General features: G+C 72.1%; 49 protein-coding genes and 1 pseudogene (1 of these 50 running past the window's edge). 18 read left to right on the top strand and 32 right to left on the bottom strand.

Going from position 1 to position 57671, the window contains the following annotated elements:
* Together IE329_RS30030 and IE329_RS30025 are read left to right on the top strand one after the other, a co-directional pair.
* Window positions 1-424, top strand: partial view of a PHP domain-containing protein gene (locus tag IE329_RS30030; protein WP_190214146.1) — the end only. 623 nt of this gene lie to the left of the window's left edge; 424 of the gene's 1047 nt are visible here — the last part of the coding sequence; its start codon lies beyond the left edge, outside the window; it ends in the stop codon at window positions 422-424.
* A gap of 102 nt (window positions 425-526) precedes the next feature.
* Window positions 527-739, top strand: a complete 213-nt coding sequence (locus tag IE329_RS30025; protein ID WP_190214145.1) for a DUF6480 family protein — start codon at window positions 527-529, stop codon at window positions 737-739.
* Between the two features lie 526 nt (window positions 740-1265).
* On the opposite strand, the gene IE329_RS30020 is transcribed toward IE329_RS30025, so the two are convergent.
* The 8 genes from IE329_RS30020 to IE329_RS29985 form a co-directional block, all read right to left on the bottom strand.
* Window positions 1266-1601 (bottom strand): hypothetical protein, encoded by a 336-nt coding sequence (locus IE329_RS30020; RefSeq protein ID WP_190214144.1) that lies wholly within the window; start codon window positions 1599-1601, stop codon window positions 1266-1268.
* Window positions 1602-1722: 121 nt separating this feature from the next.
* Complete coding sequence (locus tag IE329_RS30015; protein ID WP_190214143.1) at window positions 1723-2043, bottom strand: hypothetical protein; 321 nt, start codon at window positions 2041-2043, stop codon at window positions 1723-1725.
* 391 nt (window positions 2044-2434) lie between these two features.
* Window positions 2435-2758, bottom strand: coding sequence for a plasmid stabilization protein (locus tag IE329_RS30010; protein WP_190214142.1), 324 nt, complete (start codon window positions 2756-2758; stop codon window positions 2435-2437).
* An 848-nt stretch (window positions 2759-3606) separates the two neighbouring features.
* Window positions 3607-3831 carry a class I SAM-dependent methyltransferase gene (locus tag IE329_RS30005; protein WP_190214141.1) on the bottom strand — a complete coding sequence of 75 codons (225 nt, stop codon included), beginning with the start codon at window positions 3829-3831 and terminating at the stop codon, window positions 3607-3609.
* 8 nt (window positions 3832-3839) lie between these two features.
* Window positions 3840-4526 carry an HAD family hydrolase gene (locus tag IE329_RS30000; RefSeq protein WP_190214140.1) on the bottom strand — a complete coding sequence of 229 codons (687 nt, stop codon included), beginning with the start codon at window positions 4524-4526 and terminating at the stop codon, window positions 3840-3842.
* 167 nt (window positions 4527-4693) lie between these two features.
* Entirely contained in the window at window positions 4694-5659 is a 966-nt protein-coding gene (locus tag IE329_RS29995) for an SDR family NAD(P)-dependent oxidoreductase (RefSeq protein ID WP_190214139.1), read from the bottom strand.
* 76 nt (window positions 5660-5735) lie between these two features.
* The gene (locus IE329_RS29990) at window positions 5736-6920 is read right to left on the bottom strand and encodes a zinc-dependent alcohol dehydrogenase (RefSeq protein ID WP_190214166.1); all 1185 of its coding nucleotides are present in this window, start codon (window positions 6918-6920) and stop codon (window positions 5736-5738) included.
* Between the two features lie 766 nt (window positions 6921-7686).
* Window positions 7687-7977 carry a hypothetical protein gene (locus IE329_RS29985; RefSeq protein ID WP_190214138.1) on the bottom strand — a complete coding sequence of 97 codons (291 nt, stop codon included), beginning with the start codon at window positions 7975-7977 and terminating at the stop codon, window positions 7687-7689.
* A 148-nt stretch (window positions 7978-8125) separates the two neighbouring features.
* On the opposite strand from IE329_RS29985, the gene IE329_RS29980 reads away from it, so the two are divergent.
* Entirely contained in the window at window positions 8126-8680 is a 555-nt protein-coding gene (locus IE329_RS29980; protein WP_190214137.1) for a P-loop nucleotide/nucleoside kinase family protein, read from the top strand.
* Window positions 8681-8707: 27 nt separating this feature from the next.
* Here the strand turns inward: IE329_RS29980 and IE329_RS29975 are convergent, their stop codons facing one another.
* The 7 genes from IE329_RS29975 to IE329_RS29945 form a co-directional block, all read right to left on the bottom strand.
* On the bottom strand, window positions 8708-9373 hold the full coding sequence (locus IE329_RS29975) for an HAD family hydrolase (protein WP_190214136.1): 666 nt from the start codon (window positions 9371-9373) through the stop codon (window positions 8708-8710).
* Window positions 9374-9482: 109 nt separating this feature from the next.
* The gene (locus tag IE329_RS29970) at window positions 9483-10790 is read right to left on the bottom strand and encodes a thymidine phosphorylase (protein ID WP_190214135.1); all 1308 of its coding nucleotides are present in this window, start codon (window positions 10788-10790) and stop codon (window positions 9483-9485) included.
* On the bottom strand, window positions 10787-12073 hold the full coding sequence (locus tag IE329_RS29965) for a PLP-dependent aminotransferase family protein (RefSeq protein WP_190214134.1): 1287 nt from the start codon (window positions 12071-12073) through the stop codon (window positions 10787-10789). Before IE329_RS29965 ends, IE329_RS29970 begins: the two co-directional genes overlap by 4 nt.
* Entirely contained in the window at window positions 12070-12960 is an 891-nt protein-coding gene (locus IE329_RS29960; RefSeq protein ID WP_190214133.1) for a TauD/TfdA family dioxygenase, read from the bottom strand. The genes IE329_RS29965 and IE329_RS29960 overlap by 4 nt, the downstream gene beginning before the upstream one ends.
* 35 nt (window positions 12961-12995) lie before the next feature.
* A complete protein-coding gene (locus tag IE329_RS29955; RefSeq protein WP_190214132.1) occupies window positions 12996-14255 on the bottom strand; it encodes a glycosyltransferase family protein in 1260 nt (419 codons plus the stop codon).
* Entirely contained in the window at window positions 14246-14998 is a 753-nt protein-coding gene (locus IE329_RS29950; protein ID WP_190214131.1) for an NTP transferase domain-containing protein, read from the bottom strand. Before IE329_RS29950 ends, IE329_RS29955 begins: the two co-directional genes overlap by 10 nt.
* Window positions 14995-16344 (bottom strand): aminotransferase family protein, encoded by a 1350-nt coding sequence (locus IE329_RS29945; protein WP_229927882.1) that lies wholly within the window; start codon window positions 16342-16344, stop codon window positions 14995-14997. Before IE329_RS29945 ends, IE329_RS29950 begins: the two co-directional genes overlap by 4 nt.
* 542 nt (window positions 16345-16886) lie before the next feature.
* Here IE329_RS29945 and IE329_RS29940 point away from each other — a divergent pair.
* On the top strand, window positions 16887-17921 hold the full coding sequence (locus IE329_RS29940; RefSeq protein WP_190214130.1) for a hypothetical protein: 1035 nt from the start codon (window positions 16887-16889) through the stop codon (window positions 17919-17921).
* 6 nt (window positions 17922-17927) lie between these two features.
* Here the strand turns inward: IE329_RS29940 and IE329_RS42095 are convergent, their stop codons facing one another.
* The 3 genes from IE329_RS42095 to IE329_RS42090 all read right to left on the bottom strand — a co-directional run bounded on the left by IE329_RS42095 (window position 17928) and on the right by IE329_RS42090 (window position 19999).
* Window positions 17928-18581, bottom strand: coding sequence for an STAS domain-containing protein (locus IE329_RS42095; protein ID WP_373311342.1), 654 nt, complete (start codon window positions 18579-18581; stop codon window positions 17928-17930).
* Between the two features lie 268 nt (window positions 18582-18849).
* Window positions 18850-19341, bottom strand: a complete 492-nt coding sequence (locus tag IE329_RS29930) for a hypothetical protein (RefSeq protein WP_190214128.1) — start codon at window positions 19339-19341, stop codon at window positions 18850-18852.
* 295 nt (window positions 19342-19636) lie between these two features.
* Complete coding sequence (locus IE329_RS42090; RefSeq protein WP_373311340.1) at window positions 19637-19999, bottom strand: DEAD/DEAH box helicase family protein; 363 nt, start codon at window positions 19997-19999, stop codon at window positions 19637-19639.
* Between IE329_RS42090 and IE329_RS29925 the strand changes: the two genes are divergently transcribed.
* On the top strand, window positions 19939-20580 hold the full coding sequence (locus IE329_RS29925; RefSeq protein ID WP_190214127.1) for a hypothetical protein: 642 nt from the start codon (window positions 19939-19941) through the stop codon (window positions 20578-20580). The two genes, IE329_RS42090 and IE329_RS29925, sit on opposite strands and share 61 nt — an antisense overlap.
* 482 nt (window positions 20581-21062) lie before the next feature.
* On the opposite strand, the gene IE329_RS29920 is transcribed toward IE329_RS29925, so the two are convergent.
* On the bottom strand, window positions 21063-21461 hold the full coding sequence (locus IE329_RS29920) for a hypothetical protein (RefSeq protein ID WP_229927881.1): 399 nt from the start codon (window positions 21459-21461) through the stop codon (window positions 21063-21065).
* Between the two features lie 390 nt (window positions 21462-21851).
* On the opposite strand from IE329_RS29920, the gene IE329_RS29915 reads away from it, so the two are divergent.
* Window positions 21852-22058 carry a hypothetical protein gene (locus tag IE329_RS29915; protein WP_190214125.1) on the top strand — a complete coding sequence of 69 codons (207 nt, stop codon included), beginning with the start codon at window positions 21852-21854 and terminating at the stop codon, window positions 22056-22058.
* 80 nt (window positions 22059-22138) lie between these two features.
* Here the strand turns inward: IE329_RS29915 and IE329_RS29910 are convergent, their stop codons facing one another.
* Window positions 22139-22495 (bottom strand): YaaC family protein, encoded by a 357-nt coding sequence (locus IE329_RS29910; protein WP_190214124.1) that lies wholly within the window; start codon window positions 22493-22495, stop codon window positions 22139-22141.
* Window positions 22496-23153: 658 nt separating this feature from the next.
* On the opposite strand from IE329_RS29910, the gene IE329_RS29905 reads away from it, so the two are divergent.
* The 4 genes from IE329_RS29905 to IE329_RS29890 all read left to right on the top strand — a co-directional run bounded on the left by IE329_RS29905 (window position 23154) and on the right by IE329_RS29890 (window position 31061).
* On the top strand, window positions 23154-24968 hold the full coding sequence (locus IE329_RS29905; protein ID WP_190214123.1) for a trypsin-like serine protease: 1815 nt from the start codon (window positions 23154-23156) through the stop codon (window positions 24966-24968).
* A 309-nt stretch (window positions 24969-25277) separates the two neighbouring features.
* Window positions 25278-29732: a polymorphic toxin-type HINT domain-containing protein gene (locus IE329_RS29900; protein WP_190214122.1), complete on the top strand. Its 4455-nt coding sequence runs from the start codon at window positions 25278-25280 to the stop codon at window positions 29730-29732.
* A 6-nt stretch (window positions 29733-29738) separates the two neighbouring features.
* Window positions 29739-30374, top strand: coding sequence for a hypothetical protein (locus tag IE329_RS29895; protein WP_190214121.1), 636 nt, complete (start codon window positions 29739-29741; stop codon window positions 30372-30374).
* A 93-nt stretch (window positions 30375-30467) separates the two neighbouring features.
* Entirely contained in the window at window positions 30468-31061 is a 594-nt protein-coding gene (locus IE329_RS29890; RefSeq protein WP_190214120.1) for a replication-relaxation family protein, read from the top strand.
* Between the two features lie 289 nt (window positions 31062-31350).
* Here IE329_RS29890 and IE329_RS29885 read toward each other — a convergent pair whose 3' ends face one another.
* Window positions 31351-31509: a hypothetical protein gene (locus IE329_RS29885; protein WP_190214168.1), complete on the bottom strand. Its 159-nt coding sequence runs from the start codon at window positions 31507-31509 to the stop codon at window positions 31351-31353.
* A gap of 25 nt (window positions 31510-31534) precedes the next feature.
* Between IE329_RS29885 and IE329_RS41660 the strand changes: the two genes are divergently transcribed.
* Window positions 31535-31663, top strand: a complete 129-nt coding sequence (locus IE329_RS41660; protein WP_268257350.1) for a hypothetical protein — start codon at window positions 31535-31537, stop codon at window positions 31661-31663.
* Window positions 31664-31922: 259 nt separating this feature from the next.
* Here IE329_RS41660 and IE329_RS29880 read toward each other — a convergent pair whose 3' ends face one another.
* The 6 genes from IE329_RS29880 to IE329_RS29855 form a co-directional block, all read right to left on the bottom strand.
* Window positions 31923-34601 (bottom strand): SpoIIE family protein phosphatase, encoded by a 2679-nt coding sequence (locus IE329_RS29880; RefSeq protein WP_190214119.1) that lies wholly within the window; start codon window positions 34599-34601, stop codon window positions 31923-31925.
* A 453-nt stretch (window positions 34602-35054) separates the two neighbouring features.
* On the bottom strand, window positions 35055-36890 hold the full coding sequence (locus tag IE329_RS29875) for a glycoside hydrolase family 27 protein (protein WP_190214118.1): 1836 nt from the start codon (window positions 36888-36890) through the stop codon (window positions 35055-35057).
* A gap of 183 nt (window positions 36891-37073) precedes the next feature.
* Window positions 37074-38357, bottom strand: coding sequence for a Gfo/Idh/MocA family protein (locus IE329_RS29870; RefSeq protein WP_190214117.1), 1284 nt, complete (start codon window positions 38355-38357; stop codon window positions 37074-37076).
* A 112-nt stretch (window positions 38358-38469) separates the two neighbouring features.
* Window positions 38470-39288: a carbohydrate ABC transporter permease gene (locus IE329_RS29865; protein WP_190214116.1), complete on the bottom strand. Its 819-nt coding sequence runs from the start codon at window positions 39286-39288 to the stop codon at window positions 38470-38472.
* Complete coding sequence (locus IE329_RS29860; protein WP_229927880.1) at window positions 39285-40301, bottom strand: carbohydrate ABC transporter permease; 1017 nt, start codon at window positions 40299-40301, stop codon at window positions 39285-39287. The genes IE329_RS29865 and IE329_RS29860 overlap by 4 nt, the downstream gene beginning before the upstream one ends.
* Window positions 40298-41647 (bottom strand): ABC transporter substrate-binding protein, encoded by a 1350-nt coding sequence (locus IE329_RS29855; protein ID WP_190214115.1) that lies wholly within the window; start codon window positions 41645-41647, stop codon window positions 40298-40300. Before IE329_RS29855 ends, IE329_RS29860 begins: the two co-directional genes overlap by 4 nt.
* Window positions 41648-41841: 194 nt before the next feature.
* Between IE329_RS29855 and IE329_RS29850 the strand changes: the two genes are divergently transcribed.
* Window positions 41842-43065: an ROK family transcriptional regulator gene (locus IE329_RS29850; RefSeq protein WP_190214114.1), complete on the top strand. Its 1224-nt coding sequence runs from the start codon at window positions 41842-41844 to the stop codon at window positions 43063-43065.
* A gap of 576 nt (window positions 43066-43641) precedes the next feature.
* Here IE329_RS29850 and IE329_RS40960 read toward each other — a convergent pair.
* From IE329_RS40960 to IE329_RS29820, 5 genes are all read right to left on the bottom strand, one after another.
* Window positions 43642-47385, bottom strand: coding sequence for a glycoside hydrolase family 2 TIM barrel-domain containing protein (locus tag IE329_RS40960; RefSeq protein WP_268257349.1), 3744 nt, complete (start codon window positions 47383-47385; stop codon window positions 43642-43644).
* Between the two features lie 205 nt (window positions 47386-47590).
* Entirely contained in the window at window positions 47591-48463 is an 873-nt protein-coding gene (locus IE329_RS29835) for an SMP-30/gluconolactonase/LRE family protein (RefSeq protein ID WP_190214113.1), read from the bottom strand.
* A gap of 15 nt (window positions 48464-48478) precedes the next feature.
* Complete coding sequence (locus IE329_RS29830; protein ID WP_190214112.1) at window positions 48479-49453, bottom strand: sugar kinase; 975 nt, start codon at window positions 49451-49453, stop codon at window positions 48479-48481.
* On the bottom strand, window positions 49450-50073 hold the full coding sequence (locus tag IE329_RS29825; RefSeq protein ID WP_190214111.1) for a bifunctional 4-hydroxy-2-oxoglutarate aldolase/2-dehydro-3-deoxy-phosphogluconate aldolase: 624 nt from the start codon (window positions 50071-50073) through the stop codon (window positions 49450-49452). The genes IE329_RS29830 and IE329_RS29825 overlap by 4 nt, the downstream gene beginning before the upstream one ends.
* A 188-nt stretch (window positions 50074-50261) precedes the next feature.
* Window positions 50262-50960 (bottom strand): FadR/GntR family transcriptional regulator, encoded by a 699-nt coding sequence (locus IE329_RS29820; RefSeq protein ID WP_190214110.1) that lies wholly within the window; start codon window positions 50958-50960, stop codon window positions 50262-50264.
* A gap of 264 nt (window positions 50961-51224) precedes the next feature.
* Between IE329_RS29820 and IE329_RS29815 the strand changes: the two genes are divergently transcribed.
* The 6 genes and pseudogenes from IE329_RS29815 to IE329_RS29790 all read left to right on the top strand — a co-directional run.
* A complete protein-coding gene (locus IE329_RS29815) occupies window positions 51225-52946 on the top strand; it encodes an IlvD/Edd family dehydratase (protein WP_190214109.1) in 1722 nt (573 codons plus the stop codon).
* Window positions 52946-53908, top strand: a complete 963-nt coding sequence (locus IE329_RS29810) for a dihydrodipicolinate synthase family protein (RefSeq protein ID WP_190214108.1) — start codon at window positions 52946-52948, stop codon at window positions 53906-53908. The genes IE329_RS29815 and IE329_RS29810 overlap by 1 nt, the downstream gene beginning before the upstream one ends.
* Complete coding sequence (locus tag IE329_RS29805; RefSeq protein WP_190214107.1) at window positions 53905-54660, top strand: SDR family NAD(P)-dependent oxidoreductase; 756 nt, start codon at window positions 53905-53907, stop codon at window positions 54658-54660. The genes IE329_RS29810 and IE329_RS29805 overlap by 4 nt, the downstream gene beginning before the upstream one ends.
* 77 nt (window positions 54661-54737) lie before the next feature.
* The gene (locus IE329_RS29800; RefSeq protein ID WP_190214106.1) at window positions 54738-55787 is read left to right on the top strand and encodes a substrate-binding domain-containing protein; all 1050 of its coding nucleotides are present in this window, start codon (window positions 54738-54740) and stop codon (window positions 55785-55787) included.
* A gap of 104 nt (window positions 55788-55891) precedes the next feature.
* Window positions 55892-57463, top strand: coding sequence for a sugar ABC transporter ATP-binding protein (locus tag IE329_RS29795; protein ID WP_190214105.1), 1572 nt, complete (start codon window positions 55892-55894; stop codon window positions 57461-57463).
* Window positions 57460-57671: pseudogene (locus IE329_RS29790) on the top strand (ABC transporter permease); the annotation flags it as partial. The gene IE329_RS29795 and the pseudogene IE329_RS29790, both read left to right, overlap by 4 nt.

Here is a 57671-nt window from a genome sequence, read left to right as displayed (position 1 = left end):
CGGCCCGATGACCCGGCGCCTGCTCGCGGCGGTGTGCAACCCCCTCGTGGATGTCCTTGGTCACTGCACCGGCCGGCTGGTGACCGGCCGCAACCGGCCGGCTTCGGCCTTCGACGCCGATGCCGTCTTCGAGGCCTGCGTCGCCGGCAATACCGCCGTGGAGATCAACTGCCGCCCCGAGCGGCGTGATCCGCCCGGCGCGCTGCTACGGACGGCCGTCGCGGCCGGCTGCCTGTTCGCCGTCGACACCGACGCCCATGCCCCGGGCCAACTGGACTGGCAGGCGTACGGGTGCGAGCGCGCGGAGGCCGCCGGGATCGGGCCGGAGCGTGTGATCACCACCTGGACCACCGACCGGCTGCTGAGGTGGACCAGGAGCGTAGCCCCGGTCGCCCGACCCGGCTGCGGGCCGGGGACGGGGTGACCCTGTGTGAGGCCCACGCACGGCCGCCCCCGCCGGGCCCCCCTTTTCGCTTTCGTCGGGCCGGGTAGGCGCGAGGATGCCCGCCTCACCGAGGAGCAGCTGATGGGACCTGAAGAATTCCGACGGCCGGATGAAGGCATGCAGTCTCCTCCGGGCGAGACCCAGGAAGGCGAAGGAAGCACGACGCGGGACATCTCGGTGCCGGAACCCCCTGAGCTGCGGAAGGCTTGGTCAGGGGTGGGTCCGATGATCGTCGTCGGTGTCCTCGTTCTCGCCGTGGTGGTGTTCATGGTCGCGAGGATCTGGTCCTGGTAGGGGGCGCGGCGCCCTGACATGGGACGACCCGTCCGCAGGCTGGTCGCCAGGGGCCCGGCGGCGAGCGGTCGCAGGGCCGTGGGCGGCGCCAGAGCCCGCGGGGCCTGTCCGGTGAGTTGCGGCGTCCTACAGAGGACGACGATCAACGCGCTGACGTAGTCCACCGCTCCCAGCCGGTGGCCGCTATGCCGCTCCAGTCCGCCCCGGCAGGGCGCAGATGCGGCACCGTCCTGCGGACACCAACGGGGGAGGTGGCATCCGCAGGACGGACTGAGTGTGCGCCGTGGTTCGGACGTACACGGCGTTCAACGATCCGACCGCACCGCGGTCACGGCCCCAACACCCCGCCACGCCACCCATACGAAGACCTGCAGGCCGAAGGCCCGCGCCGGCCCTGCAACCGGCGGGACCGTCGGCCGGCCCCGCCAGGTCGGCCGGCCGACGGCGTCCGTAGCGGCGGCCGGTCGGCGAACTGCGCCGTGGGCGCCCCGCGCTTCACCCCGGGTCCCGACACAAGGGGGGCAGCTCAGGGCTGGTCGCCGGTGTAGCCGAGGATCCAGGCCAGCGCCCGTACCGCACCGAGCGCGAAATCCCGCTCCGCCAGGCCCACTCCCGCCCGATCGTGCACCCGCCGCAACGCCACCCGCTCCTCGCCGGCGAGCTGCGCCTCGGTCGGCACCCTGCCCGACTGGGCTCCGCTGACCGGCGCTACCAGCCTCCGGCCCGCCGCCCACTCGTAGGTGGCGAGCGCACCCCGCAGGGGCGCGGGAAGCGGCCGCCGGCTGCCGGACAGCCGGGCGATGGCCGCCTCGACCTCACCCGCCGCCCGCACACCGACCCGGCCCCCCGGCAAGCGATCCATGGACACACTCTCCTCACCGTAGCCACGGTGCCCCGACGGCGCCCGACGCGGCCGCCGCGCCCCGGCGCACGGCACCCCGTGCGGGGACCGCCCGGCGGCCGCAGGCGGTTCGGGCGCGGTGTCATCCGGCCGTCGGGGTGGCGGCGCGGTAGCAGCGGGCGGAGCAGAACCGGTCCCGGCGCCGCACCCCGGGACGGTCGAAGGGGCGGGAGCATCCCACGCAGCAACGGCTCGCCGCCTCCTCACCCGCCGGGCCGACCTGCCCGTCATCGGGTATCAGGCCCAGGGCCTCCAGGAGCAGCCGGCAGTCCTGCGCGTCGCGGGCGTGGCGGGCCACCACCGACAGCACCCTGCGGGCCATCGGCTCCGGCAGCGCCGGCATGCCGCCGGGCACCGGCTCCACCGTGTCGATGAGCGTCTGCAGGTCACGGGCACGGGCCATGGACAACACCCCTCTGGCGATCAGCTCCGACCGGGTGACCCTCCAGCCTACGACTGCCTCGCGCCACCGGGGCCGGCGCCGAGGCAGCGCCGCGGGGCGGGCCGGACAGGGCCTCCCGGGTGAAGGACACCCGGGTGTGGCGGGTTCAGTCGGGCGGCTCGGTTGGGGGTTGTCCGGGCTCCGGCGCGGCGGGCTCCGGTCCGGGGCGCGCCGGGCCGGGGTGCTCGGGCGGCGGGACGGGAGAGCCGGGCGGCGCCGGAGGATCCGGCGGCAGCGGAGGTTCGGCCGGATCCGGCGGGCCGGGAGGCTCTGCGGGCTGGGGCGGGCCCGGCGGCACGGGGGTGGTGTCGGGGTCGGGCGGCACGGGGACGGTACCCATGAGGCGGAGCTCCTATCGGCCGAGGGCGTTCTCGAGTTCCTTCTTGGTCATCTTCGAGCGGCCGTGGATGTTCCGCTGCTTCGCCTCGTTGTACAACTGCTCCTTGGTCGGCCCCTGGGCGCCGCTGTGGGAGCGCAGGCCGCCACGCCGGGAGGAGGACATGTCCTCCACCGAGCTTCGGCTCGCGGTCTTCGACTCCCCATGCCGGGCGCGTTCCTTGTTGACGGTACGGGCCGCGATCTCCTCGGCCCGCTCCTTGCTCTCACCGCGCTCCAGCGCGCTGTCCTTGATGTGCTCGTACTGCCTCTCCCGCTTGGGACTGGATCCACGGGGCATGGTCACACCTCCTGTCCGACGGCTGCAGGACGCGCTTTCCCCGTATCCGTGAAGCAAATCCCGCCCCGGACACGTCGAGCAGCAGTCACGGGTCGGGTGGACCGGACGTCGCCGAGGACCACGCCGCCCCTCCTGCAGGGAGCGCGGCCGCACCCGACGACGACGGCCCCGGCGGACCACAAGGGTGCGGCCACGGGCCTGTTGCCGCACCACCCTTGGGCCCGTGTGGGACCTGCCCCACCAGTTGAAGCCACGCTCGCCCCCTCCCGCGGCGCCACGCCGCCCCGCGACCCCCGATCCGCCCGTCCGGCGCCAGGCCGCGGCCGAGAGGGAGACCGCGCCGGTTGCCCGTGACCGCGACAACGCCGTCGGGACAGGGCACCGGCCGTGGCCGACCGAGCTGCTGCCCGGCGATCTCGCCGCGCCTACGCCCGGGCCGGATTCGACAAGGTGTACGTCGGGCAGATCGGCCCGGGCCTGGAGGTCCTTCAACGCCTACCAAGCACTCGTGCTGCCCGCCCTCGGCCGCTGACCGACGCCTGCGGTGTGCCCCGCGCGGGCCGCCCCGGGCCGGTGTCCCGAGGCGGTGCGGCGCGCGGCTGTCGAGGAGCAGTCCGAACCGGACGACCGGTTCGCGCCCCTCGGGCAGGCGGCTGGGGGCGGGTCGAAGAGCAGCAGGCCGCCGGGCACCAGGCTGCCGCGATCGCTTTCCAAGTGGCGGGGTCCAGGCAGGCGATCACGTTGGAGGCGACGGCCAGCTCCGCGATCTCGGTGAGGCCCGCGGGTTCGAGGGGTTCGGGGTGCACCGTGACGCGGGCGCGCTGGTCCGCACCGAGGCGGGCCAGGCGTCACAGCAGGGCGGCGCGCATGGGCGGGGCCGGCCCGACGGCGTGGACGGGGACACTGGATGCCCGCAGCAGGACCTCGGTAACGATCCCGGTGCCCGCGCCGACGTCCAGGATCGAGCCGCGCGCACGATCGGCGGCGCCCGCGAAGCGCCGCTCGGCCAGGCGGCGGTCGCCCTCGGCCTGCAAGAGGTCGTAGAACTCCGCGGAGACGACGTAGTCGCCCATGTCCCGGGCTAGCGGCCGAGAGCCGCGTAGTGGGCCGGGTCCGCGAGGGCGCTGCCGTCAAGGTGGGCAAGGAGGTCGCCGACATCACGGTGGACCTCCAGAGCGCCTGCCGCCCGCAGCGCCCGCTCGCCGAATCCCCCGGAGAGCACCGCCACGCACGCCACCTTCGCCTGGGCAGCGGCCTGGACGTCCCACGGGGTGTCGCCGACGAACAGCGCCTGCCCCGGTTTCGCGCCGGACTTGGCCAGGGCGGCGTGGACCAGGTCGGGAGCGGGCTTGCTGGCCTTGACGTCGTCGGCGCTGGTGGCATGGTCGATCGCGTCGTCCGCGTCCAGCACCCGGCGCATCACCTCCAGGTCCCGGCCCGAGGCGGAGGAGGCAAGCGTGATCGTCCAGCCTCGCTGCTTCAGCTGCCGCAGCAGTGCGCCGGCACTGTCGAAGGCCCGCAGACGGGGCCAGAAGCGGGCGAACAATGCCTGGTGTGCCGCCGTGATCGCCGCGTCGAGGTCATGGTCGCGGTCCTCGCCGAGCAGGTGGTCCAGGAGCTGGTCTGCGCCCATGCCGATCGCACCGTGGATGCGGGCCATCGCCGGGGTGTGGCCGAACTGCGCGAGCGCCTCGGTCCAGGCGGTCGTGTGCCAGTAGCTGGTGTCCAGCAACGTGCCGTCGACATCGAACAGGGCCGCAGCCGGCATAGAAGCCTCCCTCGCTCTCGCCCGGACCGGCAGGTCCGCCTGATCGACGCTACGGGCCACCGGTGCGGCACGCACGGCCACCGGGCCCGTTTGTCGTGCCTGATCGGGGACCGGTATCCCGGCTTGGGCCGGTCGGCTGGTTCTCGGGCGCACCGGCCGCCGTCGGCTCAGGGCCCGGGGTCCGGGCGGGGCTCGGCAAACCGGGCGCCGGCCCGGTCCCCGAGGGCGGTCACCCACGCAGGCAGGCCGGACAGGTGGGCTGCCTCGGTGCCCTGGACGTCGTGGCGCGGCCGGTCACCGGCGCCGGGCAGGGCACGGGCGACGCGGGCGAGCAGCCGGGAGGTGGTGGCGGGCGCCAGCCCCTGCACCCGGACACCGAGCTTCGCCGCGGGGGTGAGGACCAGTTCGGGGCGGCGCCGCTCCGCGGCCCGGACGATCGCGCGCGCTGCCCGCTCGGCGTCCATGGAGAGCAGCGGCAGGCTGGCGGCGGCAGCGAACCAGCCGTATTCGGCGCCGGGGCGGCCGTGGAAGCGGGCCGCGGTGTGCGATCCGGTGCGCATCAGTCCCGGCAGGACGGTGGTGACGCTGACTCCCGTGCCCGCGAGTTCGGCCCGCAGGCCCTGGGAGAAGCCCGCGACGGCGAACTTGGCGGCGACGTAGGGCAGCAGGTGGGGTGCGGGGATCCGGCCGCCGACCGACGAGATGGTGACCACGGTGCCGGCGCTGCTGGCCCGCAGGTCGGGAAGTGCTGCCAGGGTCAGGCGCAGCGGCGCGAAGTACATCGTCTCCATGGCCTGGCGGAAGTCCTGTTCACGTAGGGCTTCCAGGGGGCCGACCTGGATGATTCCGGCGTTGTTGACGAGGACGTCGAGCGGCCCGAAGCGTTCGCGTACCGCGTCGAGGAGCTGGCGCGGGGCGTCGGGGCCGGTGACGTCGCAGCTGAGCGAGGCGACCTCGGATCCCTCGGCCCGCAGCTGCCGCTCGGCCCTGCCCAGGGCCTGCGTGTCGCGGGCGCAGAGCATCACCCGGGCGCCGTGGCGGGCCAGGTCCCGGGCGATGAGCAGGCCGAGCCCTCGGGAGGATCCGGTGACCAGGGCGGTGCGGCCCGTGAAGCGGTGTGATGGTGCGGTCATGGCGGGCTCCCGGGCTTGGGGGTTGTCGTCGGAGGTCGGCGTGCGCAATCCGGCCGGGGCCGATCGGGGCGGGGGTTCAGGGCTTGAGGAGCACCTTCACGGCACCGTCCTGCTTCTTCTGGAACATCTCGTACGCCGCCGGGGCGTCGTCGAGCGGGAGGTGGTGGGTGGCGAAGGTGTCGACGCCGAGCGGGTCGTCGTCGGTGAGCAGCGGGAGGATGTCGTCGACCCAGCGGTGCACGTTGGCCTGGCCCATGCGGAGTTGGATCTGTTTGTCGAACATGGTCAGCAGGGGCAGGGGGTCGCTCTGGCCGCCGTAGACACCGGACAGTGAGATGGTGCCGCCGCGCCGGACGATGTCGATGGCGAGGTACAGGGCGTGGAGGCGGTCGACGCCGACGTGTTCCATCAGTTTGGCGGCCAGGGCGCTGGGCAGCAGGTTGGTGGCCTGGGCGGCGAGTTTCGCTGCGGGCGAGCCGTGGGCTTCCATCCCGACCGCGTCGATGACTGCGTCCGGCCCGCGCCCGTGGGTCAGTTCACGGATCGTGTCGGCGAGGTCCTTGCCGTGCTCCTTGAGGTCCAGCACGTGCACGCCCCGGCGCCGGGCCCGGGTGAGGCGTTGGCCGACGAGGTCGACGCCGATCACCTGGGACGCGCCGTGGTGCAGGGCGATCCGGCAGCTCATGTCACCGATCGGCCCCAGGCCCAGGACGACGAGGCTGCCGCCCTCGGGCACCGCCGCGTACTCGACCGCCTGCCATGCCGTGGGCAGTACGTCGGAGAGGAAGACGAAGCGGTCGTCGGCGGGCCCGTGCGGCACCTTGATCGGCAGGTTGTTCCCGAAGGGGACGCGCAGCAGCTCGGCCTGCCCGCCCGGGACCTGGCCGTAGAGTTTGGTGTAGCCGAAGAGGGACGCGCCGCTGCCGTGCTCCCGCACCTGGGTGGTCTCGCACTGCGAATGGAGGCCCTGCCCGCAGGTGTGGCAGGTCCCGCAGGAGATGTTGAACGGGATCACCACCCGGTCGCCCACCCTCACGGCGGTGACCTCGGGCCCGGCCTCCTCGACGATGCCCATGGGCTCGTGCCCGAGGATGTCGCCGACGTCGAGGAAGGGGCCCAGCACCTCGTAGAGGTGCAGGTCGGACCCGCACAGCCCGCTGGTGGTCACCTTGATGATCACATCGGTCGGATCCTTGACGGCCGGATCGGGAACGGTGTCGACGCGGACATCTCGCCTGCCGTGCCAGGTCAGGGCCTTCATCATCGCTCCTCACGCGGGTCGTACCGACGTTCTCCTGGGGCGTCTGTCCACGTCCCCGTGGGGGAAACAGCGCCGGTGGCTCGGGGCCGGCCACGCTGGGCCGACCTGCTTCAGCCGGCTCCGGGGCCCGGCGCGAGGTTGGTCCCGGTGAACATGCCGGGTGCTTGCGGGGCGGCCCCGGCCGCCGCCCGGCGTGCGCGGGCGTCCGCGAGGCCGGCGATCGGCGTGGCGTGGCGGCAGGCCTCGTTGACCAGCTGAGGATCCGGAAGTCGAGTGCCGGTTGCCCCCATGCGACGGCACGGGACTTGACGTCGCCGACCATCGCTTGCCTTCGCGAGCAGCCGCAGGTCGCGCTCGCCGTCCGCCGGGTCGCACCGCAGCCAGGCCGCTGTCCCGCCGTCAGCCAGACGCAGGTCCCCGCCGAACACGCGGGACCACCCAACAGCGGCCACGGCCGACCGAGGGCCGCCGGCTATGACAAGTGGACGCACGGCAGGGCTTCCCGGGCAGCGGCTGCGCCTGGTGGCTGGGTCGGGGCCACCCACCAGGCGCAGGACCGGGGCGGCGCCCGTGTCACCCCCGCCGGGCCGGGTACCAGCCCAGTGCCGGGCGACCCGGCGGGGCGAAGTCCGGGCAGGTGAGAGCGATGGTCCAGGAACACGCAGAGCGGACACCGCACCCGGTGATGACCTGCTCGGAGTGCGGTGAGCTGGCCGCGTGGAAGCCGGTCGGGTACTGCAGCTGGAAATGCTTCGACGTGCGCGGTTCAGTTCCGATCCAGGTCGTCGATCATGGCGACGACGACGGCTCCCACCTGAACCAGCTCCGCTCGCATGGCCTGCGGGTCATCCGGCTCGGCGAGGACTTCGAGCACCTCCTCGACGAGGATGTGCCGCCAGGTCTTGCGGCCCCGGCGGGCGGCCCGGTCGCAGAGGTACTGCAGAAGCCGGCGCAGGGGCGCGAAGCCGCGGTGCGCGCCGGTCGGGTGATGCTGTTCACCCCATCGGGCGCGGATGGCTTCCTGCTCGGCGGCGATGTCCTCGAAGGCGGAACTCATGGGGTCCTCTGGTCTGATCGTTGGCGGGCGGAAACGGTCACGTGGGCGCCGCAAGGGTGCATTCCGTGACCCGGAGGAACCGGCTGGCTACGGTCGAACGTCGGTGATGGCACTGTGGGATCGTGGAACTCGGAGAGGGACCAAGATCATGAGTGAGCGCACGGTTGTCTGGCTGAACGGACCGTTCGGCGGCGGGAAGACCACGCTGGCCAAGGAGCTGAGCCGACGGTGGCCGGATGCGATCCTCTTCGACCCGGAGGTGGTCGGCGCCACCGTGCAGCGCCTGGTGGAGACGCCGACCGGCGACTACCAGGACCTGCCGGTGTGGCGCGAGCTGGTCGCCTCCATGACGATCCGGATGCTGGGCGAGTACGAGCGCCCGCTGATCGTCCCGATGACCCTGGTCGTTCCTGAGTACCTCCGGGAGATCCACGGCGCGATCCGCGCCACGGGCGCCCAGCTCCACCACGTCTTCCTCAAGACGCCGGACGAGGTGCTGCAGGCCCGCATCGACGCCCAGTCCTTCACGCCGGACGATCCGGCCGCCGACGAGGAGACCCGGGTGTGGCGCCGGGCGCAGATCGAGCGGTGCGCGGCGGCGGTGGACCTGCTGCCCGGCGACACCGTGCTGCTGGACGGTGTGCTGGCGACGGCGGAGCTGGCCGGCCAGGTGCTGGAGCTCGTCGGAGCGTCCGTCCGGTAGGCCGCCGGGCTGCAGGACCTGCACGGCTCAGGCCGCCGGCGCGAGCGTCTGGGCGGCCGTGACGGGGATGCCGTGGCGGGTGAGGGCGGCGGCGAACGCCTGCGGCCCGGTGAACACCTCGGCGCGCAGTCCGGCGTGGAGGGCTCCGGCGACGTAGGGGGGCTCGTCGTCGGTGAAGAACAGCCGGTCGGGGGCGATGCCCATTTTCTGCGCAGCGGTGTGGAAGGCGAGCGGGGACGGCTTGTCGACGTGGAGCTCGGCGGTTGGGAAGACGAAGTCGAAGACGTCGGCGATGCCGTGGTGGGCCAGGTCGGCGCGGAAGGCGTCGGTGGTGTTGGACAGGACGCCGACCGGGAGGTGGCGGCGGGCCTGCGCGAGGAGGTCGAGCATGACCGGGTCGCTCTCGCCCCGGTCGGCGCGCCAGGGCCCGATGGCGTCCAGGGCGCGGTGGCCGAAGGCGTCGATCAGGCGGGCGGTGACGTCGTCGGCCCACTGCTGGTCGGTGAGCACGCCGAGCTGCGCGAGCCGGTAGCTGGGGTGGCCGTAGGCGAAGGTGTCGAAGGTGCCGGCGGGCAGGCCGGCGAGCTGCTCGCCGAGGCGGGCGCCGGTGTCGCGCCAGTGACGGAACAGGCCGTCCATGTCGACCAGCAGGCCGTCGACGGCGGGGCCGGGGCGGTTGACGGTGATGGGCACGGGTGCCTCCTTGCGGGGCGGAGTGGTTCGGGTCGGGGTGGTGCCTTTCCTCGGGGGCCGGGCCCCGGCCCCCTGATCGGGTCGGCCGGGGCCCGGCTGCGTGGTCGGGTCAGATGGTGTGGTGGATCAGCGGCGGCGCGGTGGCGGGGCCGTCGGCGACGGTGAAAGCCGCGGCGGTGCGCTGCAGCAGCGCCGCCTGGTCGTGGGTGGTGCGCAGGTGCAGTTCGGCGACGGGCTCGTCGGCCCGGACCGGGTCGCCGACCCGCCGGTGCAGCTGGATGCCGACGGCCGGGTCGATGGGACTGTCGGCCCGGGCACGGCCGGCGCCCAGCTCGGCGGCGATGCGGCCGAGTTCGTCGCCGTCGATGCGGTGGACGACCCCGCTCGCCGGGGCGGGGACGGCCAGGCGGACGTCTGCGGCGGGGAGCAGGGCGGGGTCGTCGATCTGCCGGACGTCACCGCCTAGGTGTTCGACCCAGCGGCGCAGCGCGGCCAGGGCGCTGCCGTCGGCGAGCGCGGTGTGCAGGCGGTGGCGGATCCGGTCGGCGGTGTGGTCGGGCCAGGCCTGGGCGGCGATGAGTTGGGCGAGGGCGAGGGTCAGGTCGGTGAGGCCGGGCACGTGCCGGCCGGACAGGGCGTGGACGGCTTCGGCGACTTCGAGGGTGTTGCCGATGGCGTGGCCGAGGGGCTGGCTCATGTCGCTGATGACCGCGCGGGTGGGCAGGCCGGCCCGGTTGCCGATGTCGACCATCAGGCGGGCGAGCTCCAGGGTGGCCGTGGGGTCGGTGAGGACGGCGCCGGGGCCGGTCTTCACGTCCAGGACGCAGGCGCTGGTTCCGGCGGCGAGCTTCTTCGACATGATCGAGGAGGCGATCAGGGGGATGGAGTCGACGGTGCCGGTGACGTCGCGCAGGGCGTAGAGGGCGCCGTCGCCGGGGGCGAGGTGGTCGGACTGGCCGGTCAGGCCGATGCCGGTGGCGGCCAGGGACTTGGTGAACTCGGCGGCGTCGGCGGGCAGGTGCAGGCCGCTGATCGACTCCAGCTTGTCGACGGTGCCGCCGTGGTGGCCGAGGGAGCGGCCGGTGAGCTTGCCGACGGGGATGCCGACGGCGGCCAGCAGCGGCACCAGGACCAGGGTGGTGTTGTCGCCGATGCCGCCGGTGGAGTGCTTGTCGGCGACGAACGGCGCCAGGTCGCGCAGGTTGAGCTGCTGGCCGGTGGCGGCGAGGACGCGGGTCAGGGTGACGGTGTCCTCGACGGCGAGGCCGTTGCAGGCCACGGCCATCAGCCAGGCGGCCAGTTGGTAGTCGGGGACGCTGCCGTCCAGGTAGTCGGCGATCAGGCCGGTGATGGCGGCCTCGCCGAGCGGCCGGCCGGTGCGGGCGGCGGTGATGCAGTCGAGGGCGGGTGCGCTCACGCGAAGCTCTCCTTAATGTGGGGGGCGACGTCGGGGTGGCGGTGGAGCTGCCACCGGCCGGCGCGGGCGGCGCGCAGGTCGGCGACGTCACCGGCGATGACGTCGGCCGGGCGGCGGTCGTGGACGGCGTCGGCGATCAGTGCGGCGACCTGGTCCATGTCCTGGACGGTGAGCCCGGCACCGACTGCTTCGGCGGTACCCAGGCGCAGCGCGGGGGTGGCGGCCAGGCCGGGCAGGTCGGAGAGCACGTTGGTGTGGATGCCGGCGGCGGTCAGGCGGCGGTGGGCCTCGCGGCCGTCGACACCGGCCGGGGCGGTGTTCAGCCACAGCTGGTGGGTGGCGGTGTAGCCGCGCTCCGCGGCCTCGGGGACCAGGTGGCGCTGGTGGAGGGCCTGGCCGAGGGCCTGCGCTGCGGCGATGGTGTCGGCGGCGTAGGCGGCGAGGAAGTCGGCCGCGGCCAGGCCGAGCGCGCAGGTCGGGGCGAGGTGGTGGTTGGAGACCATGTCGTACTGCGCGCGGTGGAGGGCGGTGGCGAGGTCGTCCCGATCGGTGGTGATCATGCCCTTCTGGGGGCCGGGGAAGGTCTTGTGGGTGGAGCCGCCGAAGCCGTGCGCGCCGGCGGCGAGCGGGTTGGGCAGGGCGCCGCCGAGGACGAGTCCGAGGGTGTGCGAGACGTCCGCGTACAGCACCGTGTGTTCGTCGGCGGCCCGGATCGCGGCGGCGACGGTGGCGACGTCGGCGGGGAACAGGACGTGCGACTGGTCGAGGTAGACCAGCCGCGGGTGCCGGTCGGCGACCAGGTGGTGGAGCAGCTCCGGGTCGAGGGTGTGCGGGTCGGGTCCGGTGGCCAGGTACGGGGTCAGGCCCAGGCGGCGGGTGAGGGAGGCGGTGGCGTAGTGGCCGCCCTGGTCGGGGTGGACGGTGAGGACCGGCGTGCCCGCTGCGCCGCCCCATGCGGACAGCACGAGGGTCATGGCGTGCAGGCCCGACAGCGGCCGGACGTTGACGTGGGCCGCTCCGGTGAGGTGGCGCAGCAGCGGCAGGGTGAGCCGGGTTTCCGCCTCGGAGGCGTCGCGGGCGGCCGGGAACGCCCAGCCGTCCGGGTCGCCGCTGGTGTTGAAGAAGTAGCGGCTGCCGGCGTCGCCGGCCAGTGCCCAGCGGGCGAGCGGGGAGGCGCTGTTCTCGGAGGGGATCATGTTGAGCGCGCGGGCGGAGCGGTGCTGCTGGCGGACCAGGGCGCCCGCGGCGGCGCCGGCCAGCGCGGCGGGGTCGGTGCTCCTCACGCGATGTTCTGGGTGAACAGGCCGCGCAGCATCCGGCGCGGGGTGGCGGGGTCGTCCTGGTAGGCGGTGCGGCCGTGGCACAGGCGGGAGTTGGCGAAGATGAGGCCCTGGCCGGCGGTGAGGGTGAGTTCGGCGGCGTACGGGGAGCCGGGCCGGGCCAGGGCGTCCATCGCCTCCAGGGCGCGTTCCAGGGCGGCGTCCTGGCCGGGGGCGAGGTTCCAGGCATCGTTGCCGTCGCGGCTGTAGCGGGCGAGGAGCTGGCCGTCGACGACGGCGAACGCCGGTCCGGTGGTGCGGTCGGTGGAGTCGTTGACGTTGGCGGTGCGGGTGAGGACTCCGGCGCCCATCAGGGTCTCGGCGGCCTGCGGGTCCTCGCCGGCGAGGTGCCAGAACGCGGCGGTGGAGTTGAACAGGGTGGAGATGCCGCCCTTGGCGGCGGGGCGGGCGCACAGCAGTACGGAGGTGCGCACGGTGCCGATCGGCTGGAGCAGGCCGTCGACGTGCAGGCCCTGGCCGTTGGCGGAGACGGCCGGGTGGGCGACGCCGTCGGCGGTGGCGGTCAGGGTGGAGACGCCGCTGTGGGCGACGGTGACGGCGCCGGGCCGGCGGTAGATCGGCGGGACGAACGGGTCACCGAGACCGAGCCGGGCGGCGAGGAGGGTCAGGTGCTGCTCCGTCGGCTCCTCGGCGACGTCGATCACGGCGAACCCGGCCTCCCGGACGCGCTCGCCGAGCCGGACCGTCTCGGCCGCGGTGAGCCGGTAGGAGTCCAGGCGCAGCGGTGCGGGCAGGTCGGTGGGGAAGGCGGGCAGGCCGCGCCGGCCGGTGGAAGCGGTGGCGGCGAGGAAGGCGTCCAGCTGGCCGGACGCGAAGGCGACAGGGGACATGGTGGTCTCCGATTCGATCGGGTTCGAGGTGCTGGTCAGAGGAGTTGGAGCGGGGAGTGGGCGAGGGCGGGCCGGCGGGCGAGGATCTGCGCCACCGCCGCCTCGCGCTGGCGCCGGTCGGCCCGGGCGGCGGGGCGGTGGTCGGTCAGGACGCGCAGCAGGGGGCCGATGTTGGCCTCGATGCGGTGCAGGTGGCGTTCGCGTTCGATGGCGTGCAGGCAGGCGGTCAGCTGGTGGTCGTCGCGGGTGAGTGCGGCCATGGCGTCGGCGACCTGCCGCACGTCGCGGGTGTCGACGGCCAGGCCGATGCCCAGGCGGCGCATCCAGTCGCCGGACGCGCCGTGGGAGTCGACGACGACCGGGGTGCGGTAGAGCAGGGCGTCGCGCAGCCGCAGCCGGTGGCACAGCTCGTTCTCGACGCCGGGCCGCCCCAGGCAGATCAGGGCGTGGGTGGCGAGCATCAGGGAGTCGCGGTCGCTGTGACGCAGCGGGCCGGGGTGCAGCAGCACCAGGTCCTGGAGGCTGTACTCCTCGATGGCGCGGTGCAGGCGGGCAGCCTCGAAGGTCTCCTGGTCGGGCGGCGGCGCGTAGAGGAAGCGGGTGCGCACGTCCAGGCCCTCGTCGCGCAGCAGGGCGGTGGCCTGGCAGACGGCCTCGGTGTCGTAGAAGTCCCAGATCCCGCCGGACCAGCAGAACTCGACCGGGCGGGCGGTGATCGGGGTGGTGGCCAGGACGGCGTCGGCGCGGGCGCCGAACCCGATCGGCAGGAGGGAGACGAGGTGGTCCAGGGTGCGGGAGCGGGTGTGCTGGGCGGGGGTGAGGCGCCCGAGGGCGGCCAGCGTGGCGTACAGGGCGGCGCGCTCGACGTCGGAGCGGGCCAGGAGGTGGTCGGCGGTGACGACCTGCAGCAGGTACTGGTCCATCACCTCCTGGTAGGCGTCGGCGGGGTCGGGGGCGTTGCGCAGCCGGTCGTAGTCGAGCTGCTCGATGGGCACGCCGGTCTCGGCGATCAGCAGGCGGCCGGTGGTGTGGGCGTGGAGGATGATGGGGGTGTCGGCCTCGGCGCCGGTCATGACGGCGTCGCTGGTCTCGACGACGGTGCGCCAGGTGTCCTCGTCGTAGACGGTGACCTGCACCCTGCCGTGGCTCCAGGCGGTGTCGGTGCCGGGCGGCCCGACGAGGGTGACGTCGATGCCGGCGTCGGCGAGCGCGCAGGCCAGCTCCCAGAAGCGCAGGCCGATCCCGCCGATGCTCTCGCCCACGGGGTAGGGGCCGGTGAATGCGGTCAGTCGCACGGGGTGTCCTTCCAGTGGTGGGCGTAGGCGGGCCAGGTGCCCAGGTCGGTGAACGGCGGGCAGTCGAGGACGGGGGCGCCGGCCAGCGGGCCGGTGCGGAAGTCGTTCTCGGTCAGGCGGTGTTCGGTGGCGGCGTGCAGCTGCTCCAGCACCGCGTGGGCGGCAGTCGGCTGGAAGCCGAAGCCGAACCACACCCGGTCGAACCCTTCGGTGTGGCCGGGGCCGGGCTTGTCGGCCAGGCCGGTCAGCCGCCGCGCACCGTTTGGGCTGTCCTCCCCCGGCGTGGTGGCCAGCGCCCCGTCGACGGCGATCCGCCGCGGGTCGCTCTCGGGCGCGGCGAGGAAGCACGCCTGGTGGCCGGCCAGCGCGGCGAGGGCGGCGTCCAGCAGGCCGGGCGCCGGGTGGGCGAGCACCTGGTCGGGCAGCAGCACCAGCACCGGGCCCGGGCACCAGGGCAGGGCCGAGCGGATCGCCCCGGCCAGTTCCGGCAGCGCCGGATCCTGCCCGACGACGGCGACCGGCGCAGCGCAGCGCCCGCGCACGTATCGGGCGGTGGCCTCGCGGCCGGGGCCGGTGACCAGCAGCAGCCGCAGGTCGGCGGCGGCGGCTTCGTCGACGAGTTGCAGCGCGGAGTCGATCGCCAGCCGGCCGGGGCCGGAGGGGATCAGTTCCTTCGGGAAGGGCAGGCCGAGGCGGCGGCCCTTCCCGGCGCAGGGCACCACGACGGTGGGCGGCGCGCTCACCGGTTCCCGTCCAGGGCGAGGGCGGCGCGCTCCAGGCAGTCGGCGATCCGCTCGGCCTGCTCGTCGGTGAGCACCAGCGGCGGGGCGAGGGTGACGGCCGCGCCCTGCAGCCGGGCCAGTACTCCGTCGTCGGCCATCGCCTCGTCCACCAGGGCGGCCTGCTCAACGGTGTCGAACTCGACCGCGAGCAGGAGACCGGCGCCGCGTACGTCGTGCACCGCGGGCAGGGAGCGCAGTTTGGCGAGGCGCTGCAGCAGCTGCGCGCCGGTGCGGGCGGCGCCCGCGACCAGGCCCTCGCGCTCGACGGCGTCCAGGACGGCCAGCGCCCCGGCGCAGGCGGTGGCGTGCCCGCCGGTGGTGAAGCCGTGCCGCAGGCCGCCCATCAGCGGATCCGCGGCGAACGCCTCGTAGACGCTCTGGCGGACGGTGACCGAGGAGACGGTGGCGTAGGCGGCGCCCAGTCCCTTGCACAGGGTCACGATGTCCGGGGAGATGCCGTGGTGCTGGTAGCCGAACCACGTCCCGGTGCGCCCGATGCCGGTCATCACCTCGTCCAGGACCAGGAGCACGCCGTACTCGTCGCACAGCTCGCGGACCCGGCGCAGGTAGCCGGCCGGCAGCGGCCACACCCCGGCCACGCCGAGGACCGGCTCCAGGACGATCGCGGCCACCGTCTCGGGCCCGGCCGCCAGCAGTGCCTGCTCGATCGCCTCCGGCCCGGGAGGCGTGCAGGTGCGATGCGGGCGGCGGGCCGCGCACTCTGCACAGCGCGGCGCGGGGGCGTGGACGAACCCGGCGGGCAGCGGATGGTTGCCGGCCCGCGCTGCGGGGATCTGCGACATCGCCGCGGTGGCCAGGGTGGAGCCGTGGTAGCCGTCGGCCAGCGTGAGGATGGTGCGCCGGCCGGCCTCGCCGCGCAGTGCGTGGAACTGCCGGGCGACCTTCACCGCGGTCTCGTTCGCCTCGGACCCGGAGTGGCAGAAGAACGTCCGCGACAGCTCCGCCTCCCCCGTCAGGCCGGCGATCCGCCGCGCGAGTTCGATGGCGGGCACCGTCGCGGCCTGGGTCAGGGTGTAGGTCGCCAGCTGCAGGGCCTGGGCGTGCATGGCTTCGGCGACGTCGGTGCGGCCGTAGCCGAGCGTGGCGTTGAACATCCCCGCGCGGGCGTCGAGGAAGGTGCGGCCATCCGCCGTGGTCACCTCGCAGCCCCGGCCGCCGGTCACCACCATGCCCCCGCGGCCCGCTGTTCCGGACGGCGACCACGAGTGCCACAGGAAGTGCTCATCGTCGGCGAGCAGCCGCGCCACGTCGGTGCCGTTGTTGTGAGGCAAGGTCTGAGTACTCATCGGCTTCTCCTGCGGGTGTCTGGGCCGTCGGCCAGATGGGCACGCTCGGGCATGTCCGTTCACGTTGAGTGATCGTCGGGACGGGGTGCAGCTGCGCACCCGAGGTCGGAGCCGCGGGCGTGCGATCGGCGCTGAGAGCCGGCCGGGAAGGGCCGGAAGGTGCCGCGCCGGCCAGGCCGCCGGGGCGGTCGGCTCCGTACGGCCGGATCGGTGCGCGGGGGTGCGGGGGCGGCCGGGAGAGGTCAACCCGGCTGCCCAGGGGGGTACGCGGCGGCTCCCCGGCCGGCCCGGGAAGCACGGATTACTACCGGCACACATCGGTGACGGGCCGTCAGGACGTCGGTACTCTGAGCAAGTACGGCCGTGTGGACGGACGCCCGGACCTTGAGGTGACCAGGTGCCGCGTCCCTGTGTGAGCCATTCAAGCCGGACGGCCAGAGGTGCTGTAACCCCACCGTGGGGCCCCCACCGTGGGGTCCCACCCGGGGGTGCACCGGATGGCCGCGACCCTTGGGGGACCTGACGTGCCTGACCGCCCAGGAATGCTCGCCCTGCCCACCGGACTCCTCGACGACCCCGTGGTGGTGAAGGCCCTGCGGACCCGGAACTTCACCGTCGTCTTCACGGCCCTCAAAGCGGCGGGCCCCAGCTACCACCAGATCGCCGAAGCGTGTGCCATGAAGTCCGAGCGGGTATCACTCGTAGCCCGCGGAGAAGCCACCGTCACCTCGTTCGAGGCAGTCGAGAGGATCGCGGACGGCCTGGGAATCCCCGGTGGATTCCTCGGTCTGGCTCCGCGCCCCTGGGAGAAGTCCACCCCAACCGGTTCTACGGAGCAGCCTCATGAACCCTCGACAGGTGACCTCGTGAAGCGGCGGAGGGCCCTGAAGGTCCTCATCGCCGGCGGCCTGACCACCACCGCGCTCGGCCAACTCGCCGGTGAGCGCCACACCCTGGACGCCGCCCTGGCCGGCCACCCCACACCGACCGACCTCGACTACTGGGAGCAGGTCGCCGACACCTACGCCCTCGGCTACGGCGGCCAGCCCCCTGCCGCACGCCTGGCAGAGATCGCCGCCGACGTCGTCGAGCTGCGCACCCTTCTGGGCCGGCCCCAGACCGCGGCGGACCGCGGCCGGCTGTGCCGCACGGTCGGCCAGCTCTCCGGTATGGCGGCGATCGTCCTCCACGACCTCGGCGAGGCGCAGGAGGCAAGGGGATGGTTCCACTCGGCCCGGCTGGCCGCGAACGAGTCCGGAGACCGGCAGGTACTCGCGTGGATCTGCGCCCGGGAAGCCATGACACCGCTGACCTACGGGGTACCGCGGGAAGCGGTACGCCTCGCCGACCGGCCCTGGACGCAGCGGGCTCCTCCCCGTCGGCCGCAGGCGCTCTGGCCGCGGCGGTGTCCGCCCGGGCCCACGCGGTCTGCGGCAACACCGAAGCCGCCCGCGAAGCCCTGGCCCGGGCACAGACGATCGCCGAGCACCTCGACTCGGAAGGCACCGCCGACACATGGTTCGGACTGCCGGAACAAAAACTCCAGCTCCACCTGTCGCACGCCTTCACCCGGCTAGGGGACATCACCCACGCCCGCACCGCCCAAGAACGCGCCCTGAAACTCTCCGGGCCGGGCAGCTACCAGGCCCGGACCCTGATGCACATGGACGCGGCGCTCTGCGACCACTACGCCGGCAATACCTCCCAGGGCTGCACACGGGCCGTGGACGCACTGATCGCGCTCCCCTCCGACCAACGCACGGGACTCGTACGCTCACGGGCAACGGATCTCCTACGGGCGATTCCCCCCGGCCACGACCGTGAGCGCGCCGTCGCCGATCTCCGGGACATCCTCCGAGCATGACCAGGGCCACCGGCCCCGCGAAGTCCTGGTCCGCCCGGCCGGGACGGCCGAGGACCGCGGCTCGGAGCGCCGGCGAAGGATCCGGCCGCGTCTGTGGTGGCGGCCGGTGTCGGCGGGTCAGCCGGTGCGGGTGTGCGGCACGGGGGGCGGAGACGACTTGATCGACGGGGAGGACCCGGTCGACTCCGGTCATCTCCAGCACTCGCGCCACGTTGTCGGTCGGACGGGCGAGGTGGACCGGCGTGTCCTGGCGCTCGGCGTCGAGGCGGGCCTGCAGCAGGGCGTTGAGGCCGGAGGAGTCGCAGAAGGTGACGGCCCGAAGGTCGACGACCAGCATCGCCGGGGCGGGGCGCGCCGCCAGGGCGCGGTGCAGGACGGAGCCTGCCTACCGGGCCCGCGTGGGCCGCGGGGCCGCGGGCGCAGCAGAGGCCCCCGTGGCGTTTCCACTTCTGGCACGCCAAGCCCGCAAGGGGCAGCTGGACGACCCCTGGTGGGAAATGCGCCTACTCCACGCCAAGCAATGGCCCGCCCGCAGCTCAAATTAGCCCGGCAAGTACCCGTCGACGGGTACCGAGACCAACAGGCCAAGGTACCCGCCGCGCATTACTGGATGCTGCCAGGCCCGACAGTTCCCCGAACCGTCACTGGTCGTTGCGGAACCATATACTCCAGGGTTCGCAGACACCCTGGATGCAGTGCTTGATTGCTAGCCTGCTTCCCTTTCCCCCGAGCTTGTTGGTAGTGGAGTCCTCGTAGAAGTCCTTGTTGCAGACGCCGTATAGGTCCGTCCCCAGGTCATTGAAGCACTCACCATACCGATACAGATTCCAGTTCCCGTTTTTGTCTTTCAGCTCGTTCTTCCACTGAACGGACATTCGGCGAATGTTCCCGTTTGCATCGGAAGCCCCGGTCCGGACTTGCAGAACGTCGCCGTACTTCTGGAAGCATGAAAATCCGCCGTCGGTGTAGCCAGAAAGACTCACGACGTCGCAGAAAACCGGAGCCGACGAGGTCGCGAAATCTTCCTCCCACGTTATGGCTACACGGGCCTGCGCAGGACTCGGTAGAGCGAGAGCACCTGTAATTACGAAGGCCGCAGCACCGAGAGCGCGCAATTTGTTTGACTTCCGCATCTCATCTCCTCGCTCGAATTCTCGGAGAATGACACCAGCCGGATCGTTACATGAGCCGAGCTAGCATCTTGGAAAATTTGACTCTGCCATACTGGCTGCGTTGATCAGCAGCTGGTTTTGCGTCACGGGTGACCGAGATGTTTGTGTGCCCATCGGACTCGTGGGGCCACGGTGAACAGAGTTCTTTATACTCTCTGTGACCTGAGGCTTCGCCGCCGCATTATGCACAGCTGATGTGTTCTCAACTGGCTAGACGTGCTGTTCGGTCAGGTGTGGCCGGTTACGGCGGTTGCTCTCACGCCGTACGGCAGCTCGGAGTCGACCAGAGAGCAGATGGCGTGCATGTCCCAGAGCGCCCGGCCGCCCGCCACGAGCCGATCATCTGCACCAGCAGGTCCAGCGTCGGCAGCACGACCAGGACCACCAGTTTCTGGCCCGCTACGGCCCCGACGTAGGACTTCCCGGAGCCGGTGGCCATCTGCACCGTTACCCGCAGCTGTTCGGAGTCGAGTGCCCGGGACGGGGCGTGAGGCCCCGCACGATGGCCTCCGGTTCCTCCTCCTGGTGCCCGCGCATACCCGACTGGGAGGAGCCCAGATGGCCGGCACCGAGCAGGCTTACGCAGATGCGCCCGACACCCACACCGAGGTCCAGGCACTGATCACCCTGGGGCTGTCCGAGGCCCGCGCCGGGCGCCGACCGGACCGGAGCCGGGAGTGGGTGCTGCGCCAGGCCGCCCACGCCGACCGCGCCGCGCTCGACGTCGAGGCCGGCTCCCTGGCCGACGGCCTCTACCCCGGCGACCAGGACGCCAGCTTCCTCGCCCAGGACGTCCTCTGCGGCGCCGGCGAGGCCGCCCTGGAACTGCTCCGGCTCGACCGGGAGCACGGCGCCGCCGGAGCGGCCTCGCACTCGCCCGAGTGGGACGGCGAGCGGGGCGCGCGCGCCTACGTCCGCATCCAGTACGCGGTGTGGCGCCGCCGGCAGCTGGCCCGCCTGGACGCCGAAGTCCCCCGGCTGACGACGGAGATGACCGCGGTCGCGGACCTCGCCACCGTGCACGCCCACGCCGCGCGCCGCAGCGCTCCCTACCCGCCCGAGGACGTCCTGGACCTCGCCCGCCGCAGGGTCCGGGCCTACCAGGCCGGCATCGACCTCGGCCTGCCCGACCTCGTCACCGACCTGCACCACGCCCAGAAGGAACTCGACGAACTGCACTACCCCCACCTGCGGCCATGACGCGGCGCGCCCGCCCGGCCCGGGGAAGTCTCCCTCGCTCCCGGGCCCGGGCAGCACGAAGGGCCGCGACCGCACCCGGCCGCGACCCCTCGCATCATCGAGAACAGCCCCGGGCCTCACGACCCGGGGCCGCGCCACGGCCGGATCGGGGGCCGGGGACGCTCTCGGTACCCACCCCACCGTAGACGCGCACCGCAGACCCCGCCCGCCCTCACGGCCATCCGTGCGACCACCAGGAACAGAGGGAGGCCCCGGACGCTCCCGCGGCAATGCCGTTGCTTTAGGGACTCCCCAGTAGCCGAGACTCCGAGGAGCGTCCAAACACGGACGCTCCTCGGAGTCTCGGCCTCGTTTCAGTTGTCAGTGGCTTCATAGGTGAGAAGCGAGAGCGCCCCGCCACGCGACACATCGATGTCGCCGAGTTCTGACAGCGCTCCGGGCCTTGCCTCAGCCGCGTGAATGTTCCGCTCGCCATTGCTGGTTCACCGGCGCCGGAACAGGCCCCGGGTCTTCCTGGTCTGGGCGGGTTCAAGGAGCCTTCCGATGGCCTCCAGGAAGAGATCTGGCATCGGTTCGGGGCCTTGGCCGAGGTTGTGGTGCCCCTCGCTCGACCACTCGCCCAGGACGGTGCCTGACGTTCCGTCGATCGGGCTGACCGAGTACTCCAAGGTGAGGAACCGGCAGGTGCTGACGCCCCGGGGAAGCACGACAGCGGCGAAGTACGCCTCGGCGGAAGCGGCTGGCGCCGGGAGGGTGACCAGGAGAAGCCGATGGCCGGCGTGATCGAGGATGCGGCCCGACAGGCCATCGCTCGGCAGCCGGTCTTCGAGTGGCAAGGACTCGCCGAAACCGTTCCACATCGCGACCAGGGACTGCTGCACGCCGTGAGCCGGGGGTGTGTCGAGCATCCTCGGCCCGAAGTCCAGCGCAGCTCCGGCCAGCACCCTGTGGGCGAAACGGTAGTGGTGAACCCGGCTCTCAGTCATACGTCCCCCCAGACGGTCCCGGCGGGACCAACAGCCCAACCTACCCGCCCTTGCCTGTGGCGCTTCCAGTACCCCTAACCTCAGCCGGGCGCCCGGCCCCCCGCGAAAATCCACGCTCGCCCAACGCGCCAGGCAGGGTTAAAGCAACGGCATTGCGCTCCCGCGGTCCGGGACCTCGGATGAACGGCTCCACCGGAACACGGCAGCCATCCCGCAGGGACTCCTACCCGATCGGCCGTGGACGTACCGTTGTGCTGGGCAGACGCCCCAGACGAGGTGATCGTCATGCAGCAGCCCACCGGGAGCGGCGAGCCGGTGCCGTACATGACCTGCGCCAAGTACGGGCGACCGGCGCCCTGGAACCCCACGGCCTTCTGCTGCTGGGCGTGCTTCGACGCCCGCCCCCGCGACCCCGGCACAGCCCCGCTCGCACTGGCCTACCTCCTCGGCCTCGGCCCACCCACCCCCATCCGGCACAACCCCAACCCCTGAGGCGGGAGCCAGCCGGGCCGCCGTGGTCGTGGTCCCCGGGGCGAACCGCCGAGGCCGTACTCGCCAGGGCCGGCGACGGTTCAGACCGCCACCGTGGCGATGGTCTCCTCCACCAGGCGGGGCAGGACCCGGATGGCTTCGGTGAGGAGCTTCTCGATGGGGACAGCGTGGGGGCTGCCGTCGACGTTGATGTGCTGTGCCCAATCGGACGGCTGGTAGCGGCAGAGGTTGGACAGTCCGTGCACGACGGCCCACCACGCCATCAAGGGGTGCAGACCGCGCACCGATCCCCCGACCGCAGGAACGAAGTACCAATCACCGTCATAGGGACGGGTGAGGGTCTTCAGATGGCCGAGACGTTCGGGGAAGCGGGCGGGCTGTCCGTCCGCCAGGCGCGCGGCATCGGTCAGGTTGGTCAGCAGCTGGTGCGTGTCCACGAGCTCTGCGCTCTCGGCACCGTCAAGACCATCCCGGCGTACCGGCACGGATGTGGCAGAGGCCGATCCGACGCCACCAGTGGACAATCCGATCCGCCGAGTTCTCGCTTGTCGGTCCCGGGGTGTTCTCGCGAATCTTGTTACCGTCGAGTCACAGTCGAATCAGACACGCAAGCAGCCATAAGCACAGCAGCCACAGAATCGATTTCAGCGGCAATGTCCGAATTATTCCCTTCCCTCTTGGTGACAATGGTTTCTGATGTTCACGCGGGCCATGTCCGCTGGCCAGAGGCCCTGGAGCTTGCTTCTGAATTGTCTTTGACGCTCAAGATCACAGCCGATAGCGTCCGCTTGGCAATTCTTCTGCCACGGGGGGAGCAGGCTCCTCCCGGGCATGTCATTTTGGGGAGTATCTGTGCATATGAGTCGACGGCTGACATGGCCGCTTGTGGCCGCATTGGCAATACCCGTACTGGGCACTTCAGTGCCTGCTGCTGCTGCGGGGGACACACCGGCTGCGGCCGTGGAGAGCTATGCGTACCCTGGGGCCGCGCAGATCCTCCAGCAGCAGCTCGTCACCCTGAAGTCGGGGGACGGGAACATTTAGCTCGTCGACTGCACCTCGACCGGGAACCTGATTGAGGTGTTCAGCCGGATCTTGGATCCCGGACCCGTCAAGGTCTGCTTCCGCGTCACTGGCCCCACCGGCTACCTGGCCCTGGAACTCCCGAAGGTCTACAACATCAAGGGCGACGACCACACGGTCAAGGCGACGCTGAAGACGGATGGTTCGGTCAGCAGCTTCGACGTCCGCAAGAACTTCTACACCCCCGTGGGCGAAGGCTCCTCCGGCGACGGAACCACCCTGCTGGAGCTGACCGCCACCGACGGACCGACGGCCACCGGCACCGCCAACGCCTACCCGGCGGTCGCGGCCGTCAACGTCGGGCAGCCCGGCCGGGCAGGCTCCCGGGCCTGCACCGGCACCCTTGTCGACCCGAACTGGGTTCTCACCGCCGCCAGCTGCTTCGCGGCCGACCCCACCGCCGGCTTCACCGTCCCGGCCGGCCCGCCCGCGGTGGCGTCCACCGCGACCATCGGCCGCGCGGACCTCGCCACCTCCGGCGGACACACCGTCGCCATCACCGAGCTCGTCCCGCGCACCGACCGCGACCTGGTGATGGCCCGCCTCGCCGCCCCCGTCACGGATGTCACCCCGCTGACGGTGGCGACCGCCGCGCCCGTCCAGGGCGAGACGCTGCGCGTCGCCGGCTACGGCCGCACGAAGACCGAGTGGGTACCCAACAAGCTGCACACCGCGACGTTCAACGTCGATGCGGTGAAGGCCACCGGCGTCGACATCACCGGTGTCTCACCGGCGGGCACGAGCGTCTGCCAGGGCGACACCGGCGCCCCCACCATCCGCGAAACCGGCGGCACACCGAAGATCGCCGCCGTCGCCAGCACCTCCTGGCAGAACGGATGCCTCGGCAGCACCGAGACCGCCCACAACGGCGCGTTCAACACCCGCACCGACGACGTCTACGACTGGGTCCAGCAGACCCGCGCCCTCGCGACCGGCTGGAAGACCGAGGTCCTGGTCAAGAGCGGCACCAGCCTGTACCAGGGCATCCGCCTCACCGACGGCAGCCTGACCGGCTTCGGCGACGTGGAGTCCAAGGTCGGCAGCATCGGCGGCGTCAAGTCCGCCGCCGCGGCCGGCATCAACGGTGACACCCACGTGGTGGCGGTCGGCAGCGACGGCCACATCCGCCACACCATCCGCAGCGCCAACGGCAGCTGGAGCAACTGGGGCGACGTCAACAGCGTCGCCGGCTGGCTCGGCAGCGCCACCCAGGTGTCCGCCGTCTCCATCGGCACCGACCTGCACGTGATCGTCCTCGCCAACGGCATCGTGTTCCACACCGTGCGCCACGCCGACGGGAACTGGACCGGGTTCGGCGACGTCAGCGGCGCAGCAGGCGGCCTCGGCTCCGCGACGTCGGTGGCCACGGCCAGTGTCGCCGGCCAGCTCCAGCTCGCGGCCGTGAGCGGCGGCAAGATCTTCCACACCATCCGCAACAGCGCCGGTTCCTGGACCTCGTGGGGTGACGTCTCCACCTACCTCGGCGCCCCGGGCCCGGTCAGCTCGATCACCATGGCCGGCGTCGGCGGCGAGACCCACGTCGTGATCGCCACTGCGAACGGGACGCACCAGTACCACGCCCTGCGCAAGAGCGACGGTACCTGGGAGAACTTCGCCGACCTCGGCGGCCTGCTCGGCCAGGTCACCGCCAAGTCGCTCAGCGCGACCGCGGTCGACGGTGAGGTCCAGCTCGCCCTGGTGACCGACGACAACAAGATCCTGCACATCATCCGCCACGCCGACCGCACCTGGTCGACCGTCGCACCGGTCGAGACCACCGGCGTGAACGGCACCCGTGACGCGGTCGCCATCACCGGCACCCTCTGAACCGGTCCGGCACCGAGGTCGGTCGCCCCAACTAGGCAGGAACGGGGTGGCCGACCCGGTCCGGCGGTCCGGTCGTCGGTGATGGGCAGTGGCCTGCTGCTCCACCGGTACCGGTGGAGCAGCAGGCCGTTGCGGGCGGCGGTGCTCTGCTCCCCGCCGCCCGATGTTGTGAGGTTCTTCAGTGCCGCCGAGGCGACTGCCCGCGGCGTTCCGGCACCTTGGGGTGCCTGATGGGGATGGGTTACGGGTTCGATGAGGACGAAAGTGACATCAAGAGGAATACGGTCGCGGGGGGCGGCCGCCGGGGTCGTGGCCCTGGCCCTGATGACGGGGCTGCTCACGATCCCGGCAGCGGCAGCGGACACCGCGCCGGCCACGGGGCCGGTCGCCGACCGGGTGAAGGCGGTGGCGGCGTGGCAGGCCGGCGGGCCGATCGTGCGCCGGGCCGCCGAGACGGCGCTGGCCGGCTCCGACGCGGACGTGACGGCGTTCGTGACGGCCGGCCAGGCAGCCGCCGCGGAGCAGGACCTGCGGGCTCGCATCGAGGAACTGATCGCCACCTCGGGCCCCGGGGTGCGCGAAGCCGGGACCGCAGCCCTCGCGGGCCCGGCGTCCGGCCTTCAGGCCTTTCTCGACAAGGGGGTCAAGAATCCGTTCGAGCATGACCAGCGGGTTCTGCTGTCGCAGATCATGGCGGCCGGCGGCCCCGGAGTGCAGGACTCCGCCAACAAGGCGATGGCCGGCACACTGGTGGACGTCTCCCAGTTCCTGAACGTCGGTCAGTACACAGCCAGGGAGCACGACGACCGCGTCAAACTCTCCCAGCTGATGGCGGCCAGCGGGCCCCAGGTGCAGCAGGCCGCCAACGTCGCGATGGGCGGCACAGGCGAGGACGTCCGGGACTTCCTGCGCTACGGCTATCAGACCGCCGCGGCGCACGACCAGGAAACCCTGACCATCGCGCAGCTGGTGGATCTGGCGAAGAACGCCTCCAGTCAGGCCGGCGAGCAGGCCAAGGTCGCCAAGGACGCCGTCGCCAAGGCGGTGGAGGCGACCGCCCTGGCGAAGCAGGCCGCGGAGCGCGCGGCGAGTGAGACCCGGGCCGCGCAGGCCGACGCGTCGAAGGCGTCCAACGCCGCGGGGCGCGCGGCAGACGCGGCCGGCCGGGCGGCGAAGGCCGCACAGACCGCATCGACGGCGGCCCGGGCCGCGAACGAGGCGGCCCGGCAGGCTGCGAACGCCGCGGCCAACGCGGCAGCAGCCGCAACCAAGGCGGGCGACGCCGCTTCACGCGCGCTGTCCGCTGCGTCCGCAGCCGGATACGACGCGACCAAGGCCGCTCAGGCGCGTGATGCGGCGGTTGAGGCCCGTAAGGCCGCAGCCGACGCGAAGACCGCCGGAGAGACCAGCGCCTGGGCCGAACAGGCAGCGTCCCAGGCCAAGAGTGCGGCTCAGGACGCCGACTCCGCGGCCACCAACGCCAAGGCCGCCGCCCAGGCTTCCGCCGACGCTGCGAACCAGTCCGGCGTGTCCGGAGAGGCCGCGGACCAGGCTCGTCAGGCCGCCGCCCGGGCCACGGGCGCCGCCGCGGAAGCCAGCCGTGCGGCGAAGGCCACCATCAAGATCGCCGACGACGCCGCCGCCGCAGCCCGCGAATCACGGCAAGCCGCGATCTCCGCCGCCGCACACGCCGAAGCCGCTGCCGCAGCGGCGGAAGAAGCAGCCGCACACGCCGGCGACGCGGCCGCCGCCGCCGGCATCGCCCAGGCGGCCGCCACCGCCGCAGCCACCGCCGCAACCGACGCGGCGAAGGCGGCGACCGAGGCGCACAACATCGCGGCCATCGCCCGCGCCTCCGACCAGGAGCGCCTGGACGCACAAACGGCCGCCGAGATGGCCGTCGCGCAGCAGGCCTACCGCGACGAGGAACTGAAGAACCGCAAGGCGGCGTGGGAGGCCGGGAAGACCACCCAGCTGGCCGCCGACACCGAACGGCTGATCTCGGAGGCCACCGCCGCCGGAGTCGACCCGAACACCGCAGTGACCAAGGGCCGCCAGGCCGCCGCGCGGCTGCTGGACGCCGGCGGGCCGTGGACGAAGGCCGCCGCCCAGAGCGCACTGGAAGGATCGGAGGGCGCCGTCCTCGCCTTCCTCAGCTCCGACCTCGCGAGGGCCCGGGAACAGGACGACCGCAGCAGCGTCATGGGCATCGCCCAGGGCTCCACCAAGCTGGAACACAAGCTCGCGGCCGAGACCGCCTTGGTGGGCACCGCCGCGCAGGTCCGCGACTTCCTGGCCACAGGCGCCTACCCCGGCCAGGAGAGCGACGACCGGGTCCTGCTGTCGCAGATCATGTCGGCCGGCGGCCCGGGAGTGCAGGACGCTGCCAACACCGCCATGGGCGGTAGCCACGCAGACGTCCGCCAGTTCCTGAACGCCGGCCAGTACACCGCACGCGAACACGACAACCGGGTCCTGGTGTCCCAGGCCATGGCATCCGGTGGACCGGAGGTGCAGGCGGCAGCCCAGGCCGCCATGGCCGGGCCCGCCTCCGGCCTGGTCCCGTTCCTGCAGGTCGGCCTGCCCCAAGCCCGCGAACGCGACGCCTTCACCGCGGCCCACGTCGCCACGATCAGCTCCTACCTCGCCAGCATCGACGGCTCGGCAGCCCTGGCCAGCAAGTACGCGGCCGAAGCCGGCGAGTCCTACGCCACCGCCCGCGGCCTCGCCGACGAAGCCGCCGGCTACGCCCACCAGGCCACGGCCTCCGCCGCACAAGCGGCCGACTGGGCCACCAAGGCCGCAGCCTCCGCCGACCAGGCCCAAGCCTCCGCCGACCAGGCCGCCGGCTACGCCAAACAAGCCCGCACCGCCGCCGCAGCCGCGCAGGAATCCGCCCGCAGCGCCAGCCTCTCAGCGAACGCCGCCGCCGGCTACGCACAACAGGCCCAGAAGTACGCCTCCGAGGCGAAGGCCGCCTCCGGCAGGGCCGAACAGTCGGCCATCGAAGCCGGCAGGAGCAGGGACGAAGCATTCGCGGCCGCCCGGCAAGCCGCACAGCTCATCATGGCGAAGCAGCAGGCCGACACCGCCGAAGGCAAACTGCAGAACGACACCGCCGTCATCGACGAGAACGGCCGCGTCACCTACGTCGAGGGCGTTCCCCAGTCCGACGTGAAGCCCAAAATCATCCGCGAGGACCACAGCAAGTGCGTCGAGTATGACCCGATCATCATCGCCTTCCTTCCCGGCAACTGGCGTGAGGAGGGCAAGAAGCTGGTCTGCGACCTGCCGGTCACGGTCAAGGTCACCGGCACGATCGACTACTACCTGAAGACCTGCCCCGAACCGAACCTCTCCATCGCCGCCTGCCAGGGCAAGTACCGCGACTGGGACGCCGTCCTCATCCGCAGCGAGCCGATCGACACGCAGTACGACACCACCGTCAAAATCGAATACAAGAGCACCGACCAGCTCATTTTCGAGGCCGTCACCGGCGACTTCGTCAAGTGCTGGAAGAACCCCGGACTCAACGGCCCCTGCGCCTGGGCAGCATCCAACTTCATCCCCTACGGCACCCTCGCCAAGGGCGCCAAGGGCATCGCCGCCTTCCGCTTCGCCCTCGAAGCAGGCGTCGAACTCGAACAAGCCAAACTCGCCCTCCAAGCCGCCCTCGACGGCTACAGCGACGCGGTCAAACTCAAGCTCCTCGCCACCGCCGACAAGATCACCGCCTTCCGCAACACCCTCAAGGACGGCATCGGCACCGACACGGCACTCGCGGCCCTCAGCGCCGACCGGAACATCGAACGAGCTCTGGTCGAGCAGCTTAAATTTGAAGACGAGCTCGCGGAGGGGGTTCGCACGGCGTGCCCGACCAACAGCTTCCCGGCCGGCACGAGCGTGATCATGGCCGACGGGACCGACCGGGCCATCGAAACCCTCCGGGCAGGGGACCAGGTGCTGGCCACCGATCCCGCCACGGGTTTCACCGGAGCCCAGCCGGTGACCAGCACCTTCGGGCACTCCACCACCCGCCTGATCGACATCGACACCGAGCACGAGGGCCGGATTACCAGCACGGTCGGACACCGCTTCTATGTCGAGGGGGCGGGTTTGCGCGAGGTCTCCGACCTGCACGTCGGCGACGTCCTGGCCGGCCGCGACGGGTCGCACAACCCGGTGACCGGTTTGCACGAACAGACGGGCGCCACGCAGGCGGTGTACGACCTCACCGTCAGCGGCACGCACACCTTCTACGTGCGCGGTCCGCAGAACACGGGCAGTGGCATCCTCGTCCACAATTGCTTCGACCTGTGGGGTGATGAACTGGGGCGAAACCAGGACGCCCGTGCCCACACCATCAAGAAGCACGTGGCCCAGGGCGCCTACGGTCCGAACGGCGAGACTGCAGGGGTCACACCTGAGGAGGCGGCCGGATTTACTACCGCCACCGACCCGAACGGGGTGTTCAGCGACCTCAGCATCGCTGAGGAAGCACTGCGATCGGCCCTCGCCAAGAGTCAGGACGCACTTCGCACCTGGGGACAGCCAGGCGCGTCGGACTTCAAGGAAATCATCGTCGATGTCGATGTCATCAGGGACGGCCAACGCCTGACCTCGCTGGGCAAGGTGTACCCTCCGGGCGGCAGTCTCAACGCCGCAGATTCCGGAACCAAGGTCAAGGTCAGGCTGCTGAGGGCACCCCAGCACAATGGCAAGAAGTGGATCGTCGGTTCCATCTTCCCGCTGGCAGGAGGGTGATGCGTGATGACTGAGAGATACAGCGGGGACGAGTTCGGGCTGCCTCACCTGGGACAGGTGTTCCATCACAGTTGGCGGGACGAATGGGCCACCGAGGCGCAGGCACTGGCGTACTACGCCGACGGCATGCCACCGTACCTAGTCGAGGCGCTCCTCGTCGACGCTCTCCGGGTTTCTGCTCCAGCCGTGCCGCCGTGGGTGTTCGAAACGCTCTGGGCAGTGGGCACCGAACGCCGCCTGGAGCTCAGGAAAGAGGGGATTGACCCGCGCGAATGGCTCCTGGGAGTCGTCCGGCTCTGCCGGGAGCGACTCCGCGCGGAAGGCCTCACTCCTCCAGAGGAGGTACCGGCCAGCCCCTACCAGCACCTGACAGGGGACGTCCTGGACGAGATCATGATCGTCACTCCCGGCCTCCTGGAGCTGGCACAGGACTCGTCCTGGAAGTCCATCCCCGGTGTGGTGCCCGCACTCAGCCACGCCGCCGTCCACGCCTGCCCCGACTTGGCGTTCCGCTTCCTCCTACGCGCTCTCACCTACGGCCCGCAAATCACCCGGAAGCAGTATGAGCGGTACGTGGAACTCGGGCGTCGATTCGAGTACGGGCAGTTCCTCGTCCCAGGTTACGAGCACCTGATGCGCTGAGACCGTCGACGACAGTCATCGGGCGCGCAGTTGGTACGGATCACGTACCAACTGCGCGCCCTTGCACTTGGTGCTCTCACCACTGAGCAACAGGTGCTCTCGGTAGTCGCCTACAAAGCCACCCGTACGCGGGGCGACGGGTACGGGCCGTTCGACTTCATCCCGGAGGTCACCCACCGCTTCGCCGAGGGCCGCGAGGGCACGGTGCGCCCGGACGGCCTGCTCTACTACGGCGCCGCCGACGCGGAGGGCATCGCACGGATGAGGGCGTTCGTCGAGGTCGACCGCGGCACGATGGGCGCCGAGCGCCTGGCGTCCAAGCTGAACGCGTACGCCCGCTACTGGTCGACCAGGATGCTCCCCGCCGGGATGCGGGCGGGCACCATCGAGGCCGAGCAGGGCGGCCGGGTGCCGCTGTGGGAGCGCCGGTACACACGCTTCCCCAGGTTGCTGTTCGTCCTCACCGGCACCGGCGAGACCGGCTTCCTCAACCGCGTCGGCCAGCTCCAACTGCACGCCGGCGACCGTCACGTGGCCAAGATGCTCGCCACCGTCCCGGCCGCCGCCGCCAACCTGGCCGACCTCGAAGAGCACGGGCCCAGCGCCGACGTCTGGTACCCGCTCGCCGACCGCAACGCCGAACCACGGAGCTTCTACGAGCTGACCGGCACCGGCCGAACCCGCTGACCCGCACGGAACCCACGCACCTTGATGCCCTGTCCAAGAACACCTGGATGGGGCATCAAGGTACCCGAGGCCTTCGACACCAATACTTTGACCTGCGGCTTTACATGGCTTCCAAGGTTTTCGAAGCGGATGGCGCGGCGGTCTCCAAGGTATCGGGGGTGCCTTCCAAGGTGGGCGCCGGAGCGGTGGGGGCGGCGTCAAGGTGGGCCGCCGAGCGGCGGGGTGGCCATCAAGGAGTCGGCCGAGTTCCGGGGCGGGCATCAAGGTGCCCCGGCCCGGCCCCAGGGGCTCAGCGCCACCGGTAGGAGGTGTCGGTCATCGGTGGGAGCAGCAGCGGGCCGCCGGCGGGCAGGGCGGCTTGGTGAAGGACGGGGCCGACGGCCGGGTACAGGTGGAGGCCGGCCGCTTCGGCCAGTGGCAGCCACCCGGAGACCGGCGGGAAGTTCATCTATCCCCACAGTCGGCTGATCAACGTGGCCGTCCGCGAGCCGCTGCGCGCGGTCGAGCCCGACGACCGGGCCTTCGAGGCCGCGAGTGCCCGCTTCCAGTTCCTCGCCTCGCTCATCGGCATGGACGCCAGCGACTGGCGCAGCAGCCCCTGACCCGGCGAGTTCCTCCTCGACTCCTGGTGGGGCTACGACAACAACGCCCTGGCCGCCGAGATCCAGCAGGAGATCACCACCGACTGGCCACTCCTGCGCGCCGGCGCGTTCGCCAGCGATAGCGCCCGGGCAAGCGCGGCCTTGGCCGCCCTCACGGAAAGGCGGGCGAGGCGCCCGCAGTGAGAACCTTGTGGACGGCCATACGCCGCTGGCTCGCCCGGAGAGCCGTTGGCGGCCCGGCCCCGGGCTCTCGCCGTGACTACAGGTCTTCCCACTGATCGAGCAGGGCGTTGCCGTCGGGTTCCGCGTCGTCCGCCAGGTTCTGCTCGACCCAGATGATCTTGCCGCGGGCCAGGTAACGGGTGCCCCAGCGCTCGCAGAAGCGGGCCACCAGATAGAGGCCGCGGCCGCCCTCGTCGGTGTCGGCGGCGCGGCGCAGGTGCGGGGAGGTGCTGCTGCCGTCGGCGACCTCGCAGATCAGGTGCCGGTCGTCGCAGAGCAGGCGCAGCCGGACGGGGTCCAGTCCGTAGCGGATGGTGTTGGTGACGAGTTCGCTGATGATCAACTCGGTGGCGAAGACCTTGTGGTCCAGGCCCCAGCGCTCCAGGGTTGCGGTGGCCTTGGCGCGGACCCGGGAGACGGTGGCGGGGTCGCGTTCGAGTCGCCACTCGGCGATCTTGTCGCGGTCGAGGCGGCGGGTGCGGGCGGCGAGCAGCGCGACGTCGTCGTCGGGGCGTTCGGAGAGCAGGGCGTTGAGGACGGCGGTGCAGGCGCCCTCGGGAGTTCCGTCGGAGCCGGTGAGGGAGCGGGCGAGCTGGTCGAATGCCTCGTCGGTGTCGCGGCGGCGCTGCTGGAGCAGGCCGTTGGTGAACAGCACCAGCAGGGTGCCCTCGTCGAGGTACAGGTCGAGGGTCTCGGCGGGCAGTGCCGCGCCGGTGCCGAGTGGTGGGGAGAGTGGCAGCTCGGGGATGTGCACGGTGCCGTTGGGGTGGAGCAGCGCGGGCGGTGGGTGGCCTGCGGAGGCCATGGCGCAGTATCCGGTGGCCGGGTCGTAGACGGCGTACAGGCAGGTCGCTCCGGTGACCGCGCCGCCGTCGGCGGAGGGGTCGAGGCGGGTGACGAACTCGTCGAGCTGGGCGAGGAGTTCGTCGGGGTCGAGGTCGAGCGCAGAGAAGTTGTGCACGGCGGTACGCAGCCGTCCCATCGCCGCCGCGGCACCGACGCCGTGGCCCACCACGTCGCCGACGACCAGCGCGACCCGGGCGCCGGAGAGTGGGATGACGTCGAACCAGTCGCCGCCGACGCCGGCTTCAGCCGGTAGGTAGCGCCAGGCGGTGTCGACGGCGCTGTGGGCGGGGAGTTCGCCAGGCAGCAGGCTGCGCTGGAGTGCGGTGGCGGTGGCGTGCTCGCGGGTGTAGCGGCGGGCGTTGTCGAGGCAGACCGCGGCGCGCAGCGCGAGTTCCTCGGCGAACGCCAGGTCCTCGGCGGTGAACGGTGGCTGGTCGGCGCGCCAGAAATTGACGACGCCGAGGACGAGGTCGCCGGTCTGGAGGGGCACCGAGACCAGGCTGTGCAGACCGGAGTCGAGCAGCTCTCGGGCGTGCTCGGGGTCGGCGCACCAGTCGTCGCGGGAGGCGAGGTCGATCAGCAGGGCACGGCCTGCGGCCAGGTCGGTGGGGATGGTGGAGACCGGGGCGGTTCCGATGGGGTGGCCGAGTGGGTAGAGCGGAATGTCGGGGCGGATGCCGACCCGGGCGGTGCGGCGGACCAGGAGGCTGCCCGGTTCGGGTTCGGCGCCCTCCAGTACGGGTTCGAGGAGTTCGACGGTGGTGTAGTCGGCGAATTCGGGGACGGCGGCCTCGGCGAGTTCCTCGGCGGTGCGGGTGAGGTCGAGGGTGGTGCCGATCCGCAGGCCTGCGGCGTACAGCAGGTCGAGGCGGCGGTGCGCGGTTTCGGCGCGGCCGGCCAGGGCGCGCAGCTCGGTGGTGTCGCGCACGGTGGCGACCGCGCCGTCGGCCCGGTCGGCCCGTCTGACGGGGCGCTGGTTGACGGCGAGCAGCTGGTTGCCGACGGGGTGCACCTCGTCGGTGGCGGTGCGGCCGGAACCGAGCAGGTCGGCGAGGGCGGGCGGCAGGCCGAGGGAGTCGATCCGCGGGGCCGAGTCTGCGGTGGGCAGGTCGAGGAGGCGGCGTGCCTCGTCGTTGGCGAGTTGCAGGCGGCCGTCGCCGGTGATGACGACGCCCTCGCGCACCGCGTGCAGCACGGCGTCGTGGTGCTCGTACATCCGGGTCATCTCGGCCGGCCCCAGGCCGTGCGTCTGGCGCCGCAGCCACCGGCTGACCAGGGCAGAGCCGCCGGCCGCGAGGACCAGGGCGACGCCCGTGGCGGTGAACAGCACGGGCAGCTGCGCCTGCAGTTGTTCCTGGACGCTCTTGACCTGGATGCCGACCGAGACCAGGCCCACGGCCTTGCCCGTGGGGTCGAAGACGGCGACCGTGGTGTCCACGGCCCGGCCGAACAGGGTGCTGTCGAAGGTCTCCTGGAACGGCTCTCCGTTGAAGGCGGGCGCGAACGCGCCGGAGACGTGGCCGCCGATTAGGCTCGGGTCGGGGTGGGACCAGCGGATGCCGTTCGGGTCGAACGCCACCACGTACGCCACGCCCGCCTTCATCCGGGTCTGCTCGGCGGCCGGCTGCAGGACGGCGCTGGGGTCGGCGGACTCCATCGCGGCAAGCGTCCCGGGCGCGTGGGCGAAGGACTCGGCGACCGACATAGACCGGTCGTAGGCCTCCTGGGTGGTGCGCTGGCGGGCCTGCACCACCAGGGCGGCCAGCGCGGCACCGGCCAGCACCAGGATCACCACTAGCTGCAGCAGGAACACCCGCGCAGCCAGACTGCGCGGCAACCGGGCCCACCGCGGTCTCCCGTTCTTGCTCATCCCTACATTCTGGTAGCCTGCCGCGCCGACGGCCTGCCCGAACGGACCCGGCTGGCCCACCCCCATGCGCTGCGGCGATCACACGTTCAGCCGTGACAGCGAGGGGACGGAGCAGGCCGATCGGCTCCCAGCGGCGGGCCTCGGCCTGCTCGCCTGCCGCCGTGGGGCCGGGCTAACCACCGCGGTGCCCCGATCGGTGCCGACCTGGCTGAAGAAGCTGGCTGGCTCCCTGAGGCTCCGAGGTCTCGGTCAGATGCTCGGGCCCAGGACGGGGATCTCCTGGGCTGGTCGTTCGCGGAGCGGCCGGCGAAGGCGCCTGCCGCTGTTTGTGGGGGAGGCGGCAGGCACGGCCCCTTGTGATCGTGGGAGTTGGAGGTCTCGCGATCGGGTGGGCCGTGCCTGCCGTGCTGGCCGTGCCACCGGCGTCCGCCGCACCGGTGGCCGGGGCCCGGGTTATGAGGTGGGCAGGTTCCAGAGCTGGTTGGCGGAGGCGGTGCAGGGCCAGATGTCCAGACGGGTGCCGCTGGTGCTGATCGCGCCCGCGACGTCCAGGCACAGGCCGGACTTGGTGTTCTTCAGGGTCTTGTCACTCTGGTAGACCCAGGACTGGGCGGGGCTTCCGTTGCAGGTGTAGAGCTGGACGGCGGTGCCGGCCGCGGTGGCGCCACCCCGGACGTCCATGCACTTGCCGTAGGCGCGGACGGTGCCGTCACCCGGGATCGTCCAGGTCTGGTTGGCGCCGCCGTTGCAGCCCCACAGGTCGAGGTCGGTGCCGTCGGTGGAGACGGCGCCCTTGACGTCGGCGCACTTGCCGGCCAGGCCGGTGATGGGCCCGCTGGGTGCGCCCGGGCCGCTGGGGGTGAGCTTGAGCAGTCGGGAGCCGTAGGCGGGCAGGGTGGCGCTGAAGCTTCCGGTGCTGGCGCCCAGGTCGGAGTGGGTCCACATGTCGTGGACGTCGGCCGACTGAGCGGTCCGCAGGCCGATGTCGGCCCAGTTGGCGGTCACGGTGGCCGAGGTGGAGCCGAGGTTGAACAGCGCGACGGTGTAGGTGCCGTCGTTGTTCCTGACGTACCAGGTCTGCTGGTTGGTGGCCTGGCTGACCGGCTTGGCGGGCAGGCCCTGCTGGTTCTGGGCGATAACCTCGCTGTTGGTGAGCAGCGACAGCCCGAGGGAGTCGATCTTGGTGAGGTCGTCACCGGTGTACATCGGGGAGTTGACGATGGACCACAGGGTGGTGGCGGTCCGACGCTGGTCGTCGGTCAGGCCGTCCATGGCGCCGTTGCCGACGTCGAGGGAGTCCAGGTCGGGGAAGAAGCCGGGCTTGGTGTAGGGCGCCCAGGCCGGGGCGCTGTTGAAGCGGGAGACGACGTGGTTCCAGTCGACGAGGGTGCTGCAGTAACACTCGACGTCGCCCTGGGTGCGGACGCCGGTGACGTTCTGCTGCCAGTAGGGGGCCTCGTTCGTCCGCATCGCCCAGGACAGTTCCAGGTGGCCCTGCCAGCCGAGGGCGTCGAGCGCCTTGCGCCAGCCGGCGACCTCGTAGTAGCTGCTCTTGGTCAGGTCGGAGACCGTGCCCGAGGTCCCCGAGGGGGTGACCCCGTCGAGCTTGAGGTAGTCGATGCCGTAGCCAGTGAGCTTCTGGGCGACCGAGTGGATGTACTCGTAGCCGCAGGGGTTGGCGTCGGACATGTCGAGGGCGTAGGCGTTGTTCCAGCCGCTGGGCAGCACGACGGGGGCGCCGGTGGAGTCCTTGAGGACGGCGTTCTGCGTGGTGCAGCCGTGGGTGGTGCCGTAGACGGGGGCGTTGAGGTTGTACGCCTCCTTCGCCATGCCGGCGTAGTCGTAGACGCCCAACTTGAGGCCGAGGGCGTGGACCTTGTTCACCACGGTGGCCATCGGGTCGGGGAAGCGGGTGGTGTCCTGCTCCAGCCGGCCGTAGGCGTCGAAGTGCGGGTTGCGGTCGATGTCGGCGTACCAGGCGGCGTCGATGTTGACGAACTTGTAGCCGGCCGATGCCAGGCCGGTGGAGACCAGGGCGTTGGCCTGCTGCAAGACGTGGTCCTCGTTGAGCCAGCTGGACCAGCTGTGCGGGTTGACCCCGGGGTAGGTGGTGGCCTGCAGGCTCCAGCTGCTCCAGCCCAGGTACGGGGTCGGGGCGATCGTGGCCGGCGAGAACACGACCGGCGCGGTGGCAGGGGCGGCGGTGGCCGGGACGGCGGCGCCGAGGCCGGCGGCGGCTGTGGCAGTGGCCAGCAGGCCGGTGAGCAGGCGTCTTGCAGTGGTCCTCATCGTCGAGTCCTCTCGGGTGGGTGGGGGTGTGCCCCGGGCCGGGCGGTGTGCGGTGTCGTCCGGCCGAGGGGGTGTGCGGCGGGAATGCCGCGTTCCGCTGCCTCCGCGGCGGTGTGGAAGCCGGCGGCGGGTGGGGGCGGAGTTCGGGGGTGGAGTCCCGGGGTGGGACTCGGGAGGCCGGGCCTAGCGGGCCGGTGCGGTCGGGGCGGCGACCGGGAAGCGGCTCTGGATGGGCTCGACGGTGTGCTGGTGGCGGGCGCGTTCGGCGGCCCAGGCGACCAGGTGGCTTTCCAGGCTGGTGCGCGGGTCGGACAGGATCCGGGTCCGGTCGCCGGTGGCGAGGGCGTCCAGGAACGCGTCGACCAGTCGCTCGTCGCCGCCGCCGTGCCCGGTGCCCGCGTCGGCGCCCTCCAGGCCCACGGTGAGCAGCTCTTTCGCGCCGGTGCGGAAGTCGGTGAGGGTGACCTGCACGCCGTCGCCCTCCAACTGCCCGTGGGTGCCGAAGATCCGGGTCTTGCGCTGGGCGTACTCGGTGAACGCGGTCATCGTGAAGGCGGCGGTGGCGCCGCCTTCGTACTCCAGGTTGACCACCTGGTGGTCGACCACGTCGTTGTCGCAGGCGTACACGCAGCGGCCGTAGGGGCTGGTGCGCAGCGCCTCGATCACGCCGTCCTTGGTGCGGGCGGGGGTGACGACCGACAGTGGCCAGCGCTCGCGGTCCGGGTCGCCCAGGCAGTCGACGTACAGGCGCTTGGCGGAGTAGGGGCAGGACGCCTCGATCGAGCAGTCCGGGCACCGGTCGGCGGCGCCTTCGGGGCGCTGCTCGGCACGGAAGTGCTTCAGGCCGCCGAAGGAGGACACCCGCTGCACCGGCCTGCCGACGATGTAGGAGAGCCAGTCCAGGTCGTGGGAGGACTTGGCGAGCAGCATCGGAGTGGCGTCGGCCTCGCGGCGCCAGTTGCCGCGCACGTAGGAGTGCGCCTGGTGCCACCAGCCGACCGGTTCCAGGTGCTCGATGCTGACGACCTCGCCGAGGCGGCCGGAGTCGACGATCCGCTTGAGGGCCTGTGTGTAGGGGGTGTAGCGCAGGACGTGGCAGACGGCGAGCATGACGTCGGCCCGCTCGACGGCGTCGATGATGCGGATGACGTCGGCCTCGGTGGTCGCCATCGGCTTCTCCAGCAGGATGTGGTAGCCGAGCCCGGCGAACGCGACGGCCGGGTCGACGTGGGCCGCGTCCTGGGTGGTGATCACGACGGCGTCGGCGAACTTCCGCCGCTGCGTCAGCGGCCGCCAGTCGGGGAGGATCTCGGCGTCCGGGTGGGCGGCGCGGGCCTGGGCGGCGCGCTCCGGGTCGGGTTCGCAGACCGCGGCCACCACGGCGCGGCCGGTGCGGGCGGCGTAGCCGGTGTAGGTGTTGCCTCGGTTGCCCGCTCCGACCAGCAGCAGGCGAATGGGAGGGGTCATGGGCGGCAGGTCCTTGGGTCGGTCGGGAGGAAGATGGGCGTGCTGCGCCCCGGGCGGGCGCGGGGCGGTGTGGGAAGCGCGGGCCGGGGGTGGTAGGGAGGCGCGGGCGGTCTCAGCCCTTGACGGCTCCGGAGACCATGCCGGCGACGAAGTTGCGCTGGAAGAGCAGGTAGACGACCACCACGGGACCGATCACGATCAGGGTGGCGGCGGCCAGCATCGGCACGTCGGTGGTGTGGGCCCCCACGAAGAAGGCCAGGCCTGCGGGGGCGGTGCGGTTCGCCGGGGTCTGGATGAGGATCAGCGTCAGCAGGAACTGGTTCCAGGCCCACAGGAAGTACAGCAGCCCCAGGGTGGTCAGGGCCGGACGCACGCAGGGCACGAGGACCTTCCACAGCACGGTCCAGCTGGAGGCGCCGTCCAGGGAGGCGGCCTCCAACAGTTCCTTGGGCAGCGCGGTGAACTGCTGGCGCATCCAGAACGCGCCGAACGGCATGTAGAGGCCGACCAGGGCCAGGATCAGCGAGACCGGAGTGTCGGTGAGGCCCAGTGAGCGCAGGTCGTAGTAGAGCGGGACGACTGCGGCCTCGTAGGGCAGGGTCAGGCCCAGCAGCAGCAGGCCGAAGATGACCTCCCGGCCGCGGAAGCGCATGGTGGCGAAGGCGTAGCCGGCCAGCGTCGCGCAGATCAGGGCGAGCGGGACGACGCCGAGGCCGACCATGGCGCTGTTGGCCAGTAGGCGGCCGAACCCGGCGGTGGACCACGCCCGGCCGAAGGCTGCCAGGGTGGGGTGCTCGGGCAGGGACAGGCCGGACAGCGGGGTGCCGGGCGGGTTGAGCGCGGCCATCAGGAGCGCGGCGAAGGGGATCAGGACGCCCGCGCAGAAGACTGCCAGCAGCGCTCGGCCGGTCAGGCGGTCGGTGCGGCTCATGCGCGCTCCCGGGTGAGGCGGCCGATGGCGAGTACCACCAGCGAGATCAGCAGGCTGAGGACGACGGCCAGGGCGCAGGCGGTGCCCACCTCGCCGCCGGTGAAGGCGAGCCGGTAGATGAGCAGGCCGGGCACGGTGGTGGTGTCACCGGGACCGCCGCCGGTGGTCACATAGACGACGTCGAAGCTGGCCAGGGCCGAGATGACGGTGACGGTGACCGCGACGCCGATCTCCGCCCGCAGTCCGGGCAGGGTGACGGAGAGGAATTCGCGGACGGGCCCGGCGCCGTCGATCCGGGCGGCCTCGTAGAGGCTGGTGTCAATCTTCTGGATGCCGGCCTGGAAGAGCACCAGGCACAGGCCCAGCATCACCCAGCTGCCGACCAGGCCGACCGCGACGTAGGCCCAGGTGAAGTCGCCGAGCCAGGCCCGGGTCCAGGAGTGCAGGCCGACCGCGTCCAGCAGTTGGTTGACGGTGCCGTCCTGGGCGTACATCCAGCGCCAGATGACGCCGACGGCGACCAGCGGGACGATCTGCGGCAGGAACAGCACCGTGCGGGCGACGGCGAAGTTGCGTCCCTGCCGGGCCCGGCCGATCACGGCCGCGAGCACCAGGCCGGCGGCGATCGGCAGCACGGTGTAGAAGCCGATGTAGCCCAGCGCGTGCCACAGCGAGCCCATCAGCTGCGGGTCGGTGAGCACCTGCCGGTAGTTGTCCAGCCCCGCCCAGGTGCCGGCGGTGACGCCGTCCCAGCGGTAGAAGGACAACTCCAGGGTGTGCAGCCACGGCGCGATCACAAACGCCGTGTACAGCAGTAGCGCGGGCAGCAGGTAGAGGTAGGCGACCCGCTGACGGCGGGGGCCGCTGCGGCCCGAGGACGCGGTGGCGGAGCGCTGCCGGTGGGACGTCGCCAGCCCGCCCGCCGGGGGTGCGGCGGGTGCCGCCCCGGCCCGCTGCGTGCGGGCTGGGGCCGGGGCGGCGGTCCTGGGGGCCTGCTGGTGCGCGGCGGTCACTTGTGGCCCTTCTGCCAGTCGTCCTGCAGCGCCTTCAGGTAGTCGGCGGGCGAGGTCTTGCCCGCGACGAGCTGCTGGCCCTGGGAGGTCAACGTGTCGTTCATGGTGGGGGTGCTGTTGTTGAAGTACGGCACCAGGCCGTTGCTCTTGGCGACCCCGGCCCAGGCGGCCGCGTAGTCCGCCAGGATGCTGTTGTCGGGGGCCTTGACGCTCTCGGCCTGGGCGACGGGCATGTAACCGCTGGCGAACTCGATGGCAGCGGCCTCGGGGGTGGTCATGAAGTCGAGGAACGCCGCGGCCAGGTCGGGGTGCTTGGCCTTCGTGGGGATGGCGTAGGCGAGGGAGGTGCCCACGCCGGTCGACGGCGCGGTGGCACTCTCGCCGGGCAGGGTGAAAAAGCCGGCCTTGCCGGGCAAGGCCTTGTCGACCGCGGTCGCGTCCCAGTTGCCGTCGAACATGAACAGGCCCTGACCCTTGGTGAAGGCGCTCATCGCCCCGGCCCCGTCGGTGCCGTTGGCGCCGCTCGGGAGGTAGCCCTGCTTGGCCCAGTCGGCCACCTTCTGGGCGGCCCGGGTGGCGGAGTCGTTCTCCAGGGTGCTGCCAGGGCTGCCGAACGCCCACGCGGTGCTCTTGTCCGGTCCCTGGAAGGTGTTGGTCAGGGCTTGGAAGAGGTAGGACGACTGGCCCTGCATATTGGGCATCTGGATCGGCAGCTCGCCCGCTGCCTTGGCCTTGGCCAGGTCCTGCTCGAATTCGGCGAGGGTCTTCGGCGGCTCGATGCCCAGCTTCGCGGCGACGTCCTTGTTGTAGTACACGCCGACCAGGGAGAAGCCGGCCGGTGCGGCCCACAGCTTGCCCACCCCCAGCGCCTTGCCCTGGTTGTCGGCGCGCCACTGGTCCAGCTCGCTGGCCGACACCGTCTTGTCCCAGCCGTAGGCGTCGACGTACGGGCCCAGGTCGCGGATCAGGCCGGCCTTGGCGGTGTTGCCGAGCTTGTTGAGCAGCGCCAGGTCGGGCGCGCTGTCCGAGCCGAGGGTGAGGTCCAGGCTGGTGTCGTAGCTGTCGACGCCCGTGAAGCGGAAGTCGACCGTGACGTTCGGGTACTTCTTCTCGAACGCGGCGCTCAGTGCCTTGGTGGTCTCGGAGGTGTCCGAGCTGAGCACCGACAGGGTGACCTTGTCGTTGGGGACCGCGGTGGAGACGGCCGGGGCGGCGGCCGAGGAGGCCGGTGCGGTGCCGGGGGTGCCGCAGGCACTCATCAGGCCCGCCACGAGCAGGGCGGCACAGGCGGCCAGGGCCGGGCGGCGGGGGCTTCTGTGGCCGGGGGTGGGGGTGGACGACGGCATGGCCAGCTCCTCGGTGGGGGTGCAACCCTTATGAAGGGTTCCTGCTTAAGGGGTTGGCAGGATCGTAGAAAGCCGCAATGCGCCACGTCAACAGTTTGGCGGGATTCTTTAGCAACTATCCTGCGTATTGGGTCGGCGGTGCTCTATGATGGCCCGGGGCCGCGCCAGGGCGGCCCCGGGGGAAGGGAGAGGCAATGAAAGGTCAAGCGCTCATCGGCGGTGACCCCGCCGTGCTGCGGCGGCTCAACCTGGAGGCCGTCCTGCGTGCCCTGCGCGGTCGCGAGCCGATGACCACCAGCCAGATCAGCAAGGCGTCCTCGCTCTCCCGCCAGACCGTCGACCAGGTCCTGGATGACCTGGCCCGGCTGGGATGGGTCGAGGAGGTCGCCCCCGGGAAGAGCATCGGGCGGCCCGCCCGGCGCTATCGCTTCCGGGCCGACGCCGGGCACGTGCTCGGCATCGACGTCGGCACCCACTCCGTGCTGCTGATCCTGGCCGACCTCGACGGCAAGCTGATCGAAACCCGACGAGCCGTCCTGGACGGCGAACCGACCCGGGAGGAGCGGCTCACGACCATCCGGGACGCGGCGGCCGGCCTGCTCGCCGTGCATCCCGCGTCCCGGCTCCGCGCCCTGTGCGTCGGCGTGCCGGGCATCGTCGACGGCGCCGGGCGCGTCCGTCTGTCCACGCCCCTGCCGGAGTGGAACGGCCTGGACCTCGCTGCGGAGGCATCCGGCTGGTTCGGCTGCCCCGCCTTCGCGGAGAACGACGCCAACCTCGCCGCGCTCGCCGAGCACTGGCGCGGCGCAGCCCAAGGCACCGACGACTTCATCCAGCTGCTCACCGGCCACCGCACCGGCGCCGCCCTTGTCCTGGGCGGCCGGCTGCACCGTGGCCGGACGGGTGCAGCCGGAGAGATCGCCGGACTGGCCATCCTCGGCTGGGACGGCAGTGACCTCGCCGACCTGCGGGGCGAGGCCGACACCGCGCAGGTCTTCGCGGCCGCCGCCGACGGCGATCCGGCCGCCGTCGAGCGGGTCGACCGTTTCGCCCGTACCTACGCCCAGGGGACTGCGGCGATGGTACTGACCGTGAACCCGGACCTCGTGGTCATCAGCGGCGGCATCTCCGTCGCGGGCGAGATCCTGGCCGACCCCATGCGCCGCTACCTGGGCCGGCTCTGCCTCGATGCGCCCGAGGTGCGCGCCTCCGAACTCGGCGTCGAGACGGTCGCCCTCGGAGCAGTCCGGCTCGCCCTCGACCATGTCGACCGGCACCTCTTCGACTTCCGCAGCGCCCCCGAGTCCCAGCCCGTCGACCGCGCCGGAGCCGAACCCGCCGCAGCACCGTCCGCCCCGTCCGACGAACGCCCACTGAACCAGGACGTCTTCGAGCTGCGCAGGGCCGCCACCGCCTGACCAGGGCCCCGCACCAGCGGGCCCCGGCTGTCAGCCGATGAGGATGTCGATGCCCGAGGTGGAAATCCAGGAGCCCCGCGCAGCAGGGTCGTTCTGCCCGGCGACGATGACGTTGAGGTGTGGCGGCCTGCGGCCAGGCCGCCGACGGTGCCGCTCACGCCGATGACCGTGTGCGGCCGGCCCCTTGTTCCGGACCCGGAGGCAGGAGAACCCGGCTGATGCTGGGCGTACCGCCGGTGACGACCTGCGAGCTGTCCGGCTACGGCGGGCACATGCCCCCGGAGAGATCTGCAGGCCGTCCAGTCGCAAACTGGGCGTTGCCGTACCTATGGCCCGGCGCTCCGCGGGCCCACGGCGTTCCCGGCGGATCCGTGCCGCGGTGAGAACGAACGCTCCCGCATCCGCGCCTCAGCGATCGCGGTCGAACCAAGTGCCCCGACGCCGAACCGACCGACTCGCCGATCCGTTCGCGGCCGCCGCCCCCGATGGCGGGCGGAAGCCGCCCTGGACCGGGCCGGCCTCCCGGTGAGAGGCCGGCCCGGCCCCGGACCCTGGCGCGGGTGGTTGCACGGTGGGTCAGCCGAGCAGCCGCAGCTTGGTGGTGGCGCTGTAGTTGGCAGGCAGGGTGATCGCCGGGTCGGTGTAGTTGCCCCAGGCCAGGTCGGGGTAGTTGAGCTTGGAACTGATGACGAGGTTGACACCGGGCAGGGCGGCGTAGGGGTCGGGGGTGATGACCTCGAAGGCGTCGAGGACCACGTAGGTGTCGGTGGACGAGGTGTTCTTGGTGCCGGTGACCTTGATCTTCACGGTGTGCGGGCCGTCGGTGAGGCCGGTCTTCTCGAAGACGGTCTGGGCGAACTGCTTGCCGGCGGCGTACAGGTCGACCTGGGTGGGGGCGCCGCCGTCCACGGAGATTTCGGCGATGCCCTGGTTGTAGCTCTTGGGGGCGATCACCCGGATGCCGGTGCCGCGGAAGGCGGCGGTGGCACTGTCGCCGCTGGTCCGGCTGAACGACTCGGTGCGGGCCAGGTCCCCGGAGGTCCAGCCCTGGGAGGAGTCGCCGTGGGTCCAGGTGCCGGTGTAGGTGACCTGCCCCGAGGCGTCGTCGATGATCGAGCTGACAACCTTGAAGGCGTCGATCAGGGCGTAGGTGCCGCTGGAGGCGCCGTTCTTGGTGCCGGTGCACTCGACCTTGATGGTGTGCTCCCCGTAGGGGAGGGCGGCGCTGCGGAAGACCAGCACGCCGGGGGCCTTGCCGGGGCCGTAGAGGTCGACGGTGGCGACCTGGGTGCCGTCGATGGAGATCTTGACGATGCCGAGGTTGCTGGCGCGGGCCGAGTAGAGGCCGACGCCGGTGCCGGTGAAGGTGAGCTGGGCGTTCGCGCCGGTGGCGTTGCTGAACGACTCGGTGGAGAAGAGGTCGCCGTTGCTGTAGCCGCTCGACGGGTCGGCGTGGGTCCAGGCGCCGGTGTAGACGATCTGGGGCGAGGAGTCGTCGATGACGACGGGCGCGGCGGCCTCCAGGCGGACCGAGTCGCTGCCGTCGGACTCGACCTGCGCGCCGGGGCCGGAGGTTCCGGCGGTGGCCTTGGCGAGCCGGACGTTCGCCTTGGTGCTGCGGAAGTCGTTGGTCCAGTGGGCGGCGCTGTCCTTGCCGAACAGGAAGTAGCTGTGGGTGTCCTGGGACCACGGCCAGGTCGGTTCCGTGCGGTAGCCGTCGGTGCCGGAGGCGCGGGTCTTGCTGGCAGTGCCGGTGGCCCGGCCGATGTGGTCGGCGGGGTAGACCGTCCACTGGGCGTCGCGCTGCCAGGTCAGGGTGTCGGTGCCGTCGGGGAGGGTGTAGCGGATGCCGACGTCGCTGGGCGAGCCGGCGGGCGGGTTGGCGATGGTGTAGGTGGTGGTGAGCAGGCCCCGGCCGTCGATGGAGACCTTGATGGTGGTGTTGACCGAGCCGAACTGGCCGGTGAGGGTGACCACGGCTTGGCCGCCGGTGGTGGTGACGCTCGCCGAGCCGCCGGTCCACTGGCCGGGGGTGGTGCGGGAGATGATCAGGTCGGGGCCGCCGGTGAGGACGGTGGCGCCGCCGGCGGTGGCCTGGACCAGGCGGGCGGTGGCCTTGTCGAAGACGACGCTGAAGGGGGTGTCGACGCCGGTGACGGTGATCCGGCCGCCGGCGTCCTGGACGGTGGGGGTGGTGCCGCCGGGCGCGGTGAAGGTGGGCGTGGTGCGGGTGTTGAGCCACAGGCTGTAGTCGTCGACCACGGCGCCGGAGCGTGTGAAGGTCAGCCGCAGCGTGTCGCCCGCGGACCAGGCGCCGGCCGGGATGGTGAGCGTGCCGCTCTGCCGGGCGGCGATGTTGACGCCGGTGAGGGTGCCGGAGCGGCTGCCGATCTGCCAGGTGATGGTCAGTTCGGAGAGGTTGGTGTGGTCGTACCAGTTGGTGACCGCGACCGGGATCGCGCCGCCGGGGGTGAGCCCGGTGAGCACGCCGTCGGCGATCCGGACCGGGGAGAAGGCCTTCTTGGTCAGCCAGAACTCCGGCTTGCGGCGGCGCCACAGGTCGATGACGCCCCACTCGCCGTAGCCGACCGGCCCGGAGTCGAGGTGGAACACCTCGTCGATGGCCGCCCAGATCGCGCCGCCGACCACGCCGCTGGTGGTGCGGAACTTCTGGGCGTGCTTGGCGATGCTGTGGCCCCAGAAGTCCCGGGCGCCGGGGTCGGCCTGCAGGGTGCCGACGTTGTAGCACGGCACGTGGGCGAACTCGCCGTACTGGATGGGCTGGTTGGCGTTGCCGTTGGAGTTGGTCAGGGTGGGGTAGTGGCCGCTGTAGATATCGGTCTGGGTGCCGCCGTTCGACTGGGCGTCGTCCTCGAAGACGGTGGGCCGGGACGGGTCGGTCTGGTGCGAGTAGGTGTTCTCCTGGGCGAAGTTGGTGCCCATCCCGCTCTCGTTGCCGACCGACCACTCCACCACGCAGGCGCGGCTGCGGTCGCGCTCCAGCATCTCGGCGTACTGCGACATGTACTGGTCGGTGTAGGCGGCGGAGTCGACGGTGCTCTTCTGGAAGCAGACCGGGGCCTCGACCTCGACGTACAGGCCCAGCTTGTCGGCCCAGTCCAGCAGGGCGGTCGTCGGCGGGTAGTGCGAGGTGCGGATGAAGTTGCAGTTCGCCTCCTTGTAGAGGCGGGCGGCCTGCTCCTCCTGGGCGGGGGTGGTGGAGCGGCCCAGGGTCTCGGTGATGCTGTGGTGGCAGACGCCCAGCAGGTGCACCGGCTTGCCGTTGACCAGCAGCTGGTTGCCCTGGACCTTGACCTGCCGGAAGCCGATCTGCCGGGTGACGCTCTGGCTCTGCCCCTGGGCCTGGAAGGTGGCCTTGAGGGTGTACAGGTTGGGGTGTTCGGCGTCCCACTTGCGCGGGGCGGCGACCGGGATCGCCACCGAGGTCTGCGGCGTGGTGTCGCTGACGGTGAGGGAGGCCGGGGAGAGCGCGACCTGCTGGCCGTCGGGGTCGGTCAGGGTCAGGGCGACGGTGCCGCTGGTGCCGGCCGGCAGCAGCGCGGCGGCGGCGGTGACGGTGAGAGTGGCGTTGGTGTAGGAGGAGTCGAAGGTGGTGTCGGCGTGCAGCCGGGTGAGGTAGGCGGCCGGCAGCGCCACCAGCGTCACGTCGCGCAGGATGCCGCCGATGATGTGGTGCGCGTAGTTGGACTGCCCGGCGATGCTGGTGGCCTTGTCGGTGACGCCGAGGGTTACGGTGGCCTGCTGGCCGGGGGTGACCAGCGAGGTGATGTCGGCGTACCAGGTGGTGAAGCCGCCGTCGTGGGTGCGCACCAGGGTGCCGTTGACCCACAGCCGGGCGTAGTTGTAGACGCCGTCGAAGCGCAGCATGACGCGTCGGCCGGCGTAGTCGGCGGGGACGGTCACCTTGACGGAGTAGGCGCACTCGGTGCCGGAGGTGACGTTCTGGCTCTGGAGGGCGGGCTCGCCGGGCACGTTGATCTGCGCCCAGGAGGAGGTGTCGGTGCCCGTGGTCCAGAAGGAGGCGGGTGGGGTGGTGGTGTAGCGCCAGCCCGAGGTGACGGGCACCTGGGGGGTGGCGACGCCGGACACCGTGTCGGGCAGCGGCGGGATCTCGGGGGTGGTGGTCGCCGCGCCGGCGGGGGCGGCGAAGTACAGGCCGCCGGTCCCGACGGCGGTGAGCAGTCCTGCGGCGGCGAGGCCCTTCAGCGCGGCACGCCGCGAGAAGCCCCCGCCGGCGGGGGCGGGGTCGGAGGGGCTGGAGTCGGAGGGGGTGGGGGCGGTGTGGCGGGGTGGCGTCACCGGATCTGCCTTTCCTAGCAGCTAAGCTTCCAAGCAGATATATGGGATACGGGCGCCGTCTGCAATACCTCGCACAACACGGGTTTCCGGCGGTCTCCCGCCATCGCACTGCCTGGTCAGGGCACATGCGGACATGCCGCCGACCGCCGCGGCAGGTCACGCGGCGGCGGTCGGCGGCCGGGCTCCCCCCGGGGTGCGGGGGTGGTCAGTGCATGCGGAAGGCGGCGGCGGGGGGCGCCGCGGCGTCCACGGGGACGGCGAGGATCGACCCGGCGGGGCCAGCGTCGCCGCTCAGGCCCTGGCGGGCGGTGGTGATCAGCAGGCGGCCGCCCTCGGGGCACAGACAGACCGAGGTGGGCCGGGGGGTGGGCAGGCGCAGGGTGTCGAGCAGGGCGCCGTCGGGGTGGTAGCGGTGGACAGCGGCCCCGTCCCAGGCCGCCACCCAGAGGCAGCCTTCGGTGTCGACGGTCATGCCGTCGGGCGCGCCGTCGGCGAGGCGGGTGAACTCCTCGGTCCGGGTGGGGTTCCCGTCGGGATCGAGGGTGAGGCGGTGGATGGTGGCGGTGGCGCTGTCGGCCAGGTAGAGCAGGGCGGCGTCAAAGGTGAAGGCCGGGCCGTTGGCGACGGTCAGGCCGCTCAGGACGCGGTGCACGGAGCCGTCCGGGTCGGTGCGGTAGAGCGAGCCCGCGCCGGGGACGGTGCCGCTGTGGGACATGCTGCCGGCCCAGAAGCGTCCCGCCGGGTCGCAGACACCGTCGTTCATCCTGGTGGGGACCGGGGAGTCGTCCTCGGGCCGGGCCAGCCAGCGCACCGGTCCGTGGGGGGTGAGCAGGGCGATGCCCGTCCCGGCGGCGGCGATCCAGTGGCCGGGACGGCCGGCGACAGGGGCGACCGCCCCGAGCGGGACGTCAAGGCGCAGAATCTCCCGGGGGGTGTGGGGGGAGTCGGGCGCAAGTTCGAGCAGTCGCCCGGTCGGGATGTCGACGAAGACCAGACGCCCGTCGACCCAGCGAGCTCCTTCGGCGAGGTCGTAGCCGCCGGGGGCATGGACGGCGATGGGGGTGGGTTCCGGTGCCATGGGCGGTCTCCGGGTTCAGCGCAGGGTGGTGCCGGCGGGCCGGTCCAGGAGTTCGAGGTCGTCGCGACCGGGCAGTCCCTCCCAGTCGCCCCGGGTGGCGACGGCGAAGGCGCCGGTGGCGGTGGCCCGGTGCAGGCGGGCCTCGGGGTCGAGCCCGTCGAGGGTGCCGGAGAGGTATCCGGCCACGAAGGCGTCGCCGGCGCCGATCACGTCGGTGACGGGCACCCGGCGGGCCGCGGCGGTGACGGTGCCGTCGGCGGTGGTGACGCTGGCGCCGTCACCACCGCGGGTGAGGACCACCTCCCGGCGGCCCTGGGCGAGCAGCGCGGCGACGGCGCCGTCCTCGTCGAGGCCGGACTCGTCGCTGACCAGGTGCAGTTCGTCGGCGGAGGCGACCAGGATGTCGGCGAACCGGGCCAACGGCCGCAGGACTTCACCGGCCCGGACGGGATCCCACAGCCGGGCCCGGTAGTTGACGTCCAGGCAGATGAGGATGCCGAGCGAGCGGGCACGATCGGCGGCGGCGAGGACCGCCTCCGCGGCCGACTCGCTCAAGGCCGGGGTGATACCGGTCAGGTGCAGGATCCGCACGGCGGGGTCCAGCGCGGGCAGGACGTCGTGGTCGCGGAGCGTGGACCCGGCGGAACCGGTCCGGTAGTAGCCGACCCTGGCCAGGTCGCCGATGCCGTTCTCGCGGATCAGCAGGCCGGTGGGCCGCCCGGCCCGGTCGGTGCGGGTGTGGGTGGTGTCGACGCCCTCGGCGCGCAGGGTACGCAGGACCAGCGCGCCGAACGCGTCGTCGCCCACCGCGCCGACCCAGGCGGCCCGGTGGCCGAGGCGGGCCAGGCCGATGGCGACGTTGGACTCCGAGCCGGCGACGGAAAGTTCCATCGCGGGGCCGAGCCTGATCGGGCCGGTGGCCCTCAGCGCGGCCATCGTCTCCCCGACGGTGACGACCTCGGGTGCGGTGCCGTTGTCGAGGCCGCTCATGCCGCCTCCCCCTCGGCGAGCGCGGTGCGCCAGGCGGCGATCCGGGCGCGCAGGGGGCCGAGGTCGCCGGTGTCGGCGGCATCCCCGATCAGCGGGGAGCCGACGCCGACGGCGGTCGCGCCGGCGGCCAGGTAGGCGCGGGCGGTGTCCGCGTCGACGCCGCCCACGGGGACGAACGGGACGTCCGGAAAGGGGGCGCGCAGGGCGGCGAGGTAGTCGGGGCCGCCGAACGAGGCGGGGAAGAGCTTGACGGCCAGGGCGCCGTGTTCGACGGCGTCCATCACCTCACCCGGGGTGAGGGCCCCGGCGAGGACGGGCAGCGCGAAGGGCGCGGCGCGGCGGAGGTCCGCGGCGAGGCCGGGGGTGACGAGGAAGCTCGCCCCGGCGTCGGCGGCGCGGGCGGCGGCGGTGGCGGTCAGGACGGTTCCCGCGCCGAGGACGGCGGCGGTGCCGAGTTCGCGGCGGGCCCGGTCGATCACCCACAGGGCGTCGGGAGTGGTGAGTGACACCTCGGCGGCGGTGATGCCCTCCTCGGCGAGGGTGATCACCGTGCGCAGCGCGGCGTCGCGGTCCCTCCCGCGCACGATGGCGATCGTCCGGTACGGCAGGTCGGTGAGCATGGCGGTTCCCTTGGATGGTGGCGCGGTGGTGGCCGGGGCGGGGCAGCGGGTGTACTGCCGGGGCCGTGGCGGGCCGGGTGGGGGGCGGGCCCGCCGCTGCGCCGTGTACCGCGGGGCCCGACCCTTCACTTATAGCTGCTTAGCAGCCTAGTTGCCAAGATGGTGCCGTCGCGGTGATGGCGGGGCGCTCACAGCAGGCCGAGGTCGCGGCTGGTCTCCTCCAGGTGGCCGATCATGGCCGCCGCCGCCCGTTCGGCGTCGCCCGAGGTGATGGCGTCCAGGATGAGCCGGTGGGCCTCCACGGTGCCGCCCTGGCCGCTGCCACGCCGCTGCCGGCCGCGGTAGCTGGCGCGCCGGGCCTCCAGCAGGGCGCCGTTCATGGCCGCCAGGATGAACGAGAAGACCTCGGAGGAGGCCAGTTCGGCCACGGCCTGATGGAAGGCCAGGTCGGCGACGACGAACGCCTCACTATCCTCGGCCGACTCGCGCATCACCTCCAAGGCCTGCGCGGCACCGGCGACGGAGCCCTGCCCGGCGGCGATCCGGGTCGCGGCACGCCGGGCGAGTTCACCCTCGATCACCCGGCGGGTGGACAGCAGGTCCCGCACGTCCATGGAGTTCTGGTTGAGGCGGAACTCCAGGATCTGCCCCAGCACCGCCGGACTGGGGACCGCGACCCGGGCACGCCTGCCCTGACTGGAGGCCAGCACCCCTCGGGCCACCAAGATCCGGATGGCCTCCCGGACAACCAGCCGGTTGACCTCGTGGCGTTCGGAGAGCTCGCCCTCGGAGGGGATCTCGTCCCCCTCCCGCAGGTGCCGCTGGGCGATCTCACCGATGATCTCCCGGACGACGAGGTCGCTCAGGGTCTCCCTCGCGATGGTCATGCGGCCGTTCCCCTTTCGTTCGGATGCGCCGGAGCGGAGCCCGAGCCTAACTGCTAAGAAGTTATGAAGAGAAGCATTGACAGCTTAGCTGCTAGGTACCACGATCGACCTACATCACCCGGCGGCCATTCCGAGGCCCCTGTTCTTCTGCCGGCCCCGCCGCCCGCCGGCCCCCTTCCGCGGTCCGCAACCCGAGCACCTTTTGAGGAGGCGCGCACCGATGCGCCGACAGCACACCGCAGCACCCCGCCCAGGCGGTCAGCCATGAGCCCCCTGCGCAGTTCCACCTGGTGGGACGACCCCGGCAAGGCCGGGTTCATCGCCCGCCACCACATGCGCCAGCTCGGCCTCACCCGCGACCAACTGCGCGGCAAGCCCGTCGTGGGCATCTGCAACAGCTGGTCCGAACTGACCCCGTGCAACGCCCACCTGCGCACCCTCGCCGAGTCGGTCCGCCGCGGGATCACCGCCGCCGGCGGCCTGGCCCTGGAGTTCCCGACCATGTCCATCGGCGAGCCGCTGATGCGGCCCACGTCGATGATGTTCCGCAACCTGATGAGCATGGACGTCGAGGAGACGATCCGGGCCAACCCGCTGGACGCGGTCGTCCTGCTCGGCGGCTGCGACAAGACCCTCCCCGCCCAGCTGATGGGCGCCGCCAGCGTCGACCTGCCCGCCATCGCCCTGTCCGGCGGCCCCATGCTCACCGGACGCTTCCGCGGCAAAACGGTCGGCTCGGGCACCGACATCTGGAAGATGAGCGAAGACCTGCGGGCCAAGCGCATCACCCAGGACGACTTCGACGAGTTCGAGGGCTGCCTGGCCCGCTCGGCCGGCCACTGCATGACCATGGGAACGGCCTCCACCATGGGCTGCCTCACCGAGGCGCTCGGCCTGTCGCTTCCCGCCGCAGCCGCCCTGCCCGCCGCCGACGCCCGCCGCGCCCAGCTCGCCGAGCAGTCCGGCGCCCGCGCCGTCGAGCTGGCCCGGGAGGGGCTGCGACCCTCCGACATCCTCACCCGGCAGGCGTTCACCAACGCCGTGGTCGTCAACGCGGCCATCGGCGGCTCCACCAACGCCGTCCTGCACCTGCTGGCCATCGCCGGCCGGGTCGGCGTCCCGCTGGCCCTCGACGACATCGACGAGATCGGCCGCCGTGTCCCGCTGCTCGCCGACCTGATGCCCAGCGGCCGCTTCCTGATGGAGGACTTCGCCTACGCCGGCGGCCTGCCCGCCCTGATGGCCGAGCTCGGCGACCTGGTGGACCTCACCGCGCCGACCGTCACCGGCCGCACCCTGGGCGAGAACCTCGCCGGGCACCAGGTCTGGGACCGCGAGGTGATCCGCCCCCTCGACAACCCCGTCCAGAGCGCCGACAACGGCACCGCCGTGCTGCGCGGCAACCTGGCACCCGGCGGCGCCGTCCTCAAGCAGTCCGCCGCCTCCCCCGAACTGCTCCACCACCGCGGCCCGGCCCTGGTCTTCGACAGCATCGAGGAATACCTGCGCGCCGCCGACGACCCGGACCTCGCGGTCGACGCCGACACCGTCCTGGTGGTGCGCAACCTCGGCCCGCGCGGCTACCCGGGCATGCCCGAACTCGGCAACCTGCCGCTGCCCGCCAAGCTGCTCGCCCAGGGCGTCACCGACATGGTGCGCATCTCCGACGCCCGGATGAGCGGCACCGCCTACGGCACCGTCGTCCTGCACGTAGCCCCCGAGGCCGCCGCCGGCGGCCCGCTCGCCCTCGTCCGCACCGGCGACACCGTCGAACTCGACGTCGCCGCCCGCACCCTGCACCTGGACGTCGACCCGGGCGAACTGCTAGCCCGCCGCACCGCCTGGACACCCCCGCCCCGCCCCCCGCAGAGCGAACGCGGCTGGGCCCGGCTGTACGTCGACCGCGTCCTGCAGGCCGACAAGGGCGTCGACCTGGACTTCCTGGTCGGCCGCAGCGGCGACCAGCCCGGAAAGGCCCCCTTCTGATGAGCACGGCCGACCCAGACCGGCCCGGGGCCGAGAACCTGCTGCGCGGCGTCATGCCGGTGCTCGAAGTGCCGTTCACCGCCGACGGCGACCTCGACCCCGAGGGCTTCGACCGGGTGGTGCGCCACGTCCTGGACACCGGCGTCAGCGCCGTCATGTTCCCCGGCTTCGCCAGCGAGTTCCACAAGCTCTCCGACGCCGAGCGGGAACTGCTCAGCCGCCGCCTGCTCGACCTGACCGGCGCCCGGCCCGACGTGGCGGCCGTGGTCTCGATCCCCGACCACGCCACCCGGCTCGCCGTCCGGCGCGCCACCGAGGCCGTCGACGCCGGTGCGGACGCGATCAACCTGCTGCCGCCGCACTTCCTCGGGCCGCCGGCCACCGAGGTCCGCAGGCACGTCACCGCGGTGCTGACCGCCGTCGCCCCCGTCCCGGTGATCCTCCAGTACGCACCCGCCCAGACCGGCTCCTCGTTCACCGCCGACGGCCTGCGCCGGCTGGCCGAGGAACACCCCAACCTGGTCGCGGTCAAGATCGAGACCGCGCTGCCCGGCCGCCTCGCCGAGGACCTGGCCAACGGCACGCCCGCCCTGCGCGCCTTCGTCGGCTACGCCGGCCTGCAACTGGCCGACGGCCTGCGGCGCGACATCGCCGGGGTACAGCCGGGCTGCTCATTCACCGAGGTCTACCAGCGGATATGGCAGCTTTGGCACGATGGCGCGCGCGACGATGCCCTGCGCCTGCACGCCCGCCTCATCCCCTACCTCGCCTACTGGATGCAGGAGGTCGAGTTGATCATCGCGGTCGAGAAGCTGATCTCCTTCCGCCGCGGTCTGATCGACAGCCCCTACTGCCGCCACCCCGCGCGCGGCCTGGACCCCCAGGAAAGCGCCGGCGTCGACCGGTTCCTCGCCGAGTTCGACGAGATCCTGAACCCCGTCAGGAACGGAAGCACCACATGATCGACCTCTGCGGCCACACCGTCCTCGTCACCGGCGCCGCCCGGGGCATCGGCGCCGCCGTCGCGACCGCCCTGGTGGGCGCCGGGGCCAGGGTCGGCCTGCTGGACATCGACGGCGACGGCGCCGCCCGGCTGGCCGTGCGCCTCGGCGCGCAAGCCGCCGCGGCCGCCTGCGACATCACCGACGAGACGCAGGTCGCGGCCGCCGTGGCGGCCCTGCGCGAGCGACTCGGCCCCGCCAGCGGCCTGGTCAACAACGCCGGCCGCAACTCCTACGCCGACCCCGTCGCCATGACGGTCGACCAGTGGGACGAGGTGTTCGGCGTCGACCTCAAGGGCGCCTGGCTGGTGGCACGCTCCGTCCTGCCCGACCTGCTCGCCCAAGGGCGCGGCTCGATCGTCAACATCGCCTCCATGCACGCCTCGCTCACCTGCCCCGGCATGTTCCCGTACGCGGCCGCCAAGTCCGGCCTGGTGGGCCTGACCCGCAGCCTCGCCCTGGAGGTCGGGCCCCGGGGCGTGCGGGTGAACTCGGTCAGCCCCGGCTACATCGAGACCGACCTGCTCGCCGAGTACTTCGCCCAGAACCCCCCGCAGGTCCGCCAGGACGCCCTGGACAAGCACATCCTCGGCCGCCTCGGCACCCCCGAGGACGTCGCCGCCGTGGTGGCCTTCCTGCTCTCCGACGCCGCCGGGTTCGTCACCGGCGCCGACTGGCCCGTCGACGGCGGCGTGTCCGCCCGCTTCGCCTGAGCGCCGCACCACCACCGCCGCCCGGGCCCCACGACCACCATCCACCCGCACCACCCCACCCCCTCCTGGAGCCGAACATGTCCCTCACCCCCTCCCGAAGAGCAGCCGCCCTCGGCGCCGCCGCCCTGGTCGCCTCCCTGGCACTGACCGGATGCTCCACCGGCAAGGAGTCCACCTCCCCCTCCGCCAGCGTGGCCACCGTCAGCGGGAAGATCTCCATGACGTACCTGCAGAAGCAGGGCGACCAGGAATACTTCATCGGCGAGGCCGACGGGGCCAAGGCCAAGGCCGCCGAACTCGGCGTCGACCTCAAGGTCGTCAACCTCGGCAACGACGCGAACAAGACCATCAGCGAGGTCCAGTCCGCCGTCGCGCAGAAGACCAACGGCGTGATCATCGTCGTACCGGACCCCGCCGTCGGACCACAGGTCGTCCAGATAGCCAAGGACGCCAAGGTCGCCCTGCTCACCTCCGACGACCAGATCTGCGCCACCGGCCCCGACCCGGCCAGCTGCGACAAGGCCGGGCTCATCCCCCGCATCGGCTTCTCCGGCCAGCAGATGGGCGGCGAGGTCGGCAAGCGCGCCGCCGAGGAGTACAAGAAGGCCGGCTGGAACCCGGCCGACACACGGATCATCTCCGCCTGGAAGCAGGACGTCACCGTCTGCGGCGACCGGGTGAACGCCGCGAACGCCTCCTTCACCGCCGCCGCCGGCTCCGATGTCCAGAAGATCGACGTCGCCACCGACAACACACCCACCGGTGCACAGGACAAGATCGCCGCGACGATCACGGCCAACGCCGGCGTCAAGCACTGGATCGTCTGGGGCTGCAACGACGAGAACGTCCAGGGCGGCGTCACCGCGCTCGCCAACGCCGGGCTCAAGGCCGACGACGTCATCGGGGTCGGCCTCGGCGCCTACCTCGCCTGCAAGGACTGGCAGAGCACCGCGGCCACCGGCATGAAGGCCGCCCTGTTCATCAACGGCAAGGACGTCGGCGCACTCGCCGTCCAGACCATGTACGACAAGCTCAAGGACGGCAAGGACATGCCCGCCGAGGCCTTCGCCCCCACCACCATGGTCGACGCCACCACCTGGAAGAGCGTCGGCGCCACCTGCAGCTGACGCCCCGCACGACCGCCGGTGCGGCACCGCGTCCACCCCTTCACGGACCGCACCGGCACCCCCTCCGCCTGCCCCACCGCCCAGACTCTCCAGCGAGGCCCGCCATGACCACACCCGCCGAGAGGCCGCCCTCCCCCGCCACCGGCAGCCCCGGCAGCGGCGCCGGCGTCGAAAACCTCGTCAAACGCTTCGACGCCGTCCAGGCACTCGCAGGCGTCACCCTGGACTTCCCGGCCGGCCAGGTCACCGCCCTGATGGGCGAGAACGGCGCCGGGAAATCCACCCTGCTCAAGATCCTCACCGGCGACCACCAGCCCACCGAGGGCCGGGTCCTGCTGCACGGCCGGCCCCTCGCCCTGGGCTCGCCCACCGACGCCCGCCGGGCCGGGATCCGGATCATCCCGCAGGAACCCGAGATCATCCCGCACGTCTCCGTCGCCGAGAACGTCTACGCCGGCGCCCTGCCCCGCCGCGCCGGCCGACAGCTGGACCGCGCCGAACTGCGCCGCCGGATCACCGCCGACCTCGAGCGCCTCGGCTTCGCCGGCGTCCTCGACCCCGACCTCCTCGGCTCCGAACTGACCCCCGCACAACGCCAGCTGATCGAAATCATGCGGGCGCTGACCGGCGAGGCCAAGGTCATCGCCTTCGACGAGCCCACGTCCTCGCTCTCCGATCACGAGGTCGAGGCGCTGTTCGCACTGATCCGCCGCCTGCGCGACGAAGGCATCGCCGTCATCTACGTCTCGCACCGCATGAAGGAGATCTTCCGGCTCGCCGACCGGATCGCGGTCCTGCGCGACGGCGCCCTGGCCGGTGTACTCGACGCCGCCACCACCAACGACGGCGAACTCGTACGCCTGATGGTCGGCCGCGACCTGTCCGCCATGTTCTCCCGCGAACACGTCGCCACCGACCGGCTGGTACTCGACGTCCGGGGCGTCACCACCGACGCGGTCCGCGACATCGACCTGCAGATCCGCGCCGGCGAGGTGGTCGGCCTGGCCGGCCTGATCGGCGCCGGACGCTCCGAACTCGCCCTCGCGCTCGCCGGCGACCTGCCGATCCACTCCGGCACCGTCACCCTCGACGGCCAGCGGCTGCGCACCGGACGGCCCAGCGAGGCCATCAAGGCCGGACTCGGCCTCGCCCCCGAGGAACGCAAGGCCCAGGCCCTGTTCCTGCACCGCACCATCCGCGACAACACCTCGACCGTCGTGCTGGAGCGGCTGCGCCGGCTGCGCTTCGTGCGCCGCGGCGCCGAACGGGAACTCGCCCAGCACTACGCCGACCTCCTGCGGGTACGCACCCCCTCCATCGAGCACGAGGTCCGCAAACTCTCCGGCGGCAACCAGCAGAAGGTCGTCCTGGCCCGCTGGCTCGCCCGCAAACCCAAGGTCCTCATCCTGGACGAGCCCACCCGCGGCATCGACATCGGCGCCAAGGCGGAGATCTACCAGATCATCGCCGACCTGGCCCGCGAAGGCGTCGCCATCCTGGTGATCTCCTCCGAACTGCCCGAGGTCCTCGGCCTCGCCGACCGCATCGTCGTCATGCAGGGCGGCCGGATCACCGGCGAGCTCAGCCGGGCCCACGCCTCCGAGGAGGCCATCCTCGCCCTCGCCATGGCCGACGACCTCAGCACGACCGCACCCGCCCCTGGAGCCACCACATGACCACCACCACCCGGCCGGCGGCGCCCTCCAAGCCCACCGCCACCACCGCCCGCTCCCTCCTGGCCTCCCTCGGTGGACAGAACCTCAGCCTGATCGGCGCCCTCGCCGTCGTCCTCGCCCTCTTCGGCGTGCTGAACGACAACTACCTGAGCATCTCCAACATGCAGGTCATCGCCGAGGCCGCCACCATCACCGGCCTGCTCGCCGT

Origin of the sequence: Kitasatospora indigofera, assembly GCF_014655955.1 — a bacterium.
Taxonomy (GTDB): domain Bacteria; phylum Actinomycetota; class Actinomycetes; order Streptomycetales; family Streptomycetaceae; genus Kitasatospora; species Kitasatospora indigofera.
The sequence above is the reverse complement of the archived record's forward strand: the minus strand, read 5'-3'. Positions and strand labels throughout refer to the sequence as shown.

Coding starts and splice junctions, on each gene's coding strand:
- IE329_RS30010 (WP_190214142.1), bottom strand. CDS start 2,758: ATGCCCCGTGGATCCAGTCCCAAGCGGGAGAGGCAGTACGAGCACATC.
- IE329_RS29990 (WP_190214166.1), bottom strand. CDS start 6,920: ATGAAGGCCCTGACCTGGCACGGCAGGCGAGATGTCCGCGTCGACACC.
- IE329_RS30025 (WP_190214145.1), top strand. CDS start 527: ATGGGACCTGAAGAATTCCGACGGCCGGATGAAGGCATGCAGTCTCCT.
- IE329_RS29830 (WP_190214112.1), bottom strand. CDS start 49,453: ATGAGCGGCCTCGACAACGGCACCGCACCCGAGGTCGTCACCGTCGGG.
- IE329_RS29915 (WP_190214125.1), top strand. CDS start 21,852: ATGCAGCAGCCCACCGGGAGCGGCGAGCCGGTGCCGTACATGACCTGC.
- IE329_RS29850 (WP_190214114.1), top strand. CDS start 41,842: ATGAAAGGTCAAGCGCTCATCGGCGGTGACCCCGCCGTGCTGCGGCGG.
- IE329_RS29805 (WP_190214107.1), top strand. CDS start 53,905: ATGATCGACCTCTGCGGCCACACCGTCCTCGTCACCGGCGCCGCCCGG.
- IE329_RS29800 (WP_190214106.1), top strand. CDS start 54,738: ATGTCCCTCACCCCCTCCCGAAGAGCAGCCGCCCTCGGCGCCGCCGCC.
- IE329_RS29985 (WP_190214138.1), bottom strand. CDS start 7,977: ATGAGTTCCGCCTTCGAGGACATCGCCGCCGAGCAGGAAGCCATCCGC.
- IE329_RS29810 (WP_190214108.1), top strand. CDS start 52,946: ATGAGCACGGCCGACCCAGACCGGCCCGGGGCCGAGAACCTGCTGCGC.
- IE329_RS30000 (WP_190214140.1), bottom strand. CDS start 4,526: ATGCCGGCTGCGGCCCTGTTCGATGTCGACGGCACGTTGCTGGACACC.
- IE329_RS29820 (WP_190214110.1), bottom strand. CDS start 50,960: ATGACCATCGCGAGGGAGACCCTGAGCGACCTCGTCGTCCGGGAGATC.
- IE329_RS29980 (WP_190214137.1), top strand. CDS start 8,126: ATGAGTGAGCGCACGGTTGTCTGGCTGAACGGACCGTTCGGCGGCGGG.
- IE329_RS29815 (WP_190214109.1), top strand. CDS start 51,225: ATGAGCCCCCTGCGCAGTTCCACCTGGTGGGACGACCCCGGCAAGGCC.
- IE329_RS29795 (WP_190214105.1), top strand. CDS start 55,892: ATGACCACACCCGCCGAGAGGCCGCCCTCCCCCGCCACCGGCAGCCCC.
- IE329_RS29895 (WP_190214121.1), top strand. CDS start 29,739: ATGACTGAGAGATACAGCGGGGACGAGTTCGGGCTGCCTCACCTGGGA.
- IE329_RS29870 (WP_190214117.1), bottom strand. CDS start 38,357: ATGACCCCTCCCATTCGCCTGCTGCTGGTCGGAGCGGGCAACCGAGGC.
- IE329_RS29885 (WP_190214168.1), bottom strand. CDS start 31,509: ATGAACTTCCCGCCGGTCTCCGGGTGGCTGCCACTGGCCGAAGCGGCC.
- IE329_RS29855 (WP_190214115.1), bottom strand. CDS start 41,647: ATGCCGTCGTCCACCCCCACCCCCGGCCACAGAAGCCCCCGCCGCCCG.
- IE329_RS29875 (WP_190214118.1), bottom strand. CDS start 36,890: ATGAGGACCACTGCAAGACGCCTGCTCACCGGCCTGCTGGCCACTGCC.
- IE329_RS30020 (WP_190214144.1), bottom strand. CDS start 1,601: ATGGATCGCTTGCCGGGGGGCCGGGTCGGTGTGCGGGCGGCGGGTGAG.
- IE329_RS30015 (WP_190214143.1), bottom strand. CDS start 2,043: ATGGCCCGTGCCCGTGACCTGCAGACGCTCATCGACACGGTGGAGCCG.
- IE329_RS29865 (WP_190214116.1), bottom strand. CDS start 39,288: ATGAGCCGCACCGACCGCCTGACCGGCCGAGCGCTGCTGGCAGTCTTC.
- IE329_RS30005 (WP_190214141.1), bottom strand. CDS start 3,831: ATGGGCGACTACGTCGTCTCCGCGGAGTTCTACGACCTCTTGCAGGCC.
- IE329_RS29925 (WP_190214127.1), top strand. CDS start 19,939: ATGGCCGGCACCGAGCAGGCTTACGCAGATGCGCCCGACACCCACACC.
- IE329_RS29930 (WP_190214128.1), bottom strand. CDS start 19,341: ATGCGGAAGTCAAACAAATTGCGCGCTCTCGGTGCTGCGGCCTTCGTA.
- IE329_RS29880 (WP_190214119.1), bottom strand. CDS start 34,601: ATGAGCAAGAACGGGAGACCGCGGTGGGCCCGGTTGCCGCGCAGTCTG.
- IE329_RS29835 (WP_190214113.1), bottom strand. CDS start 48,463: ATGGCACCGGAACCCACCCCCATCGCCGTCCATGCCCCCGGCGGCTAC.
- IE329_RS29995 (WP_190214139.1), bottom strand. CDS start 5,659: ATGACCGCACCATCACACCGCTTCACGGGCCGCACCGCCCTGGTCACC.
- IE329_RS29940 (WP_190214130.1), top strand. CDS start 16,887: ATGCTCGCCCTGCCCACCGGACTCCTCGACGACCCCGTGGTGGTGAAG.
- IE329_RS29945 (WP_229927882.1), bottom strand. CDS start 16,344: ATGAGTACTCAGACCTTGCCTCACAACAACGGCACCGACGTGGCGCGG.
- IE329_RS29960 (WP_190214133.1), bottom strand. CDS start 12,960: ATGTCCCCTGTCGCCTTCGCGTCCGGCCAGCTGGACGCCTTCCTCGCC.
- IE329_RS29825 (WP_190214111.1), bottom strand. CDS start 50,073: ATGCTCACCGACCTGCCGTACCGGACGATCGCCATCGTGCGCGGGAGG.